Annotated in this window: 58 protein-coding genes and 1 pseudogene (2 of these 59 cut by a window edge); 26 read left to right on the top strand and 33 right to left on the bottom strand. The window is 42.1% G+C overall.

All coding sequences use genetic code 11. The features are described from left to right. Both SMUL_RS16825 and SMUL_RS14235 read left to right on the top strand, forming a co-directional pair. A protein-coding gene (locus SMUL_RS16825; RefSeq protein WP_025345926.1) for a diguanylate cyclase domain-containing protein crosses the window boundary here: on the top strand, nt 1-1,622 show its 3' portion. The gene continues 622 nt to the left of window position 1, outside the view; 1,622 of the gene's 2,244 nt are visible here — the last part of the coding sequence; the start codon falls outside the window, past its left edge; its stop codon occupies nt 1,620-1,622. A gap of 148 nt (nt 1,623-1,770) precedes the next feature. After that, nucleotides 1,771-2,424 carry a hypothetical protein gene (locus tag SMUL_RS14235; protein WP_025345927.1) on the top strand — a complete coding sequence of 218 codons (654 nt, stop codon included), beginning with the start codon at nt 1,771-1,773 and terminating at the stop codon, nt 2,422-2,424. Nucleotides 2,425-2,439: 15 nt separating this feature from the next. Here SMUL_RS14235 and SMUL_RS14240 read toward each other — a convergent pair whose 3' ends face one another. From SMUL_RS14240 to tupB, 3 genes are all read right to left on the bottom strand, one after another. Next, on the bottom strand, nt 2,440-3,513 hold the full coding sequence (locus SMUL_RS14240) for an AI-2E family transporter (RefSeq protein ID WP_025345928.1): 1,074 nt from the start codon (nt 3,511-3,513) through the stop codon (nt 2,440-2,442). A gap of 93 nt (nt 3,514-3,606) precedes the next feature. Continuing rightward, the gene (locus SMUL_RS16995; protein ID WP_223809722.1) at nt 3,607-4,635 is read right to left on the bottom strand and encodes an energy-coupling factor ABC transporter ATP-binding protein; all 1,029 of its coding nucleotides are present in this window, start codon (nt 4,633-4,635) and stop codon (nt 3,607-3,609) included. Beyond that, nucleotides 4,632-5,333: a tungstate ABC transporter permease TupB gene (tupB, locus tag SMUL_RS14250; RefSeq protein ID WP_025345930.1), complete on the bottom strand. Its 702-nt coding sequence runs from the start codon at nt 5,331-5,333 to the stop codon at nt 4,632-4,634. Before tupB ends, SMUL_RS16995 begins: the two co-directional genes overlap by 4 nt. A 96-nt stretch (nt 5,334-5,429) precedes the next feature. Between tupB and tupA the strand changes: the two genes are divergently transcribed. Further along, a complete protein-coding gene (gene tupA, locus SMUL_RS14255) occupies nt 5,430-6,263 on the top strand; it encodes a tungstate ABC transporter substrate-binding protein TupA (protein ID WP_025345931.1) in 834 nt (277 codons plus the stop codon). A gap of 35 nt (nt 6,264-6,298) precedes the next feature. Here tupA and SMUL_RS14260 read toward each other — a convergent pair whose 3' ends face one another. The 20 genes and pseudogenes from SMUL_RS14260 to SMUL_RS14360 all read right to left on the bottom strand — a co-directional run bounded on the left by SMUL_RS14260 (nt 6,299) and on the right by SMUL_RS14360 (nt 24,754). Further along, nucleotides 6,299-7,066, bottom strand: coding sequence for an ABC transporter permease (locus tag SMUL_RS14260; RefSeq protein ID WP_025345932.1), 768 nt, complete (start codon nt 7,064-7,066; stop codon nt 6,299-6,301). After that, a complete protein-coding gene (locus SMUL_RS14265; protein ID WP_025345933.1) occupies nt 7,063-8,046 on the bottom strand; it encodes an ABC transporter ATP-binding protein in 984 nt (327 codons plus the stop codon). The genes SMUL_RS14260 and SMUL_RS14265 overlap by 4 nt, the downstream gene beginning before the upstream one ends. Continuing rightward, nucleotides 8,043-8,993, bottom strand: coding sequence for a tungstate ABC transporter substrate-binding protein WtpA (gene wtpA, locus SMUL_RS14270; RefSeq protein WP_025345934.1), 951 nt, complete (start codon nt 8,991-8,993; stop codon nt 8,043-8,045). The genes SMUL_RS14265 and wtpA overlap by 4 nt, the downstream gene beginning before the upstream one ends. A 160-nt stretch (nt 8,994-9,153) precedes the next feature. After that, nucleotides 9,154-9,891 (bottom strand): winged helix-turn-helix domain-containing protein, encoded by a 738-nt coding sequence (locus SMUL_RS14275; RefSeq protein ID WP_025345935.1) that lies wholly within the window; start codon nt 9,889-9,891, stop codon nt 9,154-9,156. Next, entirely contained in the window at nt 9,884-10,666 is a 783-nt protein-coding gene (gene fdhD / locus SMUL_RS14280; RefSeq protein WP_025345936.1) for a formate dehydrogenase accessory sulfurtransferase FdhD, read from the bottom strand. The genes SMUL_RS14275 and fdhD overlap by 8 nt, the downstream gene beginning before the upstream one ends. A gap of 273 nt (nt 10,667-10,939) precedes the next feature. Continuing rightward, nucleotides 10,940-11,839: a formate dehydrogenase subunit gamma gene (locus SMUL_RS14285; protein ID WP_025345937.1), complete on the bottom strand. Its 900-nt coding sequence runs from the start codon at nt 11,837-11,839 to the stop codon at nt 10,940-10,942. 11 nt (nt 11,840-11,850) lie between these two features. Continuing rightward, complete coding sequence (fdh3B, locus tag SMUL_RS14290; protein WP_025345938.1) at nt 11,851-12,453, bottom strand: formate dehydrogenase FDH3 subunit beta; 603 nt, start codon at nt 12,451-12,453, stop codon at nt 11,851-11,853. A gap of 9 nt (nt 12,454-12,462) precedes the next feature. Continuing rightward, on the bottom strand, nt 12,463-15,321 hold the full coding sequence (locus tag SMUL_RS14295) for a formate dehydrogenase subunit alpha (protein WP_084613141.1): 2,859 nt from the start codon (nt 15,319-15,321) through the stop codon (nt 12,463-12,465). Nucleotides 15,322-15,339: 18 nt separating this feature from the next. Further along, complete coding sequence (locus SMUL_RS14305; protein WP_025345941.1) at nt 15,340-15,537, bottom strand: twin-arginine translocation signal domain-containing protein; 198 nt, start codon at nt 15,535-15,537, stop codon at nt 15,340-15,342. A 90-nt stretch (nt 15,538-15,627) separates the two neighbouring features. Continuing rightward, nucleotides 15,628-16,365, bottom strand: a complete 738-nt coding sequence (locus SMUL_RS14310; protein ID WP_025345942.1) for a TorD/DmsD family molecular chaperone — start codon at nt 16,363-16,365, stop codon at nt 15,628-15,630. Nucleotides 16,366-16,382: 17 nt separating this feature from the next. Further along, entirely contained in the window at nt 16,383-16,847 is a 465-nt protein-coding gene (locus SMUL_RS14315) for a transposase family protein (protein ID WP_084613060.1), read from the bottom strand. Next, the gene (locus SMUL_RS14320; RefSeq protein WP_025343414.1) at nt 16,769-17,230 is read right to left on the bottom strand and encodes a transposase family protein; all 462 of its coding nucleotides are present in this window, start codon (nt 17,228-17,230) and stop codon (nt 16,769-16,771) included. The genes SMUL_RS14315 and SMUL_RS14320 overlap by 79 nt, the downstream gene beginning before the upstream one ends. Nucleotides 17,231-17,701: 471 nt before the next feature. Next, on the bottom strand, nt 17,702-19,714 hold the full coding sequence (locus SMUL_RS14325; RefSeq protein ID WP_025345943.1) for a TonB-dependent receptor plug domain-containing protein: 2,013 nt from the start codon (nt 19,712-19,714) through the stop codon (nt 17,702-17,704). Nucleotides 19,715-19,801: 87 nt separating this feature from the next. Further along, nucleotides 19,802-20,695: pseudogene (locus tag SMUL_RS17535) on the bottom strand (ABC transporter ATP-binding protein). Then, nucleotides 20,587-21,603: a FecCD family ABC transporter permease gene (locus SMUL_RS14335; RefSeq protein ID WP_025345944.1), complete on the bottom strand. Its 1,017-nt coding sequence runs from the start codon at nt 21,601-21,603 to the stop codon at nt 20,587-20,589. Before SMUL_RS14335 ends, SMUL_RS17535 begins: the two are co-directional and overlap by 109 nt. Beyond that, nucleotides 21,600-22,622, bottom strand: a complete 1,023-nt coding sequence (locus tag SMUL_RS14340) for an ABC transporter substrate-binding protein (protein WP_025345945.1) — start codon at nt 22,620-22,622, stop codon at nt 21,600-21,602. Before SMUL_RS14340 ends, SMUL_RS14335 begins: the two co-directional genes overlap by 4 nt. A gap of 56 nt (nt 22,623-22,678) precedes the next feature. Next, complete coding sequence (locus SMUL_RS14345; RefSeq protein WP_025345946.1) at nt 22,679-23,227, bottom strand: globin domain-containing protein; 549 nt, start codon at nt 23,225-23,227, stop codon at nt 22,679-22,681. A gap of 9 nt (nt 23,228-23,236) precedes the next feature. After that, nucleotides 23,237-23,914, bottom strand: coding sequence for an energy transducer TonB (locus SMUL_RS14350; protein ID WP_025345947.1), 678 nt, complete (start codon nt 23,912-23,914; stop codon nt 23,237-23,239). Beyond that, nucleotides 23,911-24,318 (bottom strand): ExbD/TolR family protein, encoded by a 408-nt coding sequence (locus tag SMUL_RS14355; RefSeq protein ID WP_025345948.1) that lies wholly within the window; start codon nt 24,316-24,318, stop codon nt 23,911-23,913. Before SMUL_RS14355 ends, SMUL_RS14350 begins: the two co-directional genes overlap by 4 nt. Then, nucleotides 24,308-24,754 (bottom strand): MotA/TolQ/ExbB proton channel family protein, encoded by a 447-nt coding sequence (locus SMUL_RS14360; RefSeq protein ID WP_025345949.1) that lies wholly within the window; start codon nt 24,752-24,754, stop codon nt 24,308-24,310. The genes SMUL_RS14355 and SMUL_RS14360 overlap by 11 nt, the downstream gene beginning before the upstream one ends. A gap of 279 nt (nt 24,755-25,033) precedes the next feature. Between SMUL_RS14360 and SMUL_RS14365 the strand changes: the two genes are divergently transcribed. From SMUL_RS14365 to SMUL_RS14390, 6 genes are all read left to right on the top strand, one after another. Further along, nucleotides 25,034-25,807 (top strand): TOBE domain-containing protein, encoded by a 774-nt coding sequence (locus tag SMUL_RS14365; RefSeq protein WP_025345950.1) that lies wholly within the window; start codon nt 25,034-25,036, stop codon nt 25,805-25,807. Nucleotides 25,808-25,995: 188 nt separating this feature from the next. Next, nucleotides 25,996-26,568: a globin domain-containing protein gene (locus tag SMUL_RS14370; protein WP_025345951.1), complete on the top strand. Its 573-nt coding sequence runs from the start codon at nt 25,996-25,998 to the stop codon at nt 26,566-26,568. Between the two features lie 36 nt (nt 26,569-26,604). Next, nucleotides 26,605-28,683: a TonB-dependent receptor gene (locus tag SMUL_RS14375; protein WP_025345952.1), complete on the top strand. Its 2,079-nt coding sequence runs from the start codon at nt 26,605-26,607 to the stop codon at nt 28,681-28,683. Between the two features lie 11 nt (nt 28,684-28,694). Beyond that, the gene (locus SMUL_RS14380) at nt 28,695-29,717 is read left to right on the top strand and encodes an ABC transporter substrate-binding protein (RefSeq protein ID WP_025345953.1); all 1,023 of its coding nucleotides are present in this window, start codon (nt 28,695-28,697) and stop codon (nt 29,715-29,717) included. A 45-nt stretch (nt 29,718-29,762) separates the two neighbouring features. After that, entirely contained in the window at nt 29,763-31,544 is a 1,782-nt protein-coding gene (locus SMUL_RS14385) for a radical SAM protein (protein WP_025345954.1), read from the top strand. 71 nt (nt 31,545-31,615) lie between these two features. Next, nucleotides 31,616-32,383: a class I SAM-dependent methyltransferase gene (locus tag SMUL_RS14390; RefSeq protein ID WP_025345955.1), complete on the top strand. Its 768-nt coding sequence runs from the start codon at nt 31,616-31,618 to the stop codon at nt 32,381-32,383. Between the two features lie 168 nt (nt 32,384-32,551). On the opposite strand, the gene SMUL_RS14395 is transcribed toward SMUL_RS14390, so the two are convergent. After that, nucleotides 32,552-32,761: a TOBE domain-containing protein gene (locus SMUL_RS14395; RefSeq protein ID WP_025345956.1), complete on the bottom strand. Its 210-nt coding sequence runs from the start codon at nt 32,759-32,761 to the stop codon at nt 32,552-32,554. Between the two features lie 169 nt (nt 32,762-32,930). Here SMUL_RS14395 and crcB point away from each other — a divergent pair, with 169 nt between their 5' ends. The 6 genes from crcB to SMUL_RS14425 all read left to right on the top strand — a co-directional run bounded on the left by crcB (nt 32,931) and on the right by SMUL_RS14425 (nt 37,921). After that, nucleotides 32,931-33,320, top strand: coding sequence for a fluoride efflux transporter CrcB (gene crcB / locus SMUL_RS14400; RefSeq protein ID WP_025345957.1), 390 nt, complete (start codon nt 32,931-32,933; stop codon nt 33,318-33,320). Beyond that, nucleotides 33,317-33,628, top strand: a complete 312-nt coding sequence (locus tag SMUL_RS14405) for a DUF190 domain-containing protein (RefSeq protein WP_025345958.1) — start codon at nt 33,317-33,319, stop codon at nt 33,626-33,628. The genes crcB and SMUL_RS14405 overlap by 4 nt, the downstream gene beginning before the upstream one ends. A 499-nt stretch (nt 33,629-34,127) precedes the next feature. After that, nucleotides 34,128-34,943: a helix-turn-helix domain-containing protein gene (locus SMUL_RS14410; protein WP_084613144.1), complete on the top strand. Its 816-nt coding sequence runs from the start codon at nt 34,128-34,130 to the stop codon at nt 34,941-34,943. Nucleotides 34,944-35,017: 74 nt separating this feature from the next. After that, nucleotides 35,018-36,301 (top strand): hypothetical protein, encoded by a 1,284-nt coding sequence (locus SMUL_RS14415; protein WP_025345960.1) that lies wholly within the window; start codon nt 35,018-35,020, stop codon nt 36,299-36,301. 17 nt (nt 36,302-36,318) lie between these two features. Continuing rightward, nucleotides 36,319-36,801, top strand: a complete 483-nt coding sequence (locus SMUL_RS14420) for a YceI family protein (protein WP_025345961.1) — start codon at nt 36,319-36,321, stop codon at nt 36,799-36,801. Nucleotides 36,802-37,078: 277 nt separating this feature from the next. Next, nucleotides 37,079-37,921, top strand: coding sequence for a helix-turn-helix domain-containing protein (locus tag SMUL_RS14425; protein WP_025345962.1), 843 nt, complete (start codon nt 37,079-37,081; stop codon nt 37,919-37,921). 79 nt (nt 37,922-38,000) lie between these two features. On the opposite strand, the gene SMUL_RS14430 is transcribed toward SMUL_RS14425, so the two are convergent. From SMUL_RS14430 to SMUL_RS14460, 6 genes are all read right to left on the bottom strand, one after another. Beyond that, on the bottom strand, nt 38,001-38,900 hold the full coding sequence (locus SMUL_RS14430) for a formate dehydrogenase subunit gamma (protein WP_025345963.1): 900 nt from the start codon (nt 38,898-38,900) through the stop codon (nt 38,001-38,003). A 10-nt stretch (nt 38,901-38,910) separates the two neighbouring features. Continuing rightward, on the bottom strand, nt 38,911-39,465 hold the full coding sequence (gene fdh3B / locus SMUL_RS14435) for a formate dehydrogenase FDH3 subunit beta (RefSeq protein WP_038534068.1): 555 nt from the start codon (nt 39,463-39,465) through the stop codon (nt 38,911-38,913). Nucleotides 39,466-39,487: 22 nt separating this feature from the next. After that, a complete protein-coding gene (locus SMUL_RS14440; protein ID WP_407701816.1) occupies nt 39,488-42,313 on the bottom strand; it encodes a formate dehydrogenase subunit alpha in 2,826 nt (941 codons plus the stop codon). A gap of 21 nt (nt 42,314-42,334) precedes the next feature. Continuing rightward, complete coding sequence (locus SMUL_RS14450) at nt 42,335-42,538, bottom strand: hypothetical protein (protein ID WP_025345967.1); 204 nt, start codon at nt 42,536-42,538, stop codon at nt 42,335-42,337. A gap of 176 nt (nt 42,539-42,714) precedes the next feature. After that, complete coding sequence (locus SMUL_RS14455) at nt 42,715-43,434, bottom strand: TorD/DmsD family molecular chaperone (protein WP_025345968.1); 720 nt, start codon at nt 43,432-43,434, stop codon at nt 42,715-42,717. Continuing rightward, nucleotides 43,431-45,113 (bottom strand): 4Fe-4S binding protein, encoded by a 1,683-nt coding sequence (locus tag SMUL_RS14460; protein ID WP_025345969.1) that lies wholly within the window; start codon nt 45,111-45,113, stop codon nt 43,431-43,433. The genes SMUL_RS14455 and SMUL_RS14460 overlap by 4 nt, the downstream gene beginning before the upstream one ends. Nucleotides 45,114-45,318: 205 nt before the next feature. On the opposite strand from SMUL_RS14460, the gene SMUL_RS14465 reads away from it, so the two are divergent. From SMUL_RS14465 to selB, 5 genes are read left to right on the top strand one after another with little or no spacing between them, the layout of a single operon-like run. Next, nucleotides 45,319-46,482 carry an ABC transporter substrate-binding protein gene (locus SMUL_RS14465; protein ID WP_025345970.1) on the top strand — a complete coding sequence of 388 codons (1,164 nt, stop codon included), beginning with the start codon at nt 45,319-45,321 and terminating at the stop codon, nt 46,480-46,482. Nucleotide 46,483: 1 nt separating this feature from the next. Then, the gene (locus SMUL_RS14470) at nt 46,484-48,115 is read left to right on the top strand and encodes a sensor histidine kinase (protein WP_025345971.1); all 1,632 of its coding nucleotides are present in this window, start codon (nt 46,484-46,486) and stop codon (nt 48,113-48,115) included. Next, complete coding sequence (locus SMUL_RS14475; protein WP_025345972.1) at nt 48,096-48,770, top strand: response regulator; 675 nt, start codon at nt 48,096-48,098, stop codon at nt 48,768-48,770. The genes SMUL_RS14470 and SMUL_RS14475 overlap by 20 nt, the downstream gene beginning before the upstream one ends. Then, nucleotides 48,767-50,104 carry an L-seryl-tRNA(Sec) selenium transferase gene (gene selA / locus SMUL_RS14480; RefSeq protein WP_025345973.1) on the top strand — a complete coding sequence of 446 codons (1,338 nt, stop codon included), beginning with the start codon at nt 48,767-48,769 and terminating at the stop codon, nt 50,102-50,104. The genes SMUL_RS14475 and selA overlap by 4 nt, the downstream gene beginning before the upstream one ends. Further along, nucleotides 50,105-51,940, top strand: coding sequence for a selenocysteine-specific translation elongation factor (gene selB, locus SMUL_RS14485; RefSeq protein WP_025345974.1), 1,836 nt, complete (start codon nt 50,105-50,107; stop codon nt 51,938-51,940). Nucleotides 51,941-52,002: 62 nt separating this feature from the next. Here the strand turns inward: selB and SMUL_RS14490 are convergent, their stop codons facing one another. After that, the gene (locus tag SMUL_RS14490) at nt 52,003-52,521 is read right to left on the bottom strand and encodes a hypothetical protein (RefSeq protein WP_025345975.1); all 519 of its coding nucleotides are present in this window, start codon (nt 52,519-52,521) and stop codon (nt 52,003-52,005) included. Between the two features lie 166 nt (nt 52,522-52,687). On the opposite strand from SMUL_RS14490, the gene SMUL_RS14495 reads away from it, so the two are divergent. The 5 genes from SMUL_RS14495 to SMUL_RS14515 all read left to right on the top strand — a co-directional run bounded on the left by SMUL_RS14495 (nt 52,688) and on the right by SMUL_RS14515 (nt 55,880). Beyond that, nucleotides 52,688-53,143 (top strand): MarR family winged helix-turn-helix transcriptional regulator, encoded by a 456-nt coding sequence (locus tag SMUL_RS14495; RefSeq protein ID WP_025345976.1) that lies wholly within the window; start codon nt 52,688-52,690, stop codon nt 53,141-53,143. A 42-nt stretch (nt 53,144-53,185) separates the two neighbouring features. Further along, on the top strand, nt 53,186-53,752 hold the full coding sequence (locus tag SMUL_RS14500; protein WP_025345977.1) for a YceI family protein: 567 nt from the start codon (nt 53,186-53,188) through the stop codon (nt 53,750-53,752). Between the two features lie 191 nt (nt 53,753-53,943). Beyond that, nucleotides 53,944-54,651, top strand: a complete 708-nt coding sequence (locus SMUL_RS14505) for a pirin family protein (protein ID WP_025345978.1) — start codon at nt 53,944-53,946, stop codon at nt 54,649-54,651. A gap of 18 nt (nt 54,652-54,669) precedes the next feature. Then, the gene (locus SMUL_RS14510) at nt 54,670-54,882 is read left to right on the top strand and encodes a CDGSH iron-sulfur domain-containing protein (RefSeq protein ID WP_025345979.1); all 213 of its coding nucleotides are present in this window, start codon (nt 54,670-54,672) and stop codon (nt 54,880-54,882) included. 83 nt (nt 54,883-54,965) lie between these two features. After that, on the top strand, nt 54,966-55,880 hold the full coding sequence (locus SMUL_RS14515) for a DUF234 domain-containing protein (protein ID WP_025345980.1): 915 nt from the start codon (nt 54,966-54,968) through the stop codon (nt 55,878-55,880). Between the two features lie 44 nt (nt 55,881-55,924). Here SMUL_RS14515 and SMUL_RS17275 read toward each other — a convergent pair whose 3' ends face one another. Then, complete coding sequence (locus tag SMUL_RS17275) at nt 55,925-56,899, bottom strand: HD domain-containing protein (RefSeq protein WP_169730530.1); 975 nt, start codon at nt 56,897-56,899, stop codon at nt 55,925-55,927. 28 nt (nt 56,900-56,927) lie between these two features. Continuing rightward, nucleotides 56,928-57,134 carry a hypothetical protein gene (locus SMUL_RS14525; protein WP_025345982.1) on the bottom strand — a complete coding sequence of 69 codons (207 nt, stop codon included), beginning with the start codon at nt 57,132-57,134 and terminating at the stop codon, nt 56,928-56,930. Between the two features lie 94 nt (nt 57,135-57,228). Here SMUL_RS14525 and SMUL_RS14530 point away from each other — a divergent pair, with 94 nt between their 5' ends. Beyond that, a protein-coding gene (locus SMUL_RS14530; protein WP_025345983.1) for a thioredoxin domain-containing protein crosses the window boundary here: on the top strand, nt 57,229-57,671 show its 5' portion. 277 nt of this gene lie beyond the right edge of the window; the window shows 443 of its 720 coding nt (coding positions 1-443); it begins with the start codon at nt 57,229-57,231; its stop codon lies beyond the right edge, outside the window.

A 57,671-nucleotide genomic window follows, 5' to 3' on the forward strand; every position in this document is an offset into this window, starting at 1 on the left:
AAGGCTCCCTCACGTTATGGCGCATTGATGGGATTTTGCTTTTCAGCAGTGACCCAAACACACTGCTTGGAAGTTCGCATTACAGCAAAGAGCATCCCAAAGATAATGATGATTTTTTCACCCATATAGGCATGTACGAGCAACCCGCGCTCAATGTTTTTCGTTTGGCAAAGGTTCTCCCTTTCATGGTTGAGATACACACCAATGAAGCCAATGCACTGGATTACTGGGATAATGAGCGCCAAAAAGTGCTTGGGATCACTACGCTACTCATCGTCTTCTCAGGTGCTCTTGCGCTGGCATTAATTGTACGCTACTACAAAGAGAATGAGCGCCAAAGAGCACAACTCTCGTATGAAAAACAGTTCCGCGTGGCGATGGAAGCAACCCAAACAGGACTTTGGACGTGGGATTTTAAAATCAATCGTATCGCCTGGGACCCACAATGCTTTCTTCTTCTCGGATTAGAACCGGGCGTATTTGAGCCTTCATGGGATAAAATTTTTGCCCTAACGCATCCTGAAGATGCCCTCAACATGCGTTCCTCCATCCAAGAGCAGATCAGGGCGCACTCAAGCTTTTTGATTGAGCGGCGCATGAAGACAGCGAATGAACTGTGGGTATGGATTCAAGTGCGTGGTAAAGTCATCGAATGGTCAAAAGAGCATGAGCCCACGCTACTGACAGGCGTTTACATTAACATTGATGCACAAAAAAGAGCCGAGCAGCTTCACCTCTCCGCCGTTGCGTTTGAGACCCAAGAGGCGATTTTGATCACCGATGCTAAAGAGAGAGTCGTGAAAGTCAACGAAGCGTTTACGCGCATTACGGGCTACCGTGAACAGGAGATGATTGGCAAAACGCCACGCATTCTCAAATCCGATAAACACGATAACACCTTTTACGAATCGATGTGGAAAGGACTGTTGGAACATGGCTATTGGCAAGGAGAACTGTGGAATAAGCGCAAAAATGGTGAAATCTACGCTGAATCCATCACAATCACCGCGATTCGCGATGCGAAAGGCAAAACAACGCATTATATCGCCAATTTTAACGACATCACAACCCATAAAGCAGCGCAACAACAGATACAAGCGCTCGCCTACTATGATCCGCTTACCCATCTTGCCAACCGACGCTTACTCGATGAAACCCTTGAGCAGACCATTCGCCACAGCATTGAAGAGAGACATTTTGGAGCACTTCTTTTTATTGATTTAGACCATTTTAAAGAGCTCAACGACACACACGGACACGACGCTGGTGATATGCTCTTGATTCAAACCGCTTCAAGACTCAAAGAGAGTATTCGCGAAAGCGATATGGTCGCACGCCTTGGAGGCGATGAGTTTATCGTTTTACTTAAAAATTTGGGCACGCAAAAAGGAATTGCGGAGCATCTGACGCAAAGCATTGCCAAAAAGATTCTAGCCCTCTTATGCGAACCCTACGCCCTCGCCCACGGTAATTATCTCCTTGGTGCTAGCATCGGCTGTACCATTTTTGGAACGCATGCAAACATCGATGGTGCGATGCTTATCAAAGAAGCCGACATTGCGATGTACCAGGCCAAAGAGAGCGGACGCAGTACTATCTGTTTTTATGGAGCACAAAGCTAAAAAAATGAAAATGAAACAAACCACCTTATGTCAAATACGTGCTCACAGAGTCTATAAAACAGCCCCAATGCTTAGTTTTTAAAGGCTAACTTAAAACCAAGCTGTAACGTTCATAAAGAAGAGTATACTGGATACGAAAGGCTCTTAAATGAACGATCAGCAGCTTCTCACCCTTTTTATAGGGATTATCATGGTGTGCATGGTTATTATCGCCGCCGCTATTGTTTTTCTTACACTTAAACATATCACTGCCATGCACAAAGCAACCGCGTTTATCGCTCTTAGCCAAAATGAATTAAGCGGACTTTGTCAAAAAGCCACATTCATGCTAGACGATGTCAGCGACCTCACAGCTACGCTCGAAGAAAAAAGTCGTTTTTTAGCACAAAAAGCATCAGGAAGTATCGCTCAATTTTCCCATGTCACAACGGCTATCACACTCTTTTCACAGCTGTTTAGCAAAAATAAAAACTCAAAAGAGGACACAATGAATCAAAATCACTTACTCAGTTTCGCACTCGGTGCGACGATTACAGGTATTAGCGCGTATTATGTGTATAAAAACAAAGATGAGATCAGCAGTAAACTCAGTGATCTCGAAGAGACATTAACGGATGATTACGAAATCTTGGTCGAGAAAGCCAAAGCAAAATTTGAAGCACTCAGCCAAGCCTTTAAAGAGACAACCCAAAACGTTATCAACACCGATATGGACGATGTCATGAAAGGCAGCAAAATCAAACACCTGATGAAAAAACTTGAAAAACTTCAAAAAGAGATCCAAGTACTCACCAAAAACTAAGCTTTTAATGCAGTCCTACGCATGACCAAGATGTGAGCGGTTGGCTTTGCGTAAGGCTCTTAGCGTCGTAATGGCAAGTGCGATAATCGCAGGCCCTAAGATAAATCCCCAAAATCCAAACGTGGCAAGTCCACCCACAATCGCAAAAAAGATGATAAATTCATTGACCCGTTTTTTACCGTTACTGAGTGTTTTATTGACAAAATTAAGCAGCACCAGTTTGACAATATTGTCAATAAAAAACGCCAACATCGCCCACGAATACGCCGCTATAATGATGGCATTGATCGTATTGCCTTGAAAGTATTCATTTGCCGCAATCGGTATCCACACAAGCGCCGTTCCTGCAATGGGAATAATCGACGCGATCCCCGCAAGAAATCCTAACAACAAAGCATTGTAACCATCAAAAAATGCGATAAAAACGCCAAAAGCAACCCCTTGCGCAACCATCACGCCCGTAAGGCTGTAAAACACGACCGCCATCGTCGTTGTCATCTCCTCTAAAAAATCGCGCTTCGTAGAACGACTTAAGGGAATGATCGGGAACAAAAACAGAATAATTTTGCGCCCATAGAGGGTAAGAAAAAAGAAAAAGACAATGACCATCGCCATATCCACCAGCATCGCCATAAACGTTTTCAGTCCATTACCCAGCCAACTGGCTAACGTAGTGGTAATCTCCTCTTTGTGCAGTTTTGACATCTCGATCAAACTCTCAAGGGGAGAGACAATCCACGTCAAATAACTCGGCAGATGCCTACTTTGCACCTCAATTTGATCACCAATGGAGCGAATCATATCGAGCGTGTCCGAAGGGTGACTGAGAAGATTGAATAAAAAAAGCGTAATCGGCACAAAAATAATCAACGAAAATGCCAAGGTCACAATGCTCGCCGAAAGTATTGGCGCACTCTTTTGAAGCAGGGGCTGTTTGATAAGAAAACGCTCCAAAAGATGATGCAAAGGCGACACGGCTAATGCCATCAAAAGAGCGACAAAAAAACTTTTTAAAAACGGGAAAAAGAGCCAAATAATCAGTACTAAAATGCCAAGCCCCAGCCAACGTAAAAAAGAGTTTTGTATCATGGTATCTGCCTTTGAAGTACTGAATAACATCCGTTAGGGCACAGTATACCCAAATACCCGCTCCTTCAAGATTTGACTCTTAAGCAGAGGTTTTCACGCCTCTTTCGAGGGCACTTTGATCGCTGATTTGGCAAAGCTTACATAGACATTTTGCGATGGGTAGAAGTGGTAGCGTTTGAAATATTCAAAGCTTTCGATGCACTCTAGGACGTGCTTGCCGATGACGATTTTAAGGGAAATCTCATTGGTTTTGGTGACATGTAAAACGTCACGAATGACGCCTGTTAGACAGACGGTATCGTCTTTACATGTAAAGGGTTCGATGGCGATAGAAATGTCGCGTGGATTGATCGCCACACCTCGTTTTTCGCCGATGCGATAGCTTTTGGGGAGCGACATACTTTGGGTGTCATCGAAGTCAAAAAAGCGCTCATTACCACTTTCGCGCCATTTTCCTACGATGAGATTGGTTGTTGAAAAGTCCATCAATCGCCCGAAGTGAAGCCCGACTTTGCGTGTGGCGATTTCACTCAGCCATAAAAGGTCGTGGCTGGCGATCACGATGGTCGTACCCCATTCACGGTTCGCGTGTAAAATGGCATCGGTAAATTGCGGAACACCGCTGTAATCAAGGCTGTTCGTTGGCTCATCGAGCAGAAGCATTTTAGGGCGAAGCACGAGTCTGGAAGCCAGCGCCACGCGTTGGGTCTCGCCACTGGAGAGCTCATGCCATGCGCGGTGCAGAAATTTTTTAGGCAAAAGCCCGACCAATTCTAACGCTTCGTTCATGCGACTTTGCGCATCTTCGAGCGTACCCCGAATCTTCAGTCCAAAGAGAAGATTTTCCCGCACGGTACGCTTAAGCAAGTACGGCTCAGGCAGTAAAATGCCAATTTCACGCCTTACATGTAAAGGGATGGAGTCTGCATCAAACCCACGGTACTTTAGCGTTCCACTTTGTGCTGCTTCTAAAAATGCAAGGTGACGCAGAAGGGTGCTTTTACCACTGCCATTGGAGCCCACAAGCCCTAAAATTTCGCCCTCTTCAACGCTGAGGGAAGCAATGTCTAAAACAGGTTTTTCACCATACAAGGTGCGTATACGGTTAAGTTCATACATCATACGATGATTCTCGCACGTTTTTTCAAAAAGAAGAGCGCAAAATTGAGTAAAAAGGCGATGCTCATGAGCACCAATCCCAGCGAAATGCCCATCGCAAATTCGCCTTTATTGGTCTCCAAGGAAATCGCTGTGGTGATCGTGCGCGTAAACCATTTAATGTTTCCACCGATCATCATCGCGATGCCCACTTCCGCCACTACACGACCATACGCCGCCACCGCAACAGCAATGAGTGCGTGACGAAGCTCCCACACCACACTTTGGATCATCTGTACCATCGTCAAGCCAAACGAAGCCAGCGTGAGGTAAAGTTTTTTCTCCATCCCCTCAACCGCCGTGGCACTCAACGAGACGATAATCGGCAACGCCAAAAGTGTTTGCCCAATCACAATGCCCGGTAACGTGTAGAGCAATTCATAGCTTCCAAAAGGGCCACGATGGGAGATAAATGCATAGACAATGAGTCCTACCACCACGGTCGGAATGGCAAGAAGTGTGTCGGAGAGAAGTTTCAAAAATTTTCGCCCCGGAAATTGAAAAAATCCCAAACAAAAGCCCAATGGAAGTCCAATACAAATACTCAAAACAATAGAAAGTGATGAGCTTTTAAGCGTCACATCGATAGCCGATATGGTCTCAGGATCGAGATTGATCAGCAACCAAAACGCCTCTTTTAAACCCGATAAAATAAAATCCAAAAATCATCCCTCTTTTACATGTAATTTAAAAAAAGATACGCTACACTACAAATATGCTTAATATACATATTCTATTAATCTTAGGAGGATTATTCAATGTTTTCAGTAAAGAACCGCTTAAAAGGTAAACTGCTCTTTTCCCTTCTTGCCCTCAGTTCACTGCTTTGTGCAACTGATCTTAAAATGGCAACCACCACCAGTACCGGAGACACAGGTCTTTTAGATGTGCTTGTTCCTCAATATAAAGCCGACACAGGCGTTGATCTTAAATGGGTCGCTGTAGGGACAGGCAATGCACTCAAACTCGGTGAAAACTGCGATGTCAGTGTCGTTTTTGTGCACGCTCCTAAATCAGAGCTTGAGTATGTCGAAAAAGGCTTTGGTGTCAACCGCACACCTGTCATGTACAATGACTTCGTCATCATTGGAAATCCTGAATTAAAGGCTAAATTTGCAGGCAAAAGCATCTCAGAAGTCTTTAAAACCATCGAAACAGAACAGATTAAATTCGTCAGTCGTGGTGACAAATCGGGGACACATTCCAAAGAAAAAAATGTATGGAATGCTGCAGTAGGTCATGTACCTGAAAAACAACCATGGTATCTTGAATCAGGGCAAGGTATGATTGCAACCATTAATATTGCCGATGAACAAAAAGGTGTCACACTCACGGATCGTGGAACGTACATCAAATACGAAGCAAACCACAAAGGCAAGCCACCATTGGTCATTGTGTATGAGGGTGATAAAAACTTGAAAAACTTATATTCTGTTATGGCGGTCAACCCAAAACGATGTGCCAACGCAGATTACAAAGGCGCTTTAAAATTTATTGAATGGATCACAACGGATAAAGTTCAAACAGAGATTGCCAACTTTAAACTGATGGATAAACAACTCTTTACCCCTGATTTTAAAACACGCCCTTAAAACTAACCGTAAGACTGCCTCACAGGGGCAGTCTTTTAACGTAGCCTATTATTCACAAACCTCACACTCAAAAAAACCATAATCGAAAGTATAATCATCACCGCCGCAACGGGTGCAGAATAACTAAGTCCAAAACTGGTAAAACGATCGTAAATAAGCACAGGTGCTGTCATGGGATGATACACTAAAATGATAACAGCCCCAAACTCTCCAAGTCCCCTTCCCCACATCATCAAACAGCCATTGACAATCTCTTTTTTAGCGTTAGGAATGGAGATAGCAAAAAAGACCTTCAGAGGGCTAGCACCAAGCGTTCGTGCTACTTTTTCAAGTTTGATGTCCACTTTTTTGAATCCCTCTTTCGCACCGTTGATCAAAAATGTGGCGGAGAGAAACATCATGGCGATCATGATGCCTGCTTCCGTTCCGATAAATTTTATGCCAAGGGCATCAAAAAATCCCCCCAGTGACCCGTGTCCAAAAGCGACTAAAAGCGCAATGCCAGCAGCAGTGTGAGGTATCATGATAGGAATGTCTATCAGTGTTTCCACAAAAGAGCGCCCAAAAAATTCATGTCTGGCGATCAAATACGCCAAAGGAAGCCCAGTTGCTAGCGCAAACAGTGTCGAAAACAAAGAGACTTTCATCGTTAAAATAACGGAAGCACTCACGTCGGCTTCGCCCAACGTTTGCACAAGCGTTGCAATGTCATTGCCAACAAGCATTTTAAACAAAGGCATCGTTAAAAAAAGCAACATCACCAACCCCAAAAGCCCTAACAGTGCTGTAAACCAGTTTCTCATAAGAAGCACACATCCTTTTTCCAAAATCCAATAACGATTTTTTCACCTCTGTCGATCACACAACTTTCATGTTCACGTTTTAAACTTTTCACAAAAAATTGGTGTTCCCCAACAGAGATAAAGAGTTTAAAGTGATCCACAATGCCCATACACTCTTCTAATTTTCCCTCATACACAAAATCACACGCCAAATTGTTCTCTTTAGAAACGAGAATATCATTGGGATCGATAGAAAAAAGCTTTGTTTCATCGCTACCAAGTAAGCTAGTGGGCAAAATATTTTTGAACCCTAAAAACTCAGCCACTTTTAATGACGCGGGGTGAGAGAGGACTTCATTGGTTCTTCCAACTTGCTGGACTCGCCCATCCATGACAATGGCGATGCGATCAGCCAAATACGAAGCTTCACGAAAATTATGCGTTACATGTAACGTTGTAAGAGAGTAACGTCTGTGAATATCTTTGAGAAATTTCATAATGGCATTACGAAATGTCGGGTCTATAGCACTGAGAGGTTCATCCAACAGGAGAATTTTAGGGCGTGCATAAATGGCGCGTGCGATGGCAACCCGTTGCTTTTCGCCACCTGAAAGGTTCTCCACACGTCTGTCGATGATTTTCTCCAACCCCAAAAATTGTACCAAGTCTTCTAAAAGGGCTTTGGCATCGTCGATCATTTTATAACGCCCCGCAAAAAGAATATTTTCTTTAACACTTAAATTGGGGAAAAGCGCAAAATCTTGATAAACAAAGCCAACTTCACGATGTTCGGGTGGTTTTTTCGTAATATCTTCATCATTAAAAGAAAGCTTCCCACCCACTTTATGAAGCCCTGCAATGGACTCTAAAATGAGCGTTTTGCCCGCACCACTGTGTCCCAAAATAACAAAGTATTCGCCCTCGCCCACATCAAAACTAATGTCTTGAAGATGAAACGCCCCTACGTTACATGTAAGGGCTTGAAGTGAGAGAAAACTCATTTTTTTCCTAAGATCGAACTATCCCCTGTAATGATAGGTGGGGTTAACGCATCTTGTCCATTTTTCTTCATGATCGCTTGCCCTTCAGCAGAAAGCACAAAATTTACAAATGCTACGGCACCTGCTTTGTTTACAGGTGATTTAGCATCTTCAAAAATACTTAAACCGTACACCATCGGTGCTCCGATTTGTCGCTCAACGTGTCCTGGTTTTTTACCATCAATGTCAAAAGAGACTTCCGCATACACATTGTCATACTTCGCACTTTTGAGCGAGATGGCTTCTGGCAATGTGACGTATTTGAGTTTATGTTGGTCTGCTACGGATTTGTAGATGTAAAGATAGTCATATTGACCTGCTTCCAAAAGTCCTAAAAGATCGGTCTCTTTTGGGCGAACGATGACTTTTTTGGCATTTTCTTCACCAATTTCATAGTGTGTCCCGTATCCAAAAATTTTGTTGAACAGACCCTCTTTCATATAATATTTTTCTGCTAACATCGTTACCAACATCGCACGGTAACCGCATGGATCAAGGTTAGGATTAGAATGTCCTACAACAACACCCTCTTTTAAAAAGATGTCTGTCCAGTTTTTTTCATTGATCTCTTTAGCAAATTTAGATTTATCGGTATAGGCTAAAACCATTTCATTGGTGGCAAATTGTGCGTTAAATTTGGCATGATTTGGGATAAGCATCGCATCAATCACTTGATAATCCGCACTGCCCATAACATCAGCGCCTCTGCCAAGGTCTGTTACTTTACGCGCTGCAGCGATACTACCACTTGGCTCACGTTGTACGTCATACTGTGGGTATTTTTCTTCAAATACTTTTTCAATCTCCGCAAAAGGCACCGAAAGGCTTCCTGCATGCAATACAACGATAGGCTCTTTCGCCAACAAAAATGACGCCGCTAAAGCACTTAATAACAACATTTTATTCATAAAAACTCCTTTTAAAATATGTTTTTTTTGCATATTTATACTGACATAAGTTGAGAGTCCTTGCAAAATAGACGCTACAAGAACTCTCTTAAAAATGACTGTTTTAATTTACGCAGTAATCTTACATAATATTCATAGCACCAAAATAGCCTATAACGATTTATTCTTTAAACTCTTTTTTATTTCTCGGCTTTAAAAACAACTCTTTAAAACGCTCATTCGCATAATTTTCAATGTCAGCTTGTAACTTTCGATAATTCTTCATGTATTCAAGTGCAACAGGCGTCAGCGTTGTTCCTGCATCTTCACCACCACCTTGTTTGGTTTGCACCATTGTGTCGTTGATGTTGCGTTGCAAAATTTTGATGTGCGTCCATGCTTTTTTGTAGTTCATTCCAATTTTTTCAGACGCTTTAGAGATGGAACCCTCTTGCTCAATCAGCTCTAAAATTTCGGTTTTACCTTTGCCAAACAGAAGCTCACCCTCAGAATTTTCAATCCATGTTTTCGTCTTAACATACAGACGGGGGCGTAGTTTTTCTTTAAAGCAACCCAATTCACAAAACGTTACATCATAATTTTTTTCTTTGAGCGTACCACGAATTTTTTTAAGTCCAATACCCGCAGCTTGGGCACGCGCTGCTTTACATGTAATGCGGTTTTTTTCATCTAAAAATGGCTTGAGACGGTTTTGCGCCTCTACATCGTAGATGCCACCCTCAAGCTTACCAAACTGTCCTAATTCACAGGAATCGATGCGTATATCCATCGCTTTGGCACACGCACCTACTTCAAGCGTTGAGCACTTAAGTTTTGCTGCGATTTTAAACCCATCTGTGCAGTCAAGTTTGCCTTTTTCGTTCAAATATTTTTTAATCAGCTCTTCCATCTCAGACATGGATTCTCCTTGGATGACGATAAATATTCATCGTATCGCCGCGCACAAATCCAATGAGCGTGAGTCCAAATTTCTCAGCAATCATCAAGCCTAAACAGGTTGAAGCCGTTCTTGAAGCTAAAATAGGAATCTGGTGCATCACCGCTTTGGCAACCATCTCCGAAGAGAGACGACCGCTTACCATCAAAAAGGCGTTACGCACATCAATGCCCGCCATCTGCGCTTTACCGACTACTTTGTCGATTGTATTGTGTTGAGCGATGTCTTCACCGATAAAAAAAGTTTTTTCGTCGGTAAAAAGCTTCGCCGTATGCACACAGCCTGTTTGCTCATACAACGGACACTCAGTGTAAAACTGCCCCATCTCTTTACACAGGAGCTCAGCATCCAGTACAAAATCACTGTGAATCACTTTGGCTTCAATCGCTTCAGGGTCGATGTTCGCCGTCATACTTCTTCCACACCCACTGATAACCACGCCCTCGGCATTGAGTTTTTTGATATTTGCCGTGTTGACTTTGGCTTCAATGTGGACTTGCATACCATCATTGAGGAGTTTGAGTGAAGTGACATCACTGAATTTTTCAATGATATTTTCGCTCATCAAATAACCAATCGCCAAGGCTTCTTGATCCACAGGCGTTGCCATCACAGCGCCCACTTTTTCGCCATTGACATAGATTTCTAACTTGATTTCGCGAACAAGGATATCCTCTCGCTCAAACGTCTCTTTCCCTTTAACCTTCGTAATGTTGGTTGAATAAACTGGTTCCATGCTTTCCCCTTAACGTGCTTATTATGCATATTGTACCACTAAAAAATAAAGAAAGAGCAAGAGATTTTACGCCCTTGCTCTCTTTACATGTAAGCTAACATGTAAAAGAATTGTGCTTTGATCGAGTCAAACTTTAATGACCTCTTTCATAACTTTTCAATCTTACATGTAAAAACATTCTGCCTCGAAAGAGGCAAGCTTTTCAGAGAAACTTCGTTTTGTGACCTAGTGTCTAACGTAGCTTTTCAAGCTTAGCTTGGAAAGCGTGTAAAATCAAAACTTGCCCTGATCCTTAAGCTTCTTATACCACGTACTATGAAGAATTTTAAGTTCCTCTTCTTCGACATAGCCAGTGATAATACTATGCACTGCTCCTTTAATAGCAAACATAGACATATAGACATGGGTAATGAATAACGCTAGAACTGCAAAGCCCATCACATTATGGATAATCGCTGCTGCTCTTAACAGATCGATTTGACTCATACCGGTTAAGTTATGCAACATTTGCATTTTAAAGTCTAAGAAGTACATAAAGGCACCACTTAAGATCATGGTAATACCGCCTAAGATGGCGACCCAGTACCACATCTTTTGACCTGCATTAAACTTCCCTGCAAGGATGGGTTTTTTCTCTTTGGAGAGATACCCTCCTAGGATCATAAACCATTTGACATCATCCATATTAAAGAGGGCTTCTTTAAGCCACATAAGCGCCATAGGAATGACGACAATGGTAAAGGGAATGGTAAAGATACCGTGAAGGTTCTTTGCCATTCTTACAAAGGTTCCACCCCCAAAGAAGTCACCAAAGATGATGATAAATCCTGTGGGTATAATAACCAAGAAGCTGACTGCGGCTACTTGGTGAATAATTCGATTATAGAGGTTAAAGGCGTAGTATTTCTTTTCACTGTGTGGAAACACTTTAGGACCTATAATCTTATAATGGATAAAGAAGGCTGCAGGGACTCCTATTAACACTCCTAGGAAGATCCATGCAAAGTATTTATGCTGCAACATGGTGAACAAGGGTCCTAATTTCCATGACTCTTCTTGTCCGTATCCTAGGATATTTTGGATGCGCATCTCACCCCAGATTTGGCTATCAGCGGCGTATGCCACTGATGCCAAACACAGAGCTGCAATGAACATAACGATGTATTTTCTCATTGCTGCTCCTTTCATTGGTTTTTATAAGCCTTATCCCATCCATAAGGAGAGTTTGCGCCTTTTCCACCACGAGCCATCACACGTGCTCTGTAAACGTTTGATACGGATTCTGCGTCACCGACAAGAAGTGCTTTAGTAGAACACATTGCTGCGCACACCGGTACTTTTCCCTCAGCGATACGGTTTTGACCGTAAAGGTGTCTCTCTTTTTCTGAGTTCGTCTCAAGTGGTCCACCTGCACACATGGTACATTTATCCATCGCTCCCTTAGCGCCAAAGGCACCATCTCTTGGGAACTGAGGTGCACCAAATGGGCATGCGTACAAGCAGTAACCACAACCGATACATTTCTCTTTATCATGAAGGACGATGCCGTCCTCTCTGATGTAAAAACAATCTACGGGGCATACTTGCTCACACGGAGCGTCGGTACAGTGCATACATGCGATTGATGTACTCATCTCTTTGCCTGGTATGCCTTCATTGATCGTCACAACTTTACGTCTACTGATGCCAACGGGAAGCTCATGTGCTTCTGCACATGCTATCGAACAGCCATCACACTCTATACATCTGCTCTCATCGCAGTAAAATTTCATTCTTGCGTAATCCATCTGCTCCCCCTACGCTTTTTCGATGCGACATAAGCCGCCCTTAGTTTCAGGAATCTGAGTAATGATGTCATAGCCATAGTTAGTGACAGTATTGACACTCTCGCCGCTTGCATACGGTTTCGTTCCTGCTGGGAAATTACCCGTTCTATCTGTTCCTTGAAAATATCCTGCAAAGTGGAATGGCATAAAGACCATATCAGGAAGAACACTATGAGAGTACTTCGCTTTCACTTTGATTTTGGTACCTTCTGGTGAGTGTACCCACATCATCGCACCATTTTTAATGTCGTGCTTAAGCGCTAAATCGGGGTGAATGTCACAGAACATCTCAGGTGTTAAGGCTGCAATGTACTTAGACGCACGGTTTTCGATACCCGCACCGTTCATCGTGACCAAACGACCTGTCACCATGTTGATTGGGAAATCTTTTGCATAATCTTGCGCACTCTGAACAGAGATATACTTCGTCATAACGCGGAAGTGATTTGCTTTATCCGGATACGCTGGATATTTGAGCGTCAAATCCGTTCGTGGTGAGTGGAGTGGTTCACGGTGCATCGGGATATGATCTGGGAAGTTCCAAACAATTGCTCTTGCTTTTGCGTTACCATAAGGACAAAGCCCCGCATCTAATGCTTTTTGAACGATTAGATTAGAGTTATCGACTTTCCAGTTTGCACCCATCGCTGCTTTTTCTTCTTCCGTGAGTGTAATCCCAAGAACGGCTTCAATGTTAGCTTTGGTAATTTCAGGGTATCCCGCTTCAATTTTAGAGCCTTTCGGGAAAGAGCCTTTTTCTGCTAAAAGATTCACACCGTCTTTTTCCAAACCGAAGTTATTTCTAAAGCCCATACCGCCTGCACTGACAGGAATGCTGGTATCGTAAAGGTTTGGTGAACCACCGTGTGTTTTCGTCCAACACGGCCATGGAAGTCCATAATATTCGCCCTTCATTGGTCCCATTCCCGCACCCGTTACTTCATCAAACATATGCCAGTTATCGGTATGTTTTTTAACGCGCTCAGCCGTCCAGCCTGTTAAGCCGATGGTTTTGATAATACGTGCAATTTCATTGGTCGCATCTTCTGGCCATGTAAATGCTTTTTTCTCAGGAATCATCTCTAGCTTACCATCTTTAGTCTCTTGCATAAACATAGCTTTGGTATAAAGATCATAGAAACCTAAACGCTTTGCAAGTTCAAACATGATGTCTTGATCCGCTTTACTCTCATACAATGGCTCAACAACTTTGTATCTCCATTGAGCACTTCTGTTGGTTGCAACGACAAGACCACTGGTCTCAAATTGCGTAGCCGCAGGAAGAATAAAGACATTGTCTTTTTTATCGGTTAAGATCGCTGCTTCGTTGACGAATGGATCGGCTAAAACGATCAGTTCCAAATTATCAAGTGCTTCTTTGATTTTGGCTTGTTGTGCAATCGACGTAATTCCGTTACCCATAACAACCAAGGCTTTTAACGTTGTGCCTGCATTTTCAATTTTATCATCACTTTTAACACCTTCAACACCTGCCCACCAACGAGCCAGTGAGAAACCATTTTTAGTCATCCATGAAGCATCTTTAAACTGAGATACAAGGTACTCATAATCAACACCCCACTGTTTTGCAAAGTATTTCCATGAGCCTTCTGCTAAGCCATAGTATCCTGGAAGAGAATCTGCTAAACAGCCCATATCGGTTGCACCTTGAACGTTATCGTGACCTCTTAGAATGTTCGTACCGCCACCCGCTTTACCCATATTGCCAAGAGCAAGTTGAAGAATCGGAGCCATACGTGTATTACTCGTACCAATACTGTGTTGTGTCAAACCCATCGCCCAAATCAAGGTACCAGGACGATTTTTTGCATATAACGTTGTAATTTGAATCAATTTTTCAGCAGGAACGCCTGTGACATCCGCAACAAGTTCAGGTGTCCACTTGAGCGCTTCTTCTCTGATTTTTTCCATACCGAAAACTCGGTCATGAATATACTCTTTATCTTCCCAACCATTTTTGAAGATGATATTAAGCATACCATACATAAATGGAATGTCAGTACCAGGGCGAATTTGTGCAAAAATATCTGCTTTAGCCGCTGTTTTAGTAAAACGAGGATCAATAACGATCAATTGAGAGTTGTTTCTCTCTTTTGCTTTTAAGAAATGTTGGAAACCAACAGGGTGGTTTACCGCTGGATTTGCTCCAAAAATGATAATTGCTTTAGACTTCTGAATATCTCCAAGGGAGTTTGTCATAGCACCATATCCAAATGTGTTCGCCACACCGGCGACTGTGGAAGAGTGTCAGATTCTAGCTTGGTGATCTGTGTTATTGGTTCCGTAAAATGCAGCGAATTTTCTAAAATAATACGCTTGCTCATTACCCATTTTTGCGGAGCCTAAAAATTGAACAGAATCTGCTCCATCTTTTTTCTTAAGATCTGCCAATTTGGTTGCAATGCGGTTAAGTGCATCATCCCAACTTAGACGTTTCCATTGACCATTTTCTTTGACCATTGGGTATTTGAGGCGTACTTCTGATCTGACCATATCGATCATATCAGCACCTTTACAGCAGTGTCCGCCAAGGCTGATTGGGTGGTCTTGAGCAACTTCTTGACGAACCCATACTCCATTTTGAACTTCTGCGATCACACCACATCCAACGGAGCATGATGTACAGATGGTTTTAACTTTCTTAGATCCTGGGAATGGGTTTTTAACCTCTTCCTCTGTTGCGGCGCGTGTCACATTCTCACCAGCAAAACCCGAAGTTGCGCCAAAGACGCTTGCAACGGCTGCCATTTTGAGGAATGATCTACGACCTACAGTCGTACTTAAAGCACGTTCTGTTGTTTTTTCCATAACGTTATGCCTCCTCTTTTATAGGGCAGATTTATAATAATCTTCCCATGCTTGTGTTTTCTTATAGGTAATCTCTTTTTTATTCGATTTACCTACAACAACGCCATTTGAACCTTTTGTTCCAGAAGAACTTGCTTGTGCACCCACGACGCCAACGGCAGCGACAGCACCGACAAGAGCCGCTTTTGCAACAAAACCACGTCTGCTTTCATTCATCTAGCACCTCCTTATGAGTCTAAATCCCTTACACGCGAAGAGATTGTCCCAAAAAAGTACGCTTTTTTCGGGCAATCTCTCTTGATTGCCTTAAACCTCTATCACGTTTTTAGCTTTGTCTGCCTCTTTTTTGGCTTTGTTTTCCGCACGCCTTCGTGCTTCTGCTCCTGAGATAACCTCCACAGGCTTTTGAACTCTTTCTCTCTCTTTTAAAGGTGGTTTCGCCACTTCAAAATACATACGCTCAAACGCCATAAACGCATTTAACACAATGGCGACAGACTGATACGCTTTGGACATCGGGTGTTCGTAAACGTTGATGACAAATTCATCCATAAACGGATTAATCACTTCGACAAAAAGGCAATGTTGGATGTATTCATACTCTTTTCCTCCTTGCATAATGAGCTCGATAAGTTCGTGCATAAAGGTAAAGATAAACCCAACGCTATCTTCATTCTCTTTAAAATGGTTTTCATCGCGTCTGATTTTGGTTTTGGCTAGGAAGTTTTTAACGGCGAGTCGTTGGTGACCGCTTTCAACGCCTTCGTCATAGTACGAAGCGGTATTGCGAACAACTTTATAGGCAGGGTTGTGGAAGATGTCATCGTACTCTTGAATCAAGGCAGTTTGCCCACAGGTTTTTAAAAAAGCATGAATCTCTTTGAGCGCTTCACCCGAATTTTCATCCATAGGATTTTCAATCATCACTTCAAGTGCTTCATTAATTCCTAAATAACGATCATCCTGTGTTGTAAAAACAAACATTTTGCTCAAAAAACCATAGTAGAGTGAACGGGCTTTATTAACCGATTCTTTATTTATCATTAGACATCTTGCAAAACTCATTTGTATTCCACAGCAAAACCACGGTCAAAGTTGATTAATCCACATATCAAATTAAAGCGTAGATTGAATCGTTTTCTTCTGTTTCTGTATTTTTGGGTGAGTATCTGAAATGTTTTGATTTTAGCATTCACATGTTCAACACATATTCTAGCACTTGCTTTTTGTCTGTTTTCCTCTTTTTGCTCCTCACTCAAAGGATGAAGTTTGGAGGCTTTATGGGGAATTTGACAATGGCTATGTTCTTTGGCAATACCCAGATATCCCAAATCAACATAAACACAGGTCTTGGGCATCAAGGGGAGATTAGATTCTTGAAACAGTCTAAAATCATGTGTCGTACCTTTAGCGGTATGCACACACATAATCCTCTCCTCTTTATCAATCACAATCTGTCCTTTAAGGGTATGACGCTTTTGCTTACCTGAGTAGTACTCTCTTTGCTTTTTTTGGGTCTTTGACAAGGCGTTTCTGTCGCATCAATGACAACAAAAGAGAGGGCAACATCACTTTTATAGAGTTCTCTCTTGCTTGGCAATGAAAATCTACCAGACTTAATCAACACTTCTTCTACTTCACATACAATCCTTGAAGCCGTTGATTCACTCACACCATAATCAAATCCAATATGTTCAAGGGTGCGATACTCACGATAATAGCCAAGCATCAAAAGTACTTTATTTTCTGGTGAAAGAGATCTCCTCCCTCCTACACCTAATCCTTTTTTACGATTCTCATCGTATTGCCTAAACACCTCTATCATTGCGTTAAATGTCTCTTCATTAACGCCAATATGGCGCTTAAAATCTTTGGGTTTATGCTTTTGCATTTGTTCATATTTTTTCATGCCTCTTGCCAAGCATTTTTAGTGCCTTTTATTTGAGTTTTGCAAGATGTCTATTTCTTTGTTCCTTATTTCTTAAAGTCAACTAAACTAGACCAAAAGAGTCTTGTTGGGTATAATGACTAAAAAACTTTGTTCCTTATTTCTTAAAGTCAACTAAACTAGACCAAAAGAGTCTTGTTGGGTATTAATGACTTAAAAAGCTTGAAAACAAGGGATAAACACGGGATCTTGGTGGAAACATTGCCCTTTTTTACGCTTCATTATACAACTTTAGTAAACAACTGTTTACCAATTTTTAGAAAATGTACCACAGATTTGCTTAGCTGAGAATAGGTTAAAAAGAGTAGTTTAAAAACTTAAATATAACTTAAATATGCAAATTAAGCATATTGCTCGGAGAGTTAAAGCGGATGGAAGAGTATAGTTCAGGGAATGTTAAATTTCCCTGAACTGCTTTACATGTAAAGCGTTTTAAAAGGAGTAACGTACGTTCGCGTAATAGTTTCGACCTTCTTGCGGATAGCCGTTGTTGTAATAGTAAAACTCATCAAAGAGATTTTTAATACCAACAGCAAGCTCAAGCGCTTTGACAGGTCTATACGCAACTCTAATATCTGCTACGGTATACGAACTGCTTTTTTCACTGCCACTTACATTGGAGTAGCGTTCGCCTTCATGCCTGATAATCGGTGTAATATCAACCGAATGAATCGGCGAATAGGTCATACTTGCATAATAGCTGTGTTTGGGTGTATCGGTCGTGTATTGAGCATTTGCCGTTTTACTGTCTTCAATTTCTGCGTCAATATAGGTGTAAGAGAGCGTACTTTTAAGCTGATTGCTCCATAGTGAATCAAGTGTTAGCTCAACACCTTTGTGCTCTTCTTGATCGAAATTTTGCATCTGTTTACAGTTTGTACCTGTACACCCCAGTGTTGCATCGGTATTGGTTAAACCACTCACTGACGCAATATAATCTTTTGTTTTCGTGTAAAAAAGTGCTACTTTAGCATGATGATCGTCCACAAATGCCCAGTCACTGCCGACTTCATACGTCGTAGAACGTTCTGCATCCAAGCTAGGATTGAGAATATAATCTCCAAATTTTGAAGAGTAACGATCTTTCAGTGTTGGCATATTACTCTTTTGAGAGACACTTCCATAAAACATCAGATCTTTCGTCGCATGAAATGTCAGAATGGTTTGAGGGTTGAAAGCATCGGAGTCATATTTGGGGAACTCTCCTGCGATGAGTGTTCCCGCACTGTTACGATACTCCGCTTTGGTAATCTCATTTTTATCGTAACTGCCACCTAATGTCCACGTCAGTGCGTCAGTGAGTTGCCATGAATATTCAGCGCCTAATGACAACGTTTTACTCTCATCTTTAAGATCTGCATTAGGAGATTTTGAGCTGATGTCTTTATGATTATCGTATTTTTGGGAAACAGAAAGTTTTAAAAGATGGTTATCAGCGATTTTAATATCCCCTTCGATAATGCCACCAAAGGTATGATCATCGTATTCTGAAATCTCACTTACGACATCTTGCGCCCCAGATTGTGGTGTTCCTTTAAAAAGAATTTTGTTGTAAAACTCATCGTAATACAAACGCGTTTTAAGATAATGTTCCCCAATAGCCGTTTTGGTAATCAAATAATAACTCGTCTTATCCCAGTCTTTCCAATCCCAGTTGCGATTATACGCGTTGTTCGTTGTAGTACCTTGTGCCATCGCAAACCACGGTTGTTCTTTCTCACCTCGTTGAGCGATATAATTGAGTGAATATTCATCTGTCGAATTGGGCGTATAGCCGACTTTGATGTTTATTTTTTTGTCGCCGTACTCTGAATTGGAACGTTTGCGTCCTTCTTGATGCCCTGCTGAATCGTAGTCGCTTGGAAGTTTATAATAATCTCTTTGCATATTTGAAACGGAGAGTAAGCCGTAGTAAATCTCCTGCTTTGTTCCGATGGTTGCATACTCTTCATAGCCATTGCCACTAAATACACCAGCGCCTACTTCGCCCTCAAGCTCTTTGGTCGGTTTTTTGGTAATAAGGTTAATCGCCCCACCCATTGTATTCGCCCCATACATCGGAGAAACATACCCTTTGGAAACATCTATTTCACCAATATCATAGGTTTTGAACCGCGCCAAATCGATATTGTGATCATACGGAACGTAAATGGGAATACCGTCGATATAAATAGGTACGCGTGTACTCGAAAAGCCACGCACACGCACTTTTGACTCACCTCTAGCCCCTGTGTAATCGCTATAAACACTCGGCACACTTTGAAGTGCATCAACAACCGTTTTTGCTTCGCTCTCTTTAATTGTTTCCGTTGACACTACCTCAACGCTCGGATTTTGACTGATATCTTTTTCCGATGTTACCTCTATTTTTCCTAACTCATACGTCTCACCCATCAACACGGATGCTGTGATCAACGAGAGCGCCACGCCAATTTTAAATTTCATTTTTTCTCCTTTTGTATGTTTACCAAGACATAATATTTTATTTTATATAACGCTATCTCTGACTTTTCCAAAAATCCGACCGACCTCCTACGCTTTCGTGGTATGAACAAACGATGGAATGCAGACAGGATAGCCGCAAACCGTCTGTTTAAGCTCGATGTTTGTGTGGTAAAGCTCGTTAATAAGCTCTTCCGTAATCGTTTTACATGTAAGCCCATGCGCTAAGATATGCCCGTCTTTAAGCGCATAGGTGTAACCGCCCAGCATGAGCGCATGTTCGGGGAAATGGGTTGATTTTAAAAAGGTGTAACCCTCTTTGGAGAGCTTCATAATTGTCTCCAAAAGGCGCAGTTGATTGCCATAATCCAGCCCCGAAACGGGTTCGTCCATGACCAAGATTTTTGCCCCTTGCGCTAAGGAACGAGCGATTAAAACCAGCTGTTTTTCGCCACCACTCAGCGTTTGAAAGGTGCGTTTCTCCAGATGCCCAATGCCCAGTCGCTCCATCGCCACACGCGCTAAGTCCCTGTCCGTTTTACTTGGTTTTTAAAACCATGACTCAAAAGCGATGCGCCCCATCATGACAATATCCAGAGCGCAAAACGCAAACGCGACCTGCGTACTTTGAGGAACATAGCTTACATGTAAAGCGCGTTCTTTAATGGAATAGCGCTGTAAAGGCTTTCCTTTTAAGATCACCTCACCGCTTTTCGGGCTTAAAAGTCCTAAAAAAAGTTTCATCAAGGTACTTTTTCCCGTACCATTAGGCCCTAGAAGTGAGACGATGGAGCCCTCATCAATGTGAAGATCCACCCCTTGCAAAATCGGTGTGCTGTTATAAGAAAAGTAGAGATTTTCAGCGCTGTAAAAACTCATGCAAATCCTTTTTTCGCATTTTTCAGCGCAAAAACAAAGATAGGAATACCAATAAGCGACGTCGCAATCCCAATGGGAATCTCCACGCTCATCGATGTACGACATAAGGTATCGACGATGATGAGAAAGGTCGCTCCTAAAAGCGCGCACATTGGAAGCAGAACGCGGTTATCTGCTCCCACTAAAAAGCGCGCAATATGCGGTATGATAAGCCCTACCCAGCCGATCATTCCAGCAACGACAACGGTCAGAGTGCTGAGCAACGTAGCCAGTAAAATGGCACTGTTGCGCACCCACACCACACGTACTCCCAGAGCCTTGGCATCTTCATCGCCAAGACTTAAAACATTGAGGTATTTGCCCATTAAAGACAGAGCGATGGTGCTAAAAATCAGAGGGATGGCAACGCCAGAGAGCGTTTTCATATCGACCGCACTGAAAGAGCCCATCAGCCAGTAAACAATCGTCGGAAGTTTGTTGTATGGATCAGCGACATACTTCACCGTTGAAAGCAGTGCAGAAAAAAGCGAGCTAGAGATGACACCACCAAGGACTAAAAGAATCGTCTGTGAGCCGCTTCTACCGTAAATCTTCGCCACACCAAGGGCGACTAAAACGGCTACAAACCCAAAAGTAAACGAGAAAAGCTGCACGCCAAACCAACTCTCAGAGATCATAATGCCAAGTGCCGCACCAAACGAAGCGCCTGCAAGTACGCCTAAAATACCAGGCGACACCAAAGGATTCACAAACATCGCTTGAAATGCCCCACCCGAAACAGAAAGTGCAGCGCCGACTAAAATAACCGCTAAAATGCGTGGTAAACGAATGTCAAACACAATGTTAGAAAGCAGCATCACCTCATTGGGAGCTGTGCCAATGTTCAACACTTTCCATAACAGTAGTTGCGTAAGCGTGCTAAGGTCAATCTCATAGCGCCCAAGAGCAAGCGAAATGAGTAGACTTGCCCCCAACATAACGATCATCATGCCAAAAAGAAACGAATTTTTCATAGCACGCCTGAAATGTGATGGATCTGCTTATCGGTGAGATCAATGTTCAAAAAGAGTTTATAAAACGCTCGCATCTCTTGCGCAAACTGCTCAGAATTAGGTGTATTGTAAAAGATATGCGTTAGCCACCTAACACCCAAAAGCCGCATGAAAGAGGGTGGTCGGTCGATCCAATTAAACGGCACTTTGGGTACGAGAAAGATTTTGCCTTCTTTGATGGCTTTGATGGAATGCCATCTTGCATCGCTTTTGACTTTCTCAAAAAATTCTCTCTCTTGCGCTACAATGATGTCAGGATTGTACAAAATAACCTGTTCTAAAGAGACCTTTTCAAGCCCAAGTCCACTTTTAGTCTGGCAGAGATGCGGATTAATACCGCCTGTAAATTTGATCGCTTCGTAGTGAAACGACTGGTCACACTCGGTCGCAAGTCCATCCGCACCCTCAGCATAATAGACAACAGGGCGTTTTGTGGCGTTTTGTTGCACGATTGCTTTGGTTTTTTCCAGTGCGGCACTGGCATAGTCTGAGAGTACTTTTGCACGAGGCTCTCTGTTTAAAACCTCGCCAAAGAAAAGGTAGGCTTTGGGCAGACGCTCAACACTCTCTAAATCCACATTGATACTTGGGATTTTGCTACTCTCAAACAGGTACTGCGCCAACTGACTCGAAGCATCGTTGTTCCATAAAAAGACGACATCTGGATGCAAGGAAAGCAAAGTTTCGCGGTTCATGCTGTTCCCTCCTCCCTGAAGACCTCCCACAACGGGAAGTGCCATAAAACGGGAATCAAGCATATTGGACGATTCGTTATTGCCACGGGCATGGTTGAAATTAAGCCCCACAATCAAGGAAGCATCAATCGTATAGATCATATAAGTCGAAGGTGGCGATGTGCCAAACACTTTGGTGATGACATCAGGGATTTCAACGTTTTGACCACCCATATCGACGATTTCTCTGGCATATGCACTGCTTAAAAGAAGTAATACACTTCCAATAACTCCTAAAATTCGCATCTTTATCCTTACATGTAAAAAATTAGAGTTTTTGCAAAACCAGTTTTGCAAAAACTCTATGAAAAGAGTCCAAACTCAGCTTTTATATCTTCATACAAAATACGTTTCATCGGCACACTCGTGCTTCGACGATTCACCATGCGCATCGAAAAAGGCTCGATCCAGTTCCAAAACTCCCCGATCAACGCTTTGGGAAAATCAAGATCGTGCAGGGTCTGCTTGTACGCCAGCAGCCACACAACTCTTGCCTCATCATCGATGGCAAATGGGGCATGTGTGCGACACAAAGAGGGTGGACCATAGCTGAAGGTATAGGTTTTTTCACCACCCAACGCTTGAATGAGAAAATGGCTCGCCTTGGTTACACCTTCCCTAAAATGAGCCTCATCGGTCGGGTACATCTGCGCAACAGCACTTTTTTGAAGCAAGCGGTGGTGATGCAACACAATGTTATGAATCGTTTCTGCCCCTATTTTTGTTAAAAAATCAGGTTTGGGCAAAATAATCGCAGGTAGCGGTGCTTTTAAATTGATAGGGCTCCATTGAAGGCTTTCGCTCTTTTTAGCGATTGAAGGTTTATGAAGAAAATGATGACCATTGCACATGAAATTTCCTTAGGATTTGAGCTTAAAAACAACGGGAATTGCGATCTCTAGTGCCTCTTTGGGTGGAAACTCAAAAGGTGTCGCATCCAAAACGGCATCGATGGCATTACGATCTAAAACCGCTTTGCCACTTGACTTTGCAATTTTAATAGACGAGGCATCAACCGTTCCATTGGCATGAATTAAAAATTGCACGACCGCCTCGCCCTCCACGCCCATCTTTTTAGCCATAGAGGGGTAACGAAGACTCTCTTGGATTTTTTGCCTTACTTTGGCAAGATAGAGGGAGAGCAGATCATCGCTTTGGCGCGCAGCAGGTGCGCTAACCGCTTGCTCTTGTGCTTTTGCGGGTGCTATTGCTTCTACACGTTGCTCGACAAAAGGCTCAAGCGAAGGTGCCGATGTGACAACCTGTTTTGGCGTAGGCACAGCTTTAACGATCTCTTTTGGCACTTTTTTTTCGGGTTTTTTCACTACGATTGGCTCTGGTGGTGGCGTTATATCGTGTTTGATCTCTTCATCTACTGGCATAGGTTTTGGCTCATCCAAAAAACTCACTTGCGTGACGATAAACTCGCGCATGGCGGGTTTTGGTATCATCATACTTCCCATAAAAAGGGCATACGCAATCGTTACATGTAAAAAGAGTGTTCCAAATGAAGCGACGAAAAAATGTGATGCTTTCACGCGCCACCCTTTGTTGTCTGAATCGCAAAGGTGCTGATGCGGTGTTTTTTGCACAGATCGATCACTTTAACCACGTATTCAAACGGTGTTTTTGCGTCACTTCGCAGTAAAATATGAGGCTCAGACGCACTGATTTGGGCAATTTTTGCATCCAAATCTTCGAGTGAAACCGCTACATCGTCGTAGTAAAGCTCACCCGATTCGTTCAAGGAGAGCGTAATCGGCTTTTGCTCATCTTTACGATTTTCAGCATTGGACGCTTGTGGAAGCGTAAGCGGAATTTTACCTTGGGTCACAAATGTAGCTGTGACCATAAAAATGACCAAGATAACGAGGACAATGTCCACAAAAGGGGTCATATTGATCTCGGCAATATCGCTCTCATACACAGGTTTACGCTTCATCGAGCTGTGCTTCTTTGTGCGTTAAAATGACTTTAACCCGTCTGATGAAATAATTGTAAGCGATAACGCAGGGAATCGCGACAAAAAGCCCCGTCGCGGTGGCAATCAACGCTTCAGAGATACCTTGCATGATTGGTTGTACATCAAACGCATTGGAAGCGCCAATCGTATGAAACGCTTGTATAATGCCCAAAACGGTTCCAAAAAGCCCTATAAAAGGGGCGTTATTGCCAAAGGTGGCTAAAATGCCCAAACGCGCTTCAAGGCTAAGACGCAACGTATAATAATCCATACTTTGATACTTTTTTTGAATCACACTAAACGCTAAAAGACGCTCTATCATCACCCCAACTGCTAACACACTCATGGCGACCAATACCCACAACACGGGGTCGATCCCTAACAGGGCAAACGATAAAAGTTTTTCACTCAACATCTCTTCTCCTTAAAATAGCCATCTCCAAAACCCTTTAAGCTCAACCGATATGTACTGCACATAAATAACGGTTGAGCGAAAAAGAGCTGACAACAAGAAACGAGACCATTATAACGTAATATACTTAGCAATACAACGGTAAAGTATACACCTAATACCTTCTTTAGTGTTTAAAAAATAGGCACTCCCTTTCCTGAAATGCTTCCCAAAAGCGCTTCACGCGACTTTTGTGCTATACTTATTTTTAAATTACTCCTTCCTAGGATACAGAGGACACCCATGTTAGAAGCACGTCTTTGGATGAAAAAAAGCGATAAAAATTTTCTTGGCAAAGGGCGCATTGAGCTTTTAGAAAACATTCGAGAGTTTGGTTCCATCCATGCAGCCGCCAAAGCCATGAAGATGAGCTACAAAGCCGCATGGGATTCGGTGGATGCCATGAACAACCTCTCAGAGATTCCTTTGGTTCAAAAAACAAGTGGCGGCAAAGGCGGCGGGGGGACGATTATCACCCCAAAAGGCGAAGAGGTCATCGCGGCATTTCACAATTTACAAGCCAAACATCAGCAGTTTTTAGATCTTTTTGCCAACAGTGATGACCTGCTTACCATCGTTCAAACCCTAAGCCGGCTCTCGTTAAAACTGAGTGCTCGCAACCAACTGATAGGTACTATCAGCGCGATTAGCGAAGATGCGGTCAATGTTGCGATTGAGCTGACCATCAAAGCTGCTGATAAAATTTATGCGAGTATCACCAAAAACAGTTACCAAGAGCTTGGGCTTCACTTAGGAGAGAGTGCCATTGCGATTATTAAAGCAAGCTCCGTGCTTCTTTCAAAAACCAAGCCTACCATCGCGTGTGAAAACCTTCTCAAAGGCACGATCATCCAAATCCTCAGCGACACGTCCAACACCGAAGTGACGCTGGAATTGGAGAGTAAAAGTACCATCACCGCGACCATTGCCAACGATGCGTTTGAGCCACTTCATCTCAAAATCAACGAAGAGGCGTATGCTTTTTTCAAAGCATCCAATGTTATTTTAGGCGTTTAATACTCTTTAAACGCCTTTTCCCTCTCTTTTAAAATGCTTAAATAATAACCATTTCGGTGTACACAAAATAGCACCGCAACTATTTTTACTCTTGCCATACACTTTTTTTCCTGCTACCATTATGTTTTTATTTATATAACGTATCTGTGTAAAAATTATTACGTATTCTAATGCTTTAAGGAGCCACTATGCCTGTTATGATCGATGGAATTAAAGTTCAGTTATTCAGTGAGTGCGACACAAACGCCCCTTTCCCCGTTGCCGATGAGAGCCCAAGACGAGCGCACCCCAAGATCGATATGATCTTCCCCGAACTCTTTTTCCCTTCCAATAGAACCTATTTAGCTCTTGGTGAAGCGAAAATTCGTGAAGTGGTCAAAGTCCACCATGAGCTTGTACGCCACAGTAAAATTGGACATCTTTATCCGCAAGATGAAGCTGCTTTTATCGCGGCTACGAGCAAAATCGAAGACTTTTTTGTGCAGATGCTTGGAGGCAAAGACCTCTACACGAGCGTGCAAGGTCATCCCAAACTTCGCGACCGCCATTTTCCTTTTGAAGTGACCGAAACAGGGCGTGACATCTGGCTAATGAGCTTTCGCAAAGCGCTCAAACAGTGCGCCGTTCCTAAAGAATTTTTGCCTGAAATTTGGAATTGGGTTGAATCCATCTCGATTCGTATGATTAACAGACGGACAAGTATGGAGATGGTTAAACGCTATCCGTATGAGAGTATCCACTCCTATTTTGATGCTGAATAATCTTTACATGTAAACCAAAACCTCAAGGAAATTAGAATGAAGAAAACCCCGCTTTCATGGATTGTTGCTATGAGTTTGTGTTCTGCGTGTGCGGCACAAAGTGTTACCTTAGAACCCGTTGCGGTTGAAGGAGAAAAAGAGACAGCTACCTCAATGAGTCTTAGTGATGCCAAAACAGTCATTAACACCCAAGAGCTTTCAAGCCAACCTACCACGCTCAATGAAGCACTGAGCGATACCTTTTTTGTCAACTTCAAAAAGGCAGGTGATTACAACTCGGAGCCTTACATCAGGGGGCGAGGTGTGAATGGCGTGCCCATTTATATCGAAGGAATGCGCATCAATGCCGCACACCCCGATTCGACCAATCTGTTTACGATGATAGACGCACAAGAAGTGGATGTTTACAGAGGGGCGAATGGCGCTAATGTCGGCATGGGAGCGATGAACGGTGCAATCGTCATTAAACTTAAAGAGCCACAATTTGGCACGACGGATGAATTTGAAGAGTCGAGTTTCATCAATGCCAAAACATCGCTTTTTTCACAAACAGGTTACACCACGGGCATTGGAACAACCCTTTACAACCAATTTGTGAACTTCTCCCTCAGTGGAAGCATAAGCGAATACAATAACTACAGCAATGGAGGAGGAGATGAAGTCCTCCATTCTGATTCGGACAGCAAACATTACGCGATCTCTACCGCGGTGAAAACAGGCGATGACAGCTATATTTACGGTCGTTTTATCAAAGATAAAAGCAGCTCAGGCGATCCACTCTCACGCTACCAACAAAGTGGTGTTTGGAACTATACCGATCATCCGAATGATGATGCTAAAACCTATTTTGTTGGCTTTAAAAAAGGGGAGTGGTATGGCTTAAGTGACATTGATTTCCAAATCTTTAAAAATGATTTACACTACGCTGTCAACACCAAGAAAGAGACTTCAGTACCTTATGCAACAGAGCTTTTTAGAGAAAGCAACACTAAAGGAGCCAAACTATCAGGTAAAAAAGAGTTGGATGAGCACCAAACGCTCTCCTTGGCAATGACCTACTCCAAAATGGAGATCACCAACGGTGTAAGAAATTGGAATACCACCACCAATACATGGGGCGACTGGACGAGCGCTATGGGGATTAAAGGTGGGGATTACACAGACTTTGGTATCCAACTAGCAGATGATATGAAATACGATAAGGCATTCTACACCCTTGCCATCGGTTACGATAATGTCAAACGCAATGTCACTTCCAATGTCAATACAACTAAACTAGACTCCTTAATCCCCGAAGCGCTTGATGCTCTGATTCAAAAAACCAACACCGATGAACGCGATAATCTTCTCTCCATGAGTGCCAAAGCAGGCTATGAGATTTCATCTGCGTTTGTACCCTACATTAAACTTTCTAACGCCGAGAGAACCCCTTATTTTAACGAAGCGTATGGCAATAATCCAAGCAATGGAAGCCAGATTCCCAACCAAACGCTTGGGAACGAAAAAGTATGGGATATTGACGTGGGGATGGATGGTAAATATGAGCGTTTTTACTACACCTCAGCGCTTTACTACCAACGCTACTCTGATTACATCGAGCTTGTTAAAACAGGCTACCTGACCACGGGTGGACTTCCTATCAAACGTTACATCAACCTAGATGAAGCGATTATTTACGGTGCTGAAGCGATGGCAGGCTATGGACTAGGGAATGATCTTTTTGTGGAAGCGGCGTATCTGTACACACACGGTCAAAACGAAGATGATGACACACCTTTAGCCTTTATCGCTCCTCAAAAACTGACGCTTTCTTTAGCGCAAAAGCGCTCAAAGGGTCTTAGTTGGAAACTTGAAGAGGTCTTTGTCGATAATCAAGACCGCATCTCCAGCGTCAATGGCGAAATCGCAACGCCGGGCTATTCACTCACCAATGCTTCGATGAGTTATGGATTTTCAAAACTAGGCATTCTTAAAAATGCCGTCGTAAGTTTTGAGCTCAATAATATCTTCGATAAATCGTATCGTGAACACCTTGATAAAGTCTCTTCAACAGCATGGTATTTACCTGACAACGCGGGTATCAACGGTGTTTTATCGCTTAAAGCGGCATTTTAAAAGGAGTTCTGATGCGTTTTACTCTTGTTTTTTTACTGATGTTTGTTTCGCTTTTTGCCAGTGAATCGCGCACGTTTGTTGATATTTCAGGAAAAACGATCACGTTGCCTGAACCTATCACGCGCATTTATGGCTCAGCGCCACCGATTAGTTTTATGATTTACGTCATTGATGATGCACCTCTCATTGGTGTCAATTTTCCACAAACCAACCAAGACAACGCCAATGGCGATAAATTTTTGTCCAAACATTTTATGAGCCTTCCCATTTTAGGCGGTTGGCATGGTAATAACACGCCCAATCTTGAAGCCATCATCGCCGCAAAACCTGATGTGATCATCACATGGGACACGCCGCTTCTGAATGAAAAAACGGCGAAAGATTTGGCGCGTATCAACATCCCTGCACTGAAAGTGAACATCGATGATTCAGCCAATTACCCCGAAGTCTTTCGTTATCTTGGTAAAGTCATGAACAAAGAGGAGCGCGCCAATGCGCTTGCAGCCATGGCGCAAACCTATCTGGACGAGCTAAAAATCTTCGTGGCAAGCGTTCCTCTAAATGAACGTACCAAAGTCTATTACGCAGAAGGTCCTTTTGATTTGCAAACCGAGTGCGATGTCTCGTTTCACTCCGAACCTTTGATGCTTGCAGGGGGAAATTTAGTCCATAAATGTGTCCAAAACAGCGTCATCGGCATGCAAGAGGTCAGTTTTGAGCAGGTTTTGAGCTATGCACCGGAGGTGATCATTGTCCAAAGTCCTGCGTTTTATAAAACGATCTTTGAAGATAAAAAATGGGCGATGCTCAAAGCGGTACAAACCAAACATGTCTATCTGATCCCAAAATCTCCGTTTAACTGGACAGATCGCCCACCTTCTTTTATGCGCATCATTGGCGCACACTGGATCGCAAGCAAGCTCTATTCTACTCGTTATCCGTACAAAATTCAAGAAAAAGTCAGAGCGTTTTACCAACTCTTTTTTGGTGTCTCGCTCAGTGATAAAGAGCTTAAAACCTATTTTGATCTTTAACAGCGACTGCTTCCTAAAGAAGCTTTTTAAGAGAAGGAATGCCTTATGATTTGCCCAATTTGCGAACGAAGATGCCGTGTGGAAGACAACGGCATAGGTGCATGTGGACGCTACCAATGCCAAAATGAGACGATGATAGAACGCTTTGCTAATTCGTATCTTGTCGTAGCACCCATCTCTGCTGAGACGATGCCCGTGCTTCATTTTCATCCCCGTGCCAAATTTTTGCAAATTAGCACCACAGGGTGTAATTTTGACTGTTTGGGGTGCATCTCAACCGTTGTTGCCAAAGAGATGAATGTACAAAGCCCAGCGCTTAAACAGTTATCGCCGATGCAAATTATCAACAAAGCGTTAGAGCAAAAGTGCGATGGTATCGCTTTTTTAATGAACGACCCCCTCGCCTCTTTTTACACGTTTCTTGAAATTTGCACCCTTGCCAAAGAGTATGGTCTGTTGACAGGGTGTTCCACCAATGGCTATTTCACACCCGAATCTCTTGATCTACTCGCCCCTCATTTAGATTTTGTCAACATTGGGCTTAAAGGTTTGTGCAATGACGTCTACAAAAGTTGTGGCGCAAACAGCTACAAACCCGTTTTGCGCAATATTGAACTTTTTTACCGAAAAGGCGTTCATGTCGAAGTAGCATGTATTCATAAAAAAGATAACGAAGAAGAGGTCTTAGCGATAGCGGAGACTTTATCACACATCTCTAAAGAGATTCCCCTTCAAATCATGCGGTTTATCCCTATTGATGATGCGAGCATTAGCCTTGAGCCTTCCATATTAGCCTCTGAGATGCTTTATAAAAAACTCATATCACACCTTGATTATGTCTATCTTTTCAACTCCCCAGGATCGGAATGCCTCAATACCTACTGTCCTGAATGTGGTGCACTGATTTTTGAGAGAGATTTTTACGGTCCAATGGGTTCAAAATTAAGAACGATTAGCCTTAACTATCAGAATAACACCTGCGCACACTGCCATCATCTTCTTCCCATCATAGGAGAACCGTGTCAAAAAGTATTTGATGAAGATGGTTTTGAAGGCGGCTATCCACTCACCAGAGCCTTAGAAATTGTCGAAGGAACACTCGTAACTTTGGGTGTTACAGAGCAAAAAGATGTCACAACGTGTTGGGAAGAACTTTTACGAGGTGACGGGCTGAAACGTTTACATGTAAACATTCAAAACTTTGACGATTATGCCAAAACGATTGAATATCTTGCCACACTGACCCATAGAGAAGATACTGCCAAAAAGCTTTTAACCTATATGCGAGAGAAGATTGCTGTCATTGCGCAAGAACTCCCCAACATACAAACCAAACCACGCGTCTATTACGTGATGGGAAAGCCCCTGTTTGCACTTGAAGAGGAGCGTCTTGAAAATCAATTGGTAGAGATGGCAGGAGGTATTAGTGTCAACAAAACGCTCAGTTTAAAAGGAAGACCCGGACGAAAAATATCAGCTCAAAAACTCAACGAGCTCAATCCTGATGTTATTTTTATTTCGTCATTTTTGGATTGTCCGCTAGATGAGTTTTACGCGTATTGTGAAAAACAAGGCATTGTTGTCAATGCAACGAAACACAAACGCATCTATACGCACCTTGCCCCTTGCTTTGATTTTGGTAGTCCTCGTTGGATTTTAGGCTTGATGCACATTGCCAATATGCTGCATCCCGAACGGTATCATTTCGATGTTTTAAAAGAAGCAACCCTCTTTTATCGGGAGTTTTACGAAAGTGACTTTACGATTGCTTCGGTTAATCGCTCCTTTGCAAAACCAAGCAAATACCACACAATGATGCAAATTTAAGCACTGCCCTCTTGTACTTAGAGGTAAATTTCGTTATAGTTGCATGTATATAACGTTGCAAAGGACAGAGCATGGAACCCAATTTCAATTTTTGGGATAATATGGCAAAGCGCTACCCGCGTTTTAATGATATTTCAATGAGTAAAGATGTCAATCACATCATCAACTGGTGTCAAAACAGAAATGTCTCATTTGAAGGTGCTTCTATTTTAGATATTGGTGCAGGTACGGGAACTATTGCCATTCCTTTAGCCCAAAAAGGTGCACACGTCACGGCTATGGACATTTCTGAGGGCATGTTAGCTGCACTCAATGAAGATGCCAAAGAGCAAGGCGTGAGCTTACAAATGCACACACACCAAAGCGATTGGGATTCGTTTCCTCTGAGTCAACAATACGACATCGTCATCGCGTCCATGACACCTGCGATTAGCGATCTTCAAAAAATTGACAAAATGCTGGGTGCGACCAAAGGGCTTGGCATTTACGTAGGCTGGGGAAAATACCGCATCAATAAATTGGTCGAAGCCTTGGTCAAAGCACATATCATCGAAGAAGAGGAAGATTGCGCATCGGCAGGTTGCATTAAAGCGGCGCAATTTATTGACATCTTAGATGAGCGAAACATTCCTTATGAGAGCAGTTTTTTTGAAACCTCTTGGAGTGAAACGTATAGTTTTGAAGAGGCAAAAGAGTACGCCTACGATCAACTCAAACGCAAAGAAATCGTACCCAATGAAGCAATCGTTGAGTCCATTTTGTCCGCAAATCTTGACGGCGACAAAGTGCAAGTGACCACAGAAGCCGAAAAAGGGATTATTTTATGGAGAGTTGCGTAAGAAGATGAAGATGCCAAAAGGCATCTTTTTTACTAGAGCTCTTGCAGAACTCTAAACACGCCTTTAAAGCAAAGCTCTAAAAGCTACGCTAACGCTGGGTTCACTTCGGCAGTGAGCCCGCGCACCTTTGGTGCTTTTACTTCTTGCAAATTGAGTTTTGCAAGAACTCTACTCTTTGATGAGTAAAACGCTAACCGCTTTGACCACGACTTTGACTTTGTCACCCTCTTTAAGACCCATCTCTTCAATCGATTCCATCGTCATCACTGAGCTCATTTTATTGGCAATAATGTCGCCTACATCGACTTGGCACATCACTTCGCCTTTTTTAATCTTTGTAACCGTTGCCGTGATCTCATTTCTAGCGCCGTATTTCATCTCAGACTCCTTGGGTTAATGTAAGAAAATCCTACTCCAAAGCCTTATAACCTGTCAATTCCAAACGCTTTACATGTAAAGATGTTTAAAGCCATTCCAAGCGCTTATTTTCAAGAGGCAAAGCTCCTTTATGTTATACTTGCATCAAATTCTACTAAAGGGTTTGGGGATGTTTTACACTGTTTTGGCTATTTTCTCAGGTGCTGGTTTTGGTGCACTTTTACGCTGGTTTTTAGGCACAAAACTCAACAGCTACACCCCTTCTATTCCCTTAGGAACACTCAGTGCTAATTTACTGGGTGGTTATTTGATTGGATTATTTATCGCTTTTTTTGCTTCCAACACAGCCATTGCACCCGAATGGCGGCTTTTCATCATTACAGGATTTTTAGGTGGACTCACCACCTTTAGCACCTTTAGCGCCGAGATCGTCGCCCTCATTCAAGAAGGACGTTTTAGTATGAGCGTTGTCGCAGTTTTTTTACATGTCATGGGTTCAATTACGATGACGCTGCTGGGCATTGCCAGTTACACCCTACTTCACAAAGGAAGCTTATGAAAGGTTTTCAACTCGTTTTTTTAACCCTACAAAGTCGCAAACACCCCAATGGTGAGCACATCAGCCAGTGGCTTATGGATGTTTCTGAAAAAATTGGCATCAAAGGCGTAACGATTTTAAAGGCATCCCAAGGTATTGGAAGAGATGGAAAACTGCACTCTTCAAACTTTTTTGAACTGGCGGATGAGCCACTTGAGATTATGATGAATGTCAATGAAACAGAGTATGAAAAACTCTTTACACTTCTAAGTGAAGAGAAGCTGGGACTTTTTTACACCAAAACTGCGATCGAATTTGGGACAATTTAGTTCAGGATCGTTCGTGCCCAGTCAGTTTTAAGAACGCTCATCTTTTTTTTCAAAAACTCCACTCTCTTGCACCTTTTTTTATGACACAACGATACATGACTCTAAAAATAAGTCGCGCAAAAATAGACGAATTAATTTTACAAAATTTAATGATATTTGTATACAACTTTACTAAGGTATCAAAATTTATTTTATTTTTAAAATTTTATCACATATCACTTATTAAATAATCATCATTTATGAGTCTAATTCTCAAAAGTACATTTTTTATTGAAAAACACCATAAAAAGGCATCAAAGTGAATCTTTATGCCACAAAAAAGACACTTTTACTACATAATAGGGCTTAAAAGTACTATCATTTCTCCTAAAAATCCATTTATATACAACTGATCTATCTGATATACTTCATAAAAATATGGAAGTATTAAGGTTAATCTTTCTTCCCACTCATGAAAAGATGACGAAAAAATAATAACCATTTCTTTATAAAGGAGGAAATGATGACACTACCTCATTATAGTATTACAGAAGAGCATTTCAGAATCGATAAAATCGAATATCTAACGCCTGTTCCTCGGCATAAACATGATTGTTATGAGCTTTTTTTTATTCTTGAAGGCGAAGGAACATTTTACGTGGATTGTCAGAGTTATGAAATTCACAAACACTCCTTTTTTCTCGTCTCACCCAACCAAATACATGGATGGGAACACACGCGCAATCTTCATGGGTATCTTTTAAAATTCGATGCCTCTTTCTTCTCTGAGCGATCGTTCATCGAATACATCTCTCTTTTTCATTTTGATACGGTGAATGTCAGCGAGTCTGAATTTTTATCCTTTGAGTCTGTTCTGAAAAGTTTACATGTAGAATACCGCACATCTAAATCATTTAAAGATTGCACGATTACCAATCTGCTTCAAATTTTGCTCATTTATGTCAAACGTGCGTTACCTGCAAAACCTGCATCGTTTATGACCAATGCGCTTTTTACAAAACTCAATGATCTTATGCATGAGAACAACTACCAAATCACACCTGTCACTTACTACGCTAAAAAATTAAAAACCAGTGTCAAGCTTCTTAATCAAGCTATTAAAGAGAATTCAGGATTTAACTGCGGTGAATTTATTCGCACTAAAACGATGCAAGAAGCGAAAAGACTCCTCAAATACGACACCATGTCTTGCAATGAAATTGCTGATCGTTTAGGCTTTATAGACCCCGCGTACTTCAGTCGATTCTTTAAACGTGAAGTCGGTGTTTCTCCCAAAAATTTTCGTAACGCATTGGAACAAAAGTACAATTTTTAATAATGAAAATCCATTTTAAAAAGAAAAGTTAATCGTTATAATTTATCTGAAATTTAACTTTCGGAGGAATTACAATGAAAAAAATCGCTATCGTACTTTTAAGTACAGTTGTCTGTGGCACTTTGGCGAGTGCTAAGATTGTTCAACAATTTGAACCAGAAAAAGATACTTCTGCTTTCAGTGGAAAACCAGAAGTCAGTTTTGCCGTTGACTTGTCTTTCTATTATCAAGGATTGAGCCAAGACTGGCAAGGTACTACAACAAATGGCACAACCTATACCACCAACAGTGGTATTGAAGAAGCGCTTATTTTGCCAACGGCAAACTTTGATATTTACGGAAAAATCATGAGTGGTTTTAATGTTAAGTTACAAACCATGCTAGCAAGTCACCACCACAATGAAACCTATGTTAAAGGTGGTTATGCAACCATCGATAACTTGGATTTTATAGCGCCTGGTTTTCTCTCAGATGTTATGCGAAATACGACCATTAAAATCGGTGTCAATGACATTAACTATGGTGATGATCAGTACAGAAGAACGGATAACGCGAATGTGATGCGAAACCCCTTTATCAATAACTTAGCCGTTGATGGTTACACACAAGGTACGCATATTGAAGTGCTTTACCGTATTCCGGCTATCAGTTCATTTGCGATGGTGGGTATCACGAACGGTCAAGCTAACCCTCAAGATACAACCATTGTTGAGACATCAAGTACAAGCAGTAACCGTTATGCGCTTTATGGTAAACTTGGATTCGATCACGAATTCAGTGATGATTTACGCTTTAGAATTAGCGAATCTGTCTATTATATCGAAGGTGTCAACAGAGTTGATTTATACAATGGCGATAAAGCAGGTAATGTTATTCGAAACGTTTATGGTACAGCAAATACCGATGTTTTCTCTTCAGGATGGCAACCAACATCGGTTTACACTTCTGTGGGTACAGCGACCATAACACCGGATGTTCTTGCCGCTAAAACAAACCTTTTCTTAAAATACAAAGATACCGAATTTTACGCTATGTATGAAGTCATCAATGCAGAAGACATTAACGGTAAATCTGCCGATACAAAACACTACGCAGTCGATCTTGTCCAACGTTTTTACAATGACAAATTCTGGCTAGCAGCACGCTATGAAAATGCTGTTCAAGAATATCAAGATGCCTTCAATGACTTTGGTGATGCAGAATTAACCCAATGGCAATTAGCAGCAGGTTGGTTCCTCTCTAAAAATGCTGTTGCAAAAATCGAATACATCGATCAAGAGCGTGAGAAATTTTCTATCTATAGAAACGGCAACGCAAGCTTCAACGGCTTTATGGTCAACGCAGCGCTTAGCTTCTAATTTTACAAGGATTTAACGTGAAAAAATTGATTTGCAGCCTTTTACTTTTATCTGGTTTGGTTTACGCTGAGAACATTGAGATTCATGGAACATCGACACTCCATGATTGGAAAATGGTCTCAAACAAAACCGATGTTGCTTTTGAAAACGATGGTTCTAAAATCACAAAACTGAACGTTTCCGTTCAAATTAAAACACTGAAAAGTGGTGATGAAGGACTCGATGAGAAAGCTTATGAGACACTCAAAATTGATCGCAACAATGTGATTACCTTTAAGCTTCTTGAAGCTGATTTAGCAGCTGGCACGGTTAAAGGTGTTTTCAAAGTACTGGATAAAGAGCGAACTGAAACACTCAAGCCTGAAGTTTTAACGCTCGATCATGTTGCGGGTAGCTTTAAAGTCAAAATGACAGAGTTTGGTTTAGAGATTCCTTCTGTTATGTTTGGTGCGATTAAATCAGGTGATGAAGTAACCGTTAAATACGACATCAAGAAATAAGATCCTTAAACCCATATTTTAAGAAGAGAGGTCACTGCCGCCAAGCTTCCTCTCTTCTAAAACTCCTTAAATAGTCTCTTTGCTACAGCTTTTTTATCAAAGCTGTAGCAAAAATTTTATACTATTTGAGAGGTGAGTCAGTACATTAAATTAAGTATTGCATATTAGAGTACATGCGTATGAACATTGCTATACTTATTGGAGTGTATCGTTTCATTTCACAGTTTCATTTACATGTAACGACGCGGATTCTCTACAAATTTTAGCAGGAAATCGAATGCACACGGAAGTCAAACTTTTTTACGATATTGACCCAAACAGCCCTAATGAGGAGAGAAATTTTTTTATTGGACAAGCTAAGCATGCACCTCTGCCAGAAGGAACCCCTCCTCCACTCCCACACCGCCACCCTTTTTATGAAATTATTTTTGTTGAAAAAGGCAATGGCATTATGCGCATTGATTTTACCGATAGACCAATGCAAAAAGGCTCTTTGTATCTAATGCTCCCTTCTCAAATCCATTTACCCCTTTACAGCGGAGAATTTCAAGGATTTTTGCCCCGTTTTGACATCTCCATTTTTGCAGACAAGACATTTTTGGAAAATCTCTCCATCTTTAATTTTGATTATCTACTGGTTGAAGAACCCGCGTACAGTGCTTTAGAGGGATTGTTACTCAGTTTACATGAAGAGTTTAAAAGCGAAAAAGCACTGAAACAGTGTACGATCAATAACTTACTCAAACTCTTTTTGATTCAAGTACAAAGGCTTCTGCCCAATGTCGTCAATGAAAACACCCAAACAACTATTTTTGGCTCACTGAACACTCTTTTAGAGAGCAATAATTATAAAATTCAAACCCCTGCTTTTTATGCTAAAAAACTCAAAATTTCACTCAAAGTACTCAATCAAGCCGTCAAAGAGTACACCAGCATTCCATGCGGTGAATACATTCGCTCCAAAACGGTCATAGAAGCCAAACGACTGCTCTGTTATACAGGCATGAATTCCAATGAAATTGCTGCGATGCTAGGCTTTGAAGATGCGGCCTATTTTAGCCGCTTTTTTAAACGAGAGACGGGATTTACCCCATTGGTATTTCGAAAGCAATCACTTTAATAAAAGCCCCATTTCTGGGGCTTTTATCTTTACATGTAAGCTTACATGTAAACCTATAATTCTGTCTTAGCATGTAAGATCAAAACTTACCCTGATCCTTAAGCTTTTTATACCACGCATTGTGAAGGATCTTCACTTCCTCTTCTTCAACGTAGCCAGTGATAATGCTATGCACTGCACCTTTAATTGCAAACATAGACATATACACGTGTGTAATAAAAAGTGCAACGACGGCAAAGCCCATAACGTTATGCAAAATCGCTGCAACGCGCAGTAAATCAATCTGGCTAAGACCTGTGATATTATGTAACATTTCCATCTTGAAGTCCAAGAAAAACATAAAAGCACCGCTTAAAATCATCGTGATGCCACCCAGTATGGCTACCCAGTACCACATCTTTTGACCGGCATTAAATTGGGTTGCATTAATGATCTGCTTCTCTTTAGAAAGATAGCCTCCGAGGATCATAAACCATTTCACATCTTCCAGATTGAACAGTGCCTCTTTAAGCCACATCAACGCCATTGGAATGACCACAATCGCAAAAGGAATGGTAAAGAGTCCATGAAGGTTCTTTGCCATTCTCACGAGCGTTCCACCCCCAAAGAAGTCACCAAACACGATGATAAATCCTGTAGGAAGCAGCACCAAAAAGCTTACTGCGGCTATTTGATGGACGGTTCGGTGAAACAGATTAAAGGCGTAATGTTTGTTATGACTGTGGGGAAATACTTTTGGTCCTACAATTTTATAGTGTAAGAAAAACACCAAAGGAACGCCCAACAAGACGCCTAGGAATATCCATGCAAAGTATTTATGCTGTAGCATGGTGAACAAGGGTCCTAATTTCCATGACTCTTCTTGTCCGTATCCTAGGATATTTTGGATGCGCATCTCACCCCAGATTTGGCTATCAGCGGCGTATGCCACTGATGCCAAACACAGAGCTGCAATGAACATAACGATGTATTTTTTCATTGCTGCTCCTTTATGCACCTTTACCTCGACCTGCTACCCTTTTACGGTAAATGGTTGAGACACTTTCCGCATCACCCACAAGCAGTGCATTGGTAGAACACACCGCCGCACACATCGGTACACGTCCCTCAGCGATACGGTTTTGACCGTAAAGATGTCGCTCTTTTTCAGAGTTCGTCTCAAGTGGTCCTCCTGCACACATGGTACATTTATCCATAGCCCCTTTGGCACCAAAAGCGCCATCTCGTGGGAATTGTGGAGCACCAAACGGACATGCGTACAAGCAGTAACCACAACCGATACATTTCTCTTTATCATGAAGAACGATTCCGTCCTCACGAATGTAGAAACAATCAACGGGGCAGACTTGCTCGCATGGTGCGTCCGTACAGTGCATACATGCAATCGAAGTAGAAACCTCTTTACCTTCTATGCCATCAAAGAGCGTAATAACCTTACGACGGCTAATGCCTGTGGGAAGTTCATGCGCTTCTGCACATGCAACGGAACACGCAAAACACTCGATACATCTGTTATCATCACAGAAAAATTTCATTCTTGACATTTCATTACTCATTGGCCACCCCCTATGCTTTCTCGACGCGGCATAGACCAGCGTTGAATTCTGAAATTTGTGTGATCACGTCAAAACCATAGTTGACAATGGTATTTGAGCTCTCACCGATAGCATACGGTTTGGTGCCTTCTGGGTAATTCGCACTTAAGTCCGCTCCTTGAAACACACCCGCAAAGTTGTACGGTAGACAAATACGATCCGGCGTAACACTGTGATTATGATACGCTTTAACCTTGATTTTTGTGCCATGTGGCGCATGAATCCACATCATATCGCGATCTTTAATGCCATGACTGAGTGCTAGGTCTGGGTGAATGTTCGCAAACATCTCTGGCGTAATCGCTGAGAGGTATTTACTCGTTCGCTCTAACATACCAGCACCTGAGAGGTTAACCACCCTCATGCTGACCAACATCGTTGGGAACTCTTTAGACCAGTCTTGTTTTTGTTGCTCAGACTTAAATTTCGTCTCAACACGGAAGTTTTTCGGCTGATCATCGTAGGTTGGGTATTTTTGAACCAAATCCCAACGTGGGGAGTGGATCGGTTCACGGTGCAATGGCACAGGATCTGGGAACTCCCAAACAATCGTACGTGCTTTTGCATTTCCATAAACACAAACGCCTTTTTCACGCGCTTTTTGCTGAATGATACCGCTAAAGTCCATCGCCCAACTCGCACCCATTTGCGCTTTTTCTTCCTCACTGAGGGTAATGCCAAGCACTTTTTCGATGTTCTCTTTCGTGAGTTGTGGATAACCGCCCTCAATTTTTGAACCTGCAACGGTTACGCTCTTATCGGCTATTTGGCTCACACCATTGTGCTCTAAACCAAAACGATTTCTAAAGCCCATACCGCCTTCATTCACAGGAACATCACGGTTGTAAAGAATAGGCGAACCTGGGTGTTTTTCATCCCAACATGGCCATGGAAGACCGTAATACTGACCTTTCATCGGCCCTTTACCTTCTAAGGTAACAGGATCAAACATGTGCCAGTTTTCTTGATGCGCGCGAAGTCTCTCAGGTGTCCATCCGCTTAAACCAATGGATTTAATCGTTCGTGCAATTTCGGTGACTGCATCATCTGGCCATTTAAAGTCATTTTTAACTTGTACCACTTTGCCATTTTTGACACCCATTTTCATACCTTGTACAAACTGGTCATAGAAGCCAAATTTTTTCGCAAAGGCAAACATCACTTCTTCATCGCTTTTACTCTCATAAAGAGGCTCAACAACTTTACTTCTCCATTGAGAAGAGCGGTTTGTAGCCGTTACGGTTCCTTCAGATTCAAATTGAGTACCGACAGGGAGAATGTACATGTTGTCTTTTCTGCTGGTAAGAACGGCTGCTTCGTTGACAAATGGCTCTGCAATCACCACTAAATCAACTTTGTCCAATGCCTCTTTGATTTTCGCTTGTTGCGACATAGAGGTAATACCCGTTCCTTGAATCCAAACAGCGCGAATAGGTGCAGAAGAGTAGGTTTTCTCCTCTTGAAGGACGCCTTGGTACCATTTTGCGAGTGAATACCCTTTTTCGTTCATCCATTTTGGCTCAAAAAATCTACCTTTAAGCCACTCATAATCGACACCCCAAGACTGCGCAAAGTATTTCCAAGCAGCATCACCTAGTCCATAATAACCCGGTAAGGAGTCTGCAAGGTTACACATATCGGTTGCACCTTGAACGTTATCGTGTCCACGAATGATGTAAAGACCACCGCCTTTTCGACCCATATTGCCAAGCGCAATTTGAAGAATAGGAATAATTCTGGTGTTAGATGAGCCCACACTGTGTTGCGTAATTCCCAATGACCATGCAATAGCGCTTGGGCTATTTTTTGCAAAAAGTGTTGTCGCTTGAATGATTTGATCCACAGGAATGCCTGTAACATCAGAGGTGAGTTCTGGTGTCCATTTCGCAGCTTCGACGCGGATTTGATCCATCGCGTAAGAGCGTGACTCAATGAACTCTTTATCTTCCCAACCATTTTTAAAGATGATGTGAAGCATGCCGTAGATAAAGGCAATGTCCGTACCTGAACGAATACGTAGATACATATCTGCTTTTGCAGCACTCCTTGTATAAATTGGATCAACAACGATCAATTTTGTACCAGCTCTATCTTTTGCTTGTAAGAAGTGTTTAAATCCAATTGGGTTTGCAACCGCTGAGTTTGCACCAATCATCATAATGACTTTTGCATTCACTGCATCGCCAAATTGTTGTGTCATAGCACCGTATCCAAATGTATTCGCAGCACCTGCGACGGAAGCACTATGTCAGATTCTAGCTACGTGGTCAATATTGTTTGTTCCCCACATTGCGGCAAACTTACTAAAGTAGTACGATTGTTGCAAGCTGAATTTTGCTGAACCTAAAAACTCGACAATGTCTGGGCCATTTTCGGCGCGCATTTTAAGCATTTTTTCTGAAATCTCGTTAACGGCTTGATCCCAACTGATACGTTGCCATTTTCCATCCACTTTTTTCAAAGGATACTTAATACGTTGCGTGCTCTTCACCAAATCAATTTGGTCAATGCCTTTACAACAATGGCTACCTTCACTGATTGGGTGGTCTTGTGCCACGTCTTGGCGAACCCAAACACCGTTTTGAACTTCAGCGATGATTCCGCACCCTGCTGAACAAATACTACAGATTGTTTTAACTCTCTTGCTACCTGGGAATGGATTTTTCACCTCTTCTTGCGTGGCGGGTCTGATTGAGTCGCTGGATGCAAAGGCTGTGCCTGCTCCAAAACTCGCTCCGATCGCTGCCATTTTAAGAAATGATCGTCTTCCCATGTGCAAAGAGGCGTCTTTTAACATCTCTTTACTCATCTAATCTCCTTAGACTGCCGCGTGATAATACGCGTCCCAATTGGCTGTTTTTGTGTAGAGAATCTCTTTTTTCTTCGATTTTCCCTTAACAACACCGTTACTTCCTGCTGTTTTTGCACCTGTATCGCCAGCAATTGCTCCGACACTCACGGTTGCAGCAACTGCACCCACACTCAGAGTTTTTTTAAGAAAACTCCTTCTTTGATCTTGCATGGTCATTTTCTCCTTGCAGAATTTCTCTTTAACATTAAAGAGAGAGCTGAAAAAACCGCTGTTTTTTCAGCTCTAAAATCCTTACATGTAGAGCGTTTTAATTATGCAAAATTGGCATATTAAAATGCCTTGAAATGCTGTAGATATGCACTTTTGGCATATCTACATGTAAATGTTTAGAGCACGAACTCTTCAAAATTCTTCTTTGGTCTTGGTGTTAATGGTTTACGTGGTTTCTTGTGCTCTTTGGTATAAACTTTTGGTGCTTGATCTTCTTTTTCTTTAAGCGGTTTTTTCACATCCAAATAGAGTCGCTCTAATGCTATAAAAGAGTGCATAATCACGGCTAATTCTTGGTAAAAATGGCTCTCTTCGTGAATGTAAAGCGCACCGACAAAATCATCTATAAACGGATTGAGAATGTTGACAAACACTTCGCGCAAAAGCTGAGCACTTTTCTCATTGCCAGAGAGCTCTTCTTCGATCATTTTTTGCATAAACAGCATAATAAACCCAACATGATCTTCCATCTCTTTAAACTTTTCCGTATCGCGTCTGAAGTTAGAACTTAGAACATAATTGACCATCTCTAAACGCTTTTTACCATCATCGCGGTTTTCAAGAAAATATGACGCCGTGACAGGAATAAAAGCAGAATAAGGGCTAAAAAAGACCGTATCACTCTCCTCTTTTAACAGAGTATAGCCTCCACTAATAAGCAAATTTTGCATATTAGTAAACGCGAGTTTACTCTCATCATCAAGAGGGTTTTGCGCTAAAATATCGATCGTTTTTTGAATCACCTCAAGATCATTCTTGTTCTCAAAAAACATTAACAGTGAAGCAAAGAGTCCGTAGTAAACGGCTCTTGCTTTATTGATCGCCTCTTTATTCATAAACTGAGTCCTTTGTTTTCATTTTCCATGTGGGCCTTAAACATCACTTTGGGTTTACAGGCGGCACAGCAGTAAAGTGTTCTAAGCTTCACCGCATCATTGCCAAAAAGCGGCGTCATGATGGCTGCGATTTTCTCAACCGCTTTGACAGTGGCAAAAGGCGTCCCACACTCAATACAGGTAAAAAGCTCATCTTTCGTCATAATGCGTTGCGAAAACCAACTTGGTTTTAAACTGATCTCATCGCGCACGACGGTTAAACAACCTTCTTCAGGACAGGTCACTTCACAATAGGTACAATTCGTACAAATCGAAGCATTAAAACGAAGCGAATTATCTTCAGGATGCGCTGTTAGAGCTCGCACATTACAGGCTCCCACACAACTCAGACACAACGTACATTTGCTCTCATCAATAACGATGTTGCCATAATGCACATGCTCACCCGTCTTTAACACACCCAAATCTTCACCATCCACTAAATGCGAAAGACGCGCTGAAAAAATCTCGCGTTTGCGAAGACCGTCTTCATTGATGCCGTACATACACTCAGGGAAACTTTCCATACTCTCGAAAATACGCGCCAAATCAGCACTGTCTTCACAGACGTAAATCGCTTTTTTGTGGTACTTTTTCTCAAAAATTTCATTCAGGATGCGAATCACATCACCCGTACCTTTGGAGATAAAATCGGTGTAGAAAATGATCGGATTGCCACTGGTTTGAAGTAGATTTAAAAGGTGCGCTTCATGGAGGTATTTTTCACCCTCAATCATCAAAGGTAAAACGCCCTCACGCAAGGGAATATCAATCAACCCCAAATCCATTTTATGAGGAATAATCAGTGCCGTTGCGCCTTTAAAATACTCACTCAAATGGGCAAAAGCAATGCGCGGCATCTGCGTATAATCAAGCGCACCGCTCGGACATACGCTCACACAACCGCCACAGCCATGACAATCAATATGCGAAAATGCCAAATGCTTGGTCTCATCCTCTTTTAAAATCGCAACCGTTGGGCAAACCTCAGCACATTTACCGCAAATCTCTGTGCGTCTTTCATGGTACTGACAGATGGAAGGATCGTAGTTGATAAAATTTTTATAGTGGTACTCGCCTTTGTTGTCTCGAAGCTTTTTAAGCGCCCCTTCCAGTCCAAGAAGAGCTGGATCATACACGCCACTTTGCTTCATCGCAAAGCTTGGAGCATTCCACCACAGAATTTGATCGCACTCTAATTCGAGGAGTTCATCCTCTTTTTTGAGCGTTACATGTAAAGAACCAATATGACCGTTCACATCTAAAATTATGGAAGAAGAGAGCAACATAACCGTAAAGTCTTCTTCTCTTAGTTCTGCTTTTAAAGCTTCATCGTTGGCATCGTCACTCACGATAAGCACTTTGTTGCCCACCTCTTGAGAATAGTCCATATCTTGCGCAAAATCAAACCCAAGGGCGCGTATGGCATACAATTTAGTGATCGTGGAAATTTTATTTGCAATGCTATCGCGTGAATGTTGGAGGTAAAAATTGATCTCTGGTGCGTAAATAATTGCCTCTGCCTCAGGGTCGTTCGAGACTAAAAAATCACCTTTGCAAGGGCTTTTAACCAGTTCTATCGCTTCGTCAAGAGGGAAATCAATACCAACGGTATCGTAGAAAACGTACTCTTTTTGCATTTTACATCCATTAAGTGGTAAATAAGAATTTACCGAATTGTAAAATGAATTGGATTAAATCGTTCTTAACAAGAGTATATTTATCCGCTTAGTAAGCATTATATATTTAATTATATAGCGTAATAGTGGTGTTTTTTCACTATTATCTTGTGTTAATCTTCTTCAGTTATAATAATAGGTATGAAATGACAAAGGTGTTACAATTTTGGTAAACAAAAACTTTCTAATCACAAGCTTTTTAGCCTTAATCGTGCTGGTACTCCTCTTTTCTTTCGCCACTTCGTATAAAAGTGTGGAGAAAAACACCATTGTCCTAGGTGCCTCGCTGCCTCTCACTGGCATTAACAGTCATTTGGGTCGAGATGTCGTTGTGGGCGCAAATACCTACTTCAGCCACACCAATGCCAGAGGCGGTGTGCAGGGTAAAAAAATTGAATTTATCCAGTATGACGACAAATACGAACCTGAAAACACCTACAGCAATACCATCAAACTCATCACCAAAGATGACGTTTTTGCCCTTTTTGGCTTTGTAGGAACACCTACAGTCAAACGTGTGTTACCGCTCATCACGGAAAGCCAGATTCCTTTTATCGCCCCCTACACTGGCGCTTCGTTTCTTCGCACCAAAGAGACGCCGAACATCATCAACTTTCGAAGTGCGTACACCGAAGAGCTTGACGCGTTAGTGGAGTACCTCACGAAGCAAAAAAACATTACACGCTTTGCGATTTTCTACCAAAACGATGACTACGGCGAAGAGGGGTACATCGCACTCTCAACCGCTCTTGGTAAACGCAACCTGCAACTGATGGCGGAGGGAACCTATAAACGCAACACGCTCTCCATTCGCCATGCGATTCATGAGATCGAAGCGGCAAAACCTGAAGCCATCATCTTGGTGGGCTCGTATAAACCTACGGCTCGTTTTATCGAAAAAGTGAAAGAGTGTTGCCCACAACAGATCATCTTTTGTCCCATCTCTTTTGTCAATGCAGACGCCCTTATGGGGGAACTGCACGGTAACGGTGAGAACATTCTCTTTTCTCAAACCGTTCCCTCTTACGATGATTTTTACTCCAAAGAGGCGGTGGAGTACATCAAAAATCTTGCCTTTTACTACCCAGAGGAGAAACCCTCATTGGTCTCTTACGAATCGTATTTGGCAGCCAAAGCTGTGGTCACGGCGCTTAAGGCGATCAATGGAGCGATCACACCGGGTAAGTTTTTGGATCACCTCAAACATGTTCCCACCCAAACGCTCGACAACATTCCTTTAAAATACCACAATGCCCAACTGCTCAATCAAGTTTACCTCTCAAACTATGTCAACGGCAAATTTGAAATTATTCAAAAGTACGAGTACTAAGATGACGTTTGTAGAGTTTATTAACCAAAAACTAGAGACCATCAAGTTTTCCAATAAAACCAAAATTCTTATTTTCATCATCTTAAGTGGAACGATGACCATTGGTTTTTTGATGTTCGTCTCCATTTTTGCGCTTAAATACGACTATGAAACCCTGTTTCAAAAGCACACGCAACCCCAAGTCGATCTTGAAGAGATTAAAGACAATTACCGCGTCAATGTCGCAGAAACGCTTCGAGACATCAAAGAGCGCCAAATCAGCAATGATGATGCCATCGAAGTGATCTATCTCGCGCAACAGATCATCCACAAACAGTGGAACAGTTACCAATTTGCAACCAACCGTCAGATCGGAGGACTCCCTTATCTTGCGAGTCGTTGGCTGAGTCTCTTTTTGGTCATGCCCGACATTCCTGAAAAGACTATCTTTCAAAAAGGAATTGTGGAAAAGATCAGCGTGAAGATGCAAAGCATTGATAGTAAAATCACGATGATGTTGGAACTATTGAAATACTCCAAAACCGAACAAGCGAGTTTTTTGATTGATGACATTATGCTCGAAGCCAATTCGCTGAACATTTATCTCTCAAGCCTCATTACCACGCATCTCAAACAAGCGATTACCGAAAAACAGGTCAACGACAGCCTCTTTCAGACCAGTACGATCATGCTTATTCTGCTCATCGGTCTGATCTTCTTTTTTATCACGATGGTGCTTTTTATCATCATTAACCATTTTAAAAATTTGCATAACTATCTTGAGGAAAATATTCTCATCAAGACCAAAGAGCTTCGCGATCTTAACGATTCGCTGGAACTTCGCATCAAACGAGAAGTCGAAAACAGTCGTAAAAAAGACAACATCATGTTCCAACAAGCAAGACTTGCGAGTCTTGGAGAGATGCTTCAAAACATCGCGCACCAATGGCGACAACCGCTAGGTTCACTGATGATGATTATTCAAAGTTTTGAGAGTAAGTTTTTAGCAGGCAAACTGGACGAACCCTTCATCGCTTCACGTGTCAAAGATGCCCAACTGCTCTCTTCCAATATGTCGGACACTCTGGAGGATTTTCGCACCTTCTTTAACCCCAACAAAAGCAAAAAAGCGTTTCGCATCAAAGAGGTGATCCAAAAAGCGGTTGACCTTTCCAAGTATCAGTTGGAACGCGAGGAGATCACGTTAGCACTTTTTATCAAAGATGACCTTGAAGTCTTTGGTTTTAAAAATGAGCTGATTCACGTGCTTCTCAATCTTATTGGCAATTCCAAGGATATTTTGGCGAGTAAGACCGATAATATTCACAAGATTATTCACATCATCGCCAAGCAAAATGAAGAACGTATTTTTATCAATGTCATCGATAATGGCGGTGGAATAAAAAGTGATATAATACCCAAAGTTTTCGACCCCTATTTTACGACCAAACACAAGAGTGTAGGCACAGGAATTGGGCTTTATATGTCCAAACAGATGGTGGAAAAACACATGCACGGAAAGATTACATGTAAAAATATTCGCCACAAATTAAGCACAAAAGTTTTGTGGGCATGCACAATGTTTACGATAGAAATACCAAAAAATTATATCAACACAAACGAGGGTGATGACGATGAACAAGCGCAATTTTGAGTTACTCGGTAGCTTTACGATTCTTTACATCGAAGATGAAGCGGATTTGCTGAAACACACCACATCTGTTTTAGAAGATTTTGTGAAAAAGATCTACCCCGTGCAAACGATCGAGGAAGCTTTGGAGATCATTAAAACCGAAAAAATCGACGTCATTGTCGCGGACATTCACCTTAAATACAGCAATGGCTTGGACTTTTTGCGCACCCTCAAACATGACCTAGAGATCGAACTTCCCTCCATCGTTACGACTGCGTTTACCGACACCGAGTATCTGCTGGATGCGATAAAACTTCATGTGGATAACTACCTCATTAAGCCTGTCAACATCAAGGAGCTCCTTAATTCATTGCACGATGTATTGCTTCCAAAAATTCAAGCCAAAGAGATCGTGCGCTCGTATAACATCATCAAAACCATCTCCGCGGTGACCGATAGCAAGCAAGTCGAGATCATCCGTTTTATCATCAAAAATTTGGACAATGACAATATGCTCAATTACTCTTACAGCGAGATTATGGAGCAAGTGGATGTGAGTAAACCCACCGTCATCAAGCTCTTTAAACAGCTTGGAGATCAAGGGATTTTGACAAAAATTCAAAATAAAAAATACCTGTTTGACGAGACCCAATTGCCGCTTCCGGAGAACGCATGAATGCTTTAAAAACGCTTCCAAAAGTTGACAAATGCCTTACACATACGCTTTTTGAAGGCTGTAATGCAACCTTAGTGATGAAAATCGCCAGAATAAAAATCGAGGAAATCCGTCAAGGACTTATCACCAAAGAGATCGAAAGCTTCGATGAAGAGGCGTTAATGCAGGAAATCAAAAAAGCCTATGACGCGCTTTTTGAGCCTTCACTCAAACCTCTTATCAATGCCACAGGCGTTATTTTGCACACCAATATGGGCAGAAGTTTGATCTCGAAAACCTTGTTGGATCGCGCCAGTGACGTCATCTGCAACTACTCCAATTTGGAGTATAACCTAGAACTTGGCAGTCGAGGCGAGCGCTATGAGCATGTCAGCACGCATCTGAGAGAGCTTTTAAATGTGGAAGATGTACTGGTTGTCAACAACAACGCTTCCGCTGTCTTTTTGATCTTAAACACCTTTGCCAAAAACCAAGAAGTCGTGGTCTCAAGGGGCGAATTGGTCGAGATTGGTGGCAGTTTTCGCATTCCTGAAGTGATGAAACAAAGTGGCGCCATTCTGAATGAAGTCGGAGCGACCAATAAAACCAAAATCACTGACTACGAAAGCGCCATCAACGAAAACATCGCGATGCTGATGAAGGTGCATCAGTCCAACTTTAGCATCGAAGGGTTTAGCGAAGCCGTAGCGTATGAAGATCTCAAGCAACTCGCCACCCAAAACAACCTTTTGGACTACTACGACCTTGGAAGCGGCTACGTTCCTAAACTGCCGTACAACCTCGGCAACCGCGAACATTCCCTTTCAGAAATTCTTACATGTAACCCTTCACTGATCAGTTTCAGTGGCGACAAACTCTTTGGAAGCGTGCAAGCAGGCATTATCGCAGGGCGGGCTGATTTGATCGCAAAACTGAAAAAGAACCAACTTCTTCGAATGCTACGTGTGGATAAAATCACCCTGAGTCTGCTTGAAGAGAGCATTAAAGCGTATCTCGCAGAAGAGTACGAGCAAATTCCTACGCTTTGGCTGCTGTTTCGAAGTGTCGAAGAACTCACGCAACGAGCATTACATGTAAAAGAGTCTGTCGGCAAAAATTCGTGCGAAATTGTAGAGAGCGAAACCTATATGGGTGGCGGTACTTTGCCCAACCGTCGCTTCCCCACGATTGCTTTACATGTAAAAGGAAAAGCAACCCTTTTGGAGCGAAAATTCCGCGAAAACCATGTGATCGGGCGCATTGAAAATGACCACTTTTTACTCGATTTTCGCACAATCCTTCCCAGTACCGAAGAAAAACTGAGTGAAATTATTAAACGCATTGTAGGGAATTAAATGGAGTATAGTATCGTTGGAACCGCAGGACATGTCGATCACGGTAAAACGGCTCTCATCACCGCTCTTACGGGTTTTGAGGGAGACAGTTTAGAAGAGGAAAAACGCCGAGGCATCACCATCAACCTCAGTTTTTCCAGTATGCAAAACGAGGCAAAGAACGTCGCGTTTATCGATGTTCCAGGGCATGAAAAGCTTTTAAAAAATATGATCTCAGGTGCCTTTGGTTTCGATGCCAGCTTGGTCGTTGTCGATGCGAATGAGGGCATTATGCCTCAAACCAAAGAGCATTTGGAGATCTTAAATCTTTTACATGTAAAGAATATTATCGTAGCACTCACCAAAAAAGACCTCGCAACACCTGAGATTATCGAGCAGCGAACCTACGAAATCACCGAGCATCTCAAAACACTTCACAACCTCCATTTGGTCGAGATTATCCCTGTCAGTATTTATGAACTTTCCACGATTCAAACGCTCAAGAACGCCCTGTTTGACCTACCCGTAACGCCTAAAAAAAGCAATGGGCTTTTTCGCTACTACGTTGACCGTTCTTTCTCCATCGCAGGTGCGGGAACCGTTGTGACAGGAACCGTACTGGATGGAACGATCAAAGTCGGTGAAAAACTTTTTGCGCCAGAGCTTGAAAAAGAGTTTGTTATCCGCAACCTTCAAGTCCACGACCACGATGTGGAAGCAGCCTATTCCTCTCAGCGAACCGCGATCAACCTTCAAAACGCCCAAAAAACGGCATTTGAAAAAGGGGCACTGCTGTGCAAAAAAGGGTTTATCCGTGGTTTTGACTGCGCGGATGTCTGGATAGAGAGCATCGGTGGACACACTCTAAAACACAACGCCAAAGTCATTTTATACGTCGGCACCAAGCAAGTCGAAGCGCGCATTTTGTTTTACGAAACCGAAGAGAGTATTGAGCGAGGTTTTGCCAAACTACAGTTCAATCACAAGCTCTTTTTAGTCCACGATGAGCCGTTCATTATCACAGCAAGCGGTCGCACCATCGGCGGTGGACGCGTACTCAATCCCATCAATGACCCAATGAAAAAAAGGGTGAAATTAGAGCTTCTTAAAGCACTGGACGCCAAGGATTTTAAAAGTGCTTTTACCCTTTTAGTGGAGATGCACAAACACGGCTTTGGGCTGATCTCGTCCAACCAACGCTTTGGGCTAAACCATGAAGAAGCGATAACGATCGCCAATGAAATGAGTGACGTTTTTGTCGATGAAAAAGGCTTAGTCCTCTACCCCATTTCGATGAAAAATGAGCTAGAACGCATCATTCAAGCCATTTACGCCAAAAATGCTTATGCCCTCCTCTCCGCCAATTCGCTCTCCCTCAAACTCAAATGGGCAAGCGTTGCCTTGGTCGAGAGCGTGCTTCAAAAACTCTGCGATGAAGGCATGTTGGATTTGGTGAATGGCATCTACAAAAACGCGCAAATCGACATCGACAATATCGAGGCCCTCATCGAAGATAGACTCTATGACATCTTACTTAAAGCCGAATTTACCCCAGAAGCTCCGTACAACATCTACGATGAACTCGACATCGACCGTAAAATGGGTGATGATGCCCTCAAAAGCCTCACGCGGGCTAAAAAGGTCGTTCGATTAGAGCACAACCTCTTTGTCACAACTCTTGCGCTCAGTGCCATGATGGCGCATCTACGAGAGATTATGCGCAAAGAAAATGGCGTTGACATCAAAGCCTTTAAAGAACACTTCGACATCAGTCGCAAATACTTGGTCGCGTATCTTGACTATCTTGATAATTTTGATGATGTAAAAAAAGAAGGGAATAGAAGGGTACTTGGATAAACTTTCAAAATAAAGTGAAGCTTTACATGTAAAACTTCACTTCTCTTTCTTCAAACGATTTTTTACCTCTTTTTCACTTGAACACATTGCTCGCATTTTTCTCTCTCCCATTTATGCTTCATCCCTTTGATATAGACAATTAAGATAAAGAAAAGTGCCGATGTTACGCCAAGCACTAACAAAAGCAAGGTCTCCGATGGGTCTGTCTCAAGTAAAATCAGCTTTCTTACCAAGACAACAAACGAGATCTCAAGAAAGGTCACGGCATAGTCAAACCCATCTTGAATAAACAGTGTTTTGACAATCGCCAAAACAATCAAGACAAACAAGCCATCGGTTAAAATGATTTTAATCGAATCAAAATCAAGCGCACCTTGTGAAATCGTAAAGGCGATCATCTTATAACCAAGGCTGATAAAACACTGCCCCAAGTAGACAATCATCATGCAGATAAAGATATAACGCGCGATATTGAGTAGTTTTAGTAGCGAATTTTCAACTTTAACTTCTAAAAATTGATTGAATGCAAAAACTTTATCTGAGAGATTTTCTCTGCATTGTTCATCATTTTTTTCTTCCATAAACATCTCCTAACCATTTTACCCTGTAAAAGGCGGCGCCATTATAGTACAATTTATGAAAGAAAGAACCATTTTTAGGCTCAAAAATGACTTTTTTGTTTCATTTTCAAAAAACACTTGACATTATTACTAATTAGTAATATAATTTCCACAGAGGTACAAAAATATGAAACTACGATCAGACGTTAAAAGTTATGGTGAGCGCACCGATAAGAGTATGCAGACATGGATACAAATTGTAAGAGCCTTTACCAAAATCCGTAACAAAGAGTTGAAGTATATCAACGAATGCGGCTTAACGATGAACCAGTTTGAAGTTTTGGAAGTCCTTTACCATCGTGGCGATTTGCAAATAGGTTCTATCACAAAGCTGATTATGAGCACTCCTGGCAATGTCACTGTGGTTGTCAAAAATCTCCTCAGAGATGGCTTCGTGCAAACACTTCCATCGCCTGAAGATAGCCGTGTGCGTATCGTAAGCATTACCGAAAGCGGACGTGCGCTGATCGGTGGGATGTTTGGGAAACACGCCGCCAATCTCAAGAGTTATTTTGACGTGTTAAGCGAAGAAGAGTTGGTCACCTTGTATGACCTGTTACGAAAACTGCAAAAAGCGCAATAATTTTTTGCTCAAATACTACTAATTAGTAAAAAAGGAAACCTTATGAAAATCAAAACACTACTCGCAACATCCTTGTTGGCAGGAACTGCCCTCTTTGCTGGAAACTACAACGTTGATCCTATGCACTCAAGTGCGGATTTTAGCGTCAAACACGCGATGATCTCAACTGTAAAAGGGAATTTTTCAACATTTAACGGAAGTTTTGTATACGATGAAGCGACCAAAACGCTTAAGTCTTTAAATGGAACCATTCAAGCAACTTCCATCGATACAGGTATTAAAGACAGAGACGAGCATTTACGCTCAGCTGATCTTTTTGATGTTGCAAAGTACCCAACCATCACGTTTGCATTGGATGAAATCAAAGGTGACAAAGCCTATGGAAAACTCACAATGAAAGGTATTACAAAACCTGTTGTTTTAGTTTTTGAGAACGGTGGAGCCGCGACAGATCTTTATGGCAACAAACGTGTTGGACTGGGACTAACAGGCAAGATCAACCGCTCAGACTTTGGCATCACATGGAACAAAGCCCTTGAAACAGGTGGTGTGATCGTGGGTGAAGAGGTTAAAATCGACGTAGCCCTTGAGGGAATTTTACAAAAATAATAGACTTTTTTCATAGCCCTTGAAAAGAGTAAGAGCTTGTCAAGAGTGCGTTAATTTTCAAAACTCAAAATTGAGTCATAGCCGTAGCTATGGCGATGTTTTTAGTTTTTAAAAGTGATGTGCTATGGACAAACTCTTTTTTCAATGGGTTGTGAAAGAAGTCTCATGCTTTACATGTAAAGGAATCAATCATGTCATTTATCATTCATAGAGCCAACCAAAGAGGCGCTGCAGAGCATGGTTGGCTTCATAGCCATTTTAGTTTTTCATTTGCCGAGTATTACAATCCTTCCCGCATGGGTTTTGGCGCACTGCGTGTCATTAATGATGACATCGTGGAGGCAGGAGAGGGTTTTGGAATGCACCCGCACCGCGATATGGAGATCATCTCCATCGTCACTAAAGGGGTTTTGATTCACAAAGACTCGTTTGGCAATCACGGCGAAGTTCATGCCGGTGAAATTCAGTATATGAGTGCAGGCGAAGGGGTTTTACACTCCGAATTTGCCTCAAAAGATGAGTCCGCCGCGCTGTTTCAAATCTGGATACACCCAAACCAAAAAGGTGGAAAACCACTCTACAACCAACGTGATTTTAGAGATGTCACCAAGAGCAATCAGTGGGTAACGCTCGTTTCACCTGATGGTGCAGACAACTCTATTGCAATTAAGCAAGACGCATTCATTGCGACCACTGAGCTCGATGAGGGTAAAACCATTTCCTTAGCGCCCTCTTCCCCAAATCGTGGTAAACTCGTACTGGTTGTCGAAGGCGAAATAAAAATCGATGGTGCCACGCTTGAAACACGCGATGAAGTGCAGATTACCGAAGAAAAAGCCTACGAGATCAAAGCGTTGAAACCCTCTTGGGTTTTGGTATTTGATGTGCCAATGCACTAAACGTATAAAGGAAATACCATGTCACCTGTTAAAATGTCACTTGAAGCCAATAAAGAGTACCACTTCTGTACTTGTGGTAAAAGTGCTACCTCTGTTTTATGCGATGGTAGCCATAGAGGTTCAGGTCTTGCACCTAAAACATTTTTTGTTCCTGAGAGCAAAGAGTATTACCTCTGCGCCTGTAAAAAGAGCGCCAATGCTCCTTTTTGTGATGGAAGTCACGCAAAATAACTAAAGGCCTTTACAGGAGTGAAAAGACTTTCACTCCTCTTTTTCGTGTATAATGACGAAAAACAATCAAAGGCTCTTTTTTTATGTCAAAACATCCTACCCTCCTTCAACAATTTCGTTCTTTTTATCTTCAAAACAAGCTGAGCGACCTTGAAATCGCCATCGAATACTTCAGTGTTTTTGGCGGCACCAGTTGGAATGTCGATACTACCAAACCTCTTTTTGATCTGATCGCACATAAGATTTTAAAAAACTACACCTACATTCATGCCGACATCACCAAACTTACCTACAGCAATAAACTTTCGCATGCACTACTCACTGCCTGTGCTACGGGCGATCGTCGTGTCTACTCTTCGTACAAAAAAGCACGTTTGAGTCGAGAAGAAGGCAATGAAGCCTTGCATGCACTGTTGCGCAGTGAGATCGTTGAGCTTGAGTATTCATTGGAGCGCCCTGTTCGTGAAGAGGATGATAACTCCGATAAACTGAACTTCATTAGTCCGTTTATGCGCTTTTGGTTTGCCTTTGTCTCCCCTTTTTACAAAACCATCAAAGAGAATGATTTTAGCGAAGTCGAAAAAGCGTTTACCAACCGCGAACAAGGCTTTAACGATCTTATTTTTGAAAAACTCGCTCAGGAATTGTTGAAAAAAAGTTTGATCGAAGATCCGATTGTGGAGATAGGCAGTTATTGGGATAAAAACGCAGAGATTGATATTTTGGCGAAAACGAAATCGGGAAAACTCATCGCAGGTGCGTGCAAATACACCAACACCAAAGTGAAAAAAACCGAGCTGAGTAAACTCAAAGAGCAATGTGCCAAAGCTGAATTTGAGCCTGATATGTTCGTTCTGTTTAGCAAAAGTGGTTACAGCTCGGAACTCAAAGCGCTTAAGGGAGAGGATCTTAAACTTTTTACGCTCAAAAGTTTGAAACCGTTGGTGGAAGAGATTGGTGAAAAAGAGTTGATCCCGTGTGAGGGAAAGAAATACTAACAAAAGGAGGGAGAGAAATCTCCTTTTTTGATTCCACCACGCTTTTACATGTAAAGCTGATATGCCTCAATTTTTTCGCTTAATTTCGTGGCAAGATAGCGATGCGCATAGCCAAGTTCACTCAAAATCACCTTTGCTTCTTCCAAATATGCTCTTTTTTTCGCTTCATCCCACTGCTTAGGTGGCTCCCCAAGATTCGTAATGCGATCGGCAAGTTTGACCATTGCCACACAGTTTTGACGCTTTTTGAGTCGTTCTAAACTATCGCGCATTTGCGCCTCTTTGGACAACAAATTCTTCTCTTTCGTGAGTGCTAAAACGCCTTTGGCGATCACCTCTTTGTTACCTGCGATGGGGCTCTCTTTCGTGATCTTGGTGGTCGTGTCTTCGTTTACGTCATGCAAAAGCGCACAAGCAATGGCAACATTAACTTCATCATAACTGAGTGGCTCACACGACAAAGCATTGATGACTTCGGCGGTAACACTTAAAAGGTGCATCGAATACGGCAAGCCATGCGGTGTCTTTTGCTCACCGTGCGCCAACAGTACAAAGGCAAGGTTTTCTTTGAAAAATTCGACACTAAAAAGCTCTTTAGGCAACATTACCTCTTGTTTTGGGACTTTAGGCAGACGTGGAGTTTTGTTTTTTTCAATTTTAGCGTAGTGCGCTTCCTCTTCATTTTCACTAAAATAGAGCAAATAGATGCCCTCTTCACACACAAGCTCTAGCTCTTCGTAGTGTTCATGCTCATTCAGTTGGGCATAAAGGTTTACATGTAAAACCTTTGAGATCGAAGAACTCAGTGTATGTGTGACTTTTGCAGGAGGCAAAGGAATGGAGTCTAGCTGAAAACACTCCAGATAACCCATCGCGCCACCTGCAACATGAAAATTGATCGTGAGACTTCGCTGTTTGCCCTCTTTAAGGTAGGCGATTTCAAGAAGAGTGTGAAGCGTATAAAGGGCCACGACGTCGCAGCCCTCAATATCGTTTAAATAAGCCCATTTTTCACGCATAATTGACCTTTACATGTAAAGAGGATAGCTACTTTTTACACAGCTCATCAAACCACTTCTCATTTTCAGCGGAACGGTTCGCTTTGGAGCGTAAAAGTGCGTCGCGCATTGAAACCAAATCGTCCAATTCCAAGAACTCTAACATTGAAAATGAAGAAATGGGAGCATTTGGATCAGATTCTATGAGCAGTTCTATCTCGTGTATAAGTGCCATTTTATCGGCATTCTCTAGCATTCATTGACCTTTGATTAACAAACTATGATTGGTTTTATTGTATAATACCTTACATTTCATGCAGATTAGTTTCTGCAACTTATAAGGAAAATGAATGAAAAAATATCTTTTAACGCTTGTTGCACTTTTCTCAACCACTCTTTTTGCAGCAACCGACGCACAAATTGTTGAACACTTTAAATCAACCGTGCAAGTCCCCAATATTACGATTACTATCGTCTCACGCAAACCTGTTGAAGGCATTGATGGTATGGATTTCGTGACTCTGAGTCTTAGCGATGGCACACGTTCTCAAAAACTGAGCATCTTCACCAAAGATGACCTCATCTTCCCTGATGTGATTAGCATCAAGCAAGGTGGAAGCATCAAAGAGATGATGGAGATGGCAGAGCTTCAGAAAAAGCTTTCAGCGATCTACAAAAAAGAGGAGAAGAAAAATGTGATCTCTTTGGGTAACGACCCTAAAAAAGAGACCTTAGTTGTCTTCACCGATCCTGAATGTCCTTACTGCAGACAAGAGCTTGCTCAAATCGAGCA

Origin of the sequence: Sulfurospirillum multivorans DSM 12446, from assembly GCF_000568815.1 — a bacterium.
GTDB lineage: Bacteria > Campylobacterota > Campylobacteria > Campylobacterales > Sulfurospirillaceae > Sulfurospirillum > Sulfurospirillum multivorans.

Excerpts from the sequence above, each read along its gene's own strand:
- SMUL_RS14470 (WP_025345971.1), top strand. The coding sequence starts at position 46,484 with ATGACGTTTGTAGAGTTTATTAACCAAAAACTAGAGACCATCAAGTTT.
- SMUL_RS14395 (WP_025345956.1), bottom strand. The coding sequence starts at position 32,761 with ATGAAATACGGCGCTAGAAATGAGATCACGGCAACGGTTACAAAGATT.
- SMUL_RS14500 (WP_025345977.1), top strand. The coding sequence starts at position 53,186 with ATGAAAATCAAAACACTACTCGCAACATCCTTGTTGGCAGGAACTGCC.
- SMUL_RS14455 (WP_025345968.1), bottom strand. The coding sequence starts at position 43,434 with ATGAATAAAGAGGCGATCAATAAAGCAAGAGCCGTTTACTACGGACTC.
- SMUL_RS14450 (WP_025345967.1), bottom strand. The coding sequence starts at position 42,538 with ATGCAAGATCAAAGAAGGAGTTTTCTTAAAAAAACTCTGAGTGTGGGT.
- SMUL_RS14505 (WP_025345978.1), top strand. The coding sequence starts at position 53,944 with ATGTCATTTATCATTCATAGAGCCAACCAAAGAGGCGCTGCAGAGCAT.
- selA (WP_025345973.1), top strand. The coding sequence starts at position 48,767 with ATGAATGCTTTAAAAACGCTTCCAAAAGTTGACAAATGCCTTACACAT.
- SMUL_RS14235 (WP_025345927.1), top strand. The coding sequence starts at position 1,771 with ATGAACGATCAGCAGCTTCTCACCCTTTTTATAGGGATTATCATGGTG.
- SMUL_RS14360 (WP_025345949.1), bottom strand. The coding sequence starts at position 24,754 with ATGTTGAGTGAAAAACTTTTATCGTTTGCCCTGTTAGGGATCGACCCC.
- SMUL_RS17275 (WP_169730530.1), bottom strand. The coding sequence starts at position 56,899 with ATGCGTGAAAAATGGGCTTATTTAAACGATATTGAGGGCTGCGACGTC.
- SMUL_RS14460 (WP_025345969.1), bottom strand. The coding sequence starts at position 45,113 with ATGCAAAAAGAGTACGTTTTCTACGATACCGTTGGTATTGATTTCCCT.
- SMUL_RS14415 (WP_025345960.1), top strand. The coding sequence starts at position 35,018 with ATGAAAAAAATCGCTATCGTACTTTTAAGTACAGTTGTCTGTGGCACT.
- SMUL_RS14475 (WP_025345972.1), top strand. The coding sequence starts at position 48,096 with ATGAACAAGCGCAATTTTGAGTTACTCGGTAGCTTTACGATTCTTTAC.
- SMUL_RS16995 (WP_223809722.1), bottom strand. The coding sequence starts at position 4,635 with ATGATGTATGAACTTAACCGTATACGCACCTTGTATGGTGAAAAACCT.
- SMUL_RS14265 (WP_025345933.1), bottom strand. The coding sequence starts at position 8,046 with ATGAGTTTTCTCTCACTTCAAGCCCTTACATGTAACGTAGGGGCGTTT.
- SMUL_RS14430 (WP_025345963.1), bottom strand. The coding sequence starts at position 38,900 with ATGAAAAAATACATCGTTATGTTCATTGCAGCTCTGTGTTTGGCATCA.
- SMUL_RS14260 (WP_025345932.1), bottom strand. The coding sequence starts at position 7,066 with ATGAGAAACTGGTTTACAGCACTGTTAGGGCTTTTGGGGTTGGTGATG.
- wtpA (WP_025345934.1), bottom strand. The coding sequence starts at position 8,993 with ATGAATAAAATGTTGTTATTAAGTGCTTTAGCGGCGTCATTTTTGTTG.
- SMUL_RS14405 (WP_025345958.1), top strand. The coding sequence starts at position 33,317 with ATGAAAGGTTTTCAACTCGTTTTTTTAACCCTACAAAGTCGCAAACAC.
- SMUL_RS14515 (WP_025345980.1), top strand. The coding sequence starts at position 54,966 with ATGTCAAAACATCCTACCCTCCTTCAACAATTTCGTTCTTTTTATCTT.
- fdh3B (WP_025345938.1), bottom strand. The coding sequence starts at position 12,453 with ATGGATTACGCAAGAATGAAATTTTACTGCGATGAGAGCAGATGTATA.
- SMUL_RS14275 (WP_025345935.1), bottom strand. The coding sequence starts at position 9,891 with ATGTCTGAGATGGAAGAGCTGATTAAAAAATATTTGAACGAAAAAGGC.
- SMUL_RS14340 (WP_025345945.1), bottom strand. The coding sequence starts at position 22,622 with ATGCGAATTTTAGGAGTTATTGGAAGTGTATTACTTCTTTTAAGCAGT.
- SMUL_RS14285 (WP_025345937.1), bottom strand. The coding sequence starts at position 11,839 with ATGAGAAAATACATCGTTATGTTCATTGCAGCTCTGTGTTTGGCATCA.
- SMUL_RS14370 (WP_025345951.1), top strand. The coding sequence starts at position 25,996 with ATGCCTGTTATGATCGATGGAATTAAAGTTCAGTTATTCAGTGAGTGC.
- SMUL_RS14335 (WP_025345944.1), bottom strand. The coding sequence starts at position 21,603 with ATGAAAAATTCGTTTCTTTTTGGCATGATGATCGTTATGTTGGGGGCA.
- SMUL_RS14425 (WP_025345962.1), top strand. The coding sequence starts at position 37,079 with ATGCACACGGAAGTCAAACTTTTTTACGATATTGACCCAAACAGCCCT.
- SMUL_RS14355 (WP_025345948.1), bottom strand. The coding sequence starts at position 24,318 with ATGAAGCGTAAACCTGTGTATGAGAGCGATATTGCCGAGATCAATATG.
- SMUL_RS14240 (WP_025345928.1), bottom strand. The coding sequence starts at position 3,513 with ATGATACAAAACTCTTTTTTACGTTGGCTGGGGCTTGGCATTTTAGTA.
- SMUL_RS14320 (WP_025343414.1), bottom strand. The coding sequence starts at position 17,230 with ATGAAAAAATATGAACAAATGCAAAAGCATAAACCCAAAGATTTTAAG.
- SMUL_RS14305 (WP_025345941.1), bottom strand. The coding sequence starts at position 15,537 with ATGAATGAAAGCAGACGTGGTTTTGTTGCAAAAGCGGCTCTTGTCGGT.
- fdhD (WP_025345936.1), bottom strand. The coding sequence starts at position 10,666 with ATGGAACCAGTTTATTCAACCAACATTACGAAGGTTAAAGGGAAAGAG.
- selB (WP_025345974.1), top strand. The coding sequence starts at position 50,105 with ATGGAGTATAGTATCGTTGGAACCGCAGGACATGTCGATCACGGTAAA.
- SMUL_RS14410 (WP_084613144.1), top strand. The coding sequence starts at position 34,128 with ATGATGACACTACCTCATTATAGTATTACAGAAGAGCATTTCAGAATC.
- SMUL_RS14365 (WP_025345950.1), top strand. The coding sequence starts at position 25,034 with ATGTTAGAAGCACGTCTTTGGATGAAAAAAAGCGATAAAAATTTTCTT.
- SMUL_RS14375 (WP_025345952.1), top strand. The coding sequence starts at position 26,605 with ATGAAGAAAACCCCGCTTTCATGGATTGTTGCTATGAGTTTGTGTTCT.
- SMUL_RS14345 (WP_025345946.1), bottom strand. The coding sequence starts at position 23,227 with ATGTGCAATGGTCATCATTTTCTTCATAAACCTTCAATCGCTAAAAAG.
- crcB (WP_025345957.1), top strand. The coding sequence starts at position 32,931 with ATGTTTTACACTGTTTTGGCTATTTTCTCAGGTGCTGGTTTTGGTGCA.
- SMUL_RS14525 (WP_025345982.1), bottom strand. The coding sequence starts at position 57,134 with ATGCTAGAGAATGCCGATAAAATGGCACTTATACACGAGATAGAACTG.
- SMUL_RS14495 (WP_025345976.1), top strand. The coding sequence starts at position 52,688 with ATGAAACTACGATCAGACGTTAAAAGTTATGGTGAGCGCACCGATAAG.
- SMUL_RS14490 (WP_025345975.1), bottom strand. The coding sequence starts at position 52,521 with ATGGAAGAAAAAAATGATGAACAATGCAGAGAAAATCTCTCAGATAAA.
- SMUL_RS14325 (WP_025345943.1), bottom strand. The coding sequence starts at position 19,714 with ATGAAATTTAAAATTGGCGTGGCGCTCTCGTTGATCACAGCATCCGTG.
- SMUL_RS14310 (WP_025345942.1), bottom strand. The coding sequence starts at position 16,365 with ATGATAAATAAAGAATCGGTTAATAAAGCCCGTTCACTCTACTATGGT.
- SMUL_RS14385 (WP_025345954.1), top strand. The coding sequence starts at position 29,763 with ATGATTTGCCCAATTTGCGAACGAAGATGCCGTGTGGAAGACAACGGC.
- tupA (WP_025345931.1), top strand. The coding sequence starts at position 5,430 with ATGTTTTCAGTAAAGAACCGCTTAAAAGGTAAACTGCTCTTTTCCCTT.
- SMUL_RS14390 (WP_025345955.1), top strand. The coding sequence starts at position 31,616 with ATGGAACCCAATTTCAATTTTTGGGATAATATGGCAAAGCGCTACCCG.
- fdh3B (WP_038534068.1), bottom strand. The coding sequence starts at position 39,465 with ATGTCAAGAATGAAATTTTTCTGTGATGATAACAGATGTATCGAGTGT.
- SMUL_RS14510 (WP_025345979.1), top strand. The coding sequence starts at position 54,670 with ATGTCACCTGTTAAAATGTCACTTGAAGCCAATAAAGAGTACCACTTC.
- SMUL_RS14380 (WP_025345953.1), top strand. The coding sequence starts at position 28,695 with ATGCGTTTTACTCTTGTTTTTTTACTGATGTTTGTTTCGCTTTTTGCC.